Origin of the sequence: Bradyrhizobium sp. BRP22 (assembly GCF_020194175.1) — a bacterium.
GTDB lineage: Bacteria > Pseudomonadota > Alphaproteobacteria > Rhizobiales > Xanthobacteraceae > Bradyrhizobium.
On record NZ_JADYVX010000023.1, the window covers coordinates 53,857 to 111,527 of the forward strand.

At 63.9% G+C, this 57,671-nt stretch carries 41 protein-coding genes (2 of these 41 only partly in view); 25 read left to right on the forward strand and 16 right to left on the reverse strand.

Features of this window, described 5'->3' with window-relative positions:
- The 4 genes in view from pqqC to pip are tightly spaced (at most 11 nt apart) and all read left to right on the forward strand, a layout consistent with a single transcriptional unit that may run on beyond the window.
- Nucleotides 1-221, forward strand: the 3' end of a protein-coding gene (pqqC, locus tag I6F35_RS25495; RefSeq protein WP_225120405.1) for a pyrroloquinoline-quinone synthase PqqC. 559 nt of this gene lie to the left of the window's left edge; 221 of the gene's 780 nt are visible here — the last part of the coding sequence; its start codon lies off the left edge, out of view; the stop codon is at nt 219-221.
- An 11-nt stretch (nt 222-232) separates the two neighbouring features.
- Nucleotides 233-541: a pyrroloquinoline quinone biosynthesis peptide chaperone PqqD gene (gene pqqD / locus I6F35_RS25500; protein WP_225120406.1), complete on the forward strand. Its 309-nt coding sequence runs from the start codon at nt 233-235 to the stop codon at nt 539-541.
- Complete coding sequence (gene pqqE, locus I6F35_RS25505; RefSeq protein WP_225120407.1) at nt 538-1,743, forward strand: pyrroloquinoline quinone biosynthesis protein PqqE; 1,206 nt, start codon at nt 538-540, stop codon at nt 1,741-1,743. The genes pqqD and pqqE overlap by 4 nt, the downstream gene beginning before the upstream one ends.
- The gene (gene pip, locus I6F35_RS25510; RefSeq protein ID WP_225120408.1) at nt 1,733-2,719 is read left to right on the forward strand and encodes a prolyl aminopeptidase; all 987 of its coding nucleotides are present in this window, start codon (nt 1,733-1,735) and stop codon (nt 2,717-2,719) included. The genes pqqE and pip overlap by 11 nt, the downstream gene beginning before the upstream one ends.
- A 29-nt stretch (nt 2,720-2,748) precedes the next feature.
- Here the strand turns inward: pip and I6F35_RS25515 are convergent, their stop codons facing one another.
- Both I6F35_RS25515 and I6F35_RS25520 read right to left on the reverse strand, forming a co-directional pair.
- Nucleotides 2,749-5,106 (reverse strand): caspase domain-containing protein, encoded by a 2,358-nt coding sequence (locus I6F35_RS25515; RefSeq protein WP_225120409.1) that lies wholly within the window; start codon nt 5,104-5,106, stop codon nt 2,749-2,751.
- Nucleotides 5,107-5,263: 157 nt separating this feature from the next.
- Complete coding sequence (locus tag I6F35_RS25520) at nt 5,264-6,163, reverse strand: LysR family transcriptional regulator (protein ID WP_225120410.1); 900 nt, start codon at nt 6,161-6,163, stop codon at nt 5,264-5,266.
- Nucleotides 6,164-6,354: 191 nt separating this feature from the next.
- Here I6F35_RS25520 and I6F35_RS25525 point away from each other — a divergent pair, with 191 nt between their 5' ends.
- Nucleotides 6,355-7,353, forward strand: coding sequence for an alpha/beta hydrolase (locus tag I6F35_RS25525; protein ID WP_225120411.1), 999 nt, complete (start codon nt 6,355-6,357; stop codon nt 7,351-7,353).
- Nucleotides 7,354-7,525: 172 nt separating this feature from the next.
- On the opposite strand, the gene I6F35_RS25530 is transcribed toward I6F35_RS25525, so the two are convergent.
- Together I6F35_RS25530 and I6F35_RS25535 are read right to left on the reverse strand one after the other, a co-directional pair.
- Entirely contained in the window at nt 7,526-8,320 is a 795-nt protein-coding gene (locus I6F35_RS25530; protein ID WP_225120412.1) for an alpha/beta hydrolase, read from the reverse strand.
- Between the two features lie 111 nt (nt 8,321-8,431).
- Entirely contained in the window at nt 8,432-8,947 is a 516-nt protein-coding gene (locus I6F35_RS25535) for a DUF4269 domain-containing protein (RefSeq protein WP_225120413.1), read from the reverse strand.
- A 167-nt stretch (nt 8,948-9,114) separates the two neighbouring features.
- Here I6F35_RS25535 and I6F35_RS25540 point away from each other — a divergent pair, with 167 nt between their 5' ends.
- The 5 genes from I6F35_RS25540 to I6F35_RS25560 all read left to right on the forward strand — a co-directional run bounded on the left by I6F35_RS25540 (nt 9,115) and on the right by I6F35_RS25560 (nt 15,616).
- Complete coding sequence (locus tag I6F35_RS25540) at nt 9,115-9,858, forward strand: SDR family oxidoreductase (RefSeq protein WP_225120414.1); 744 nt, start codon at nt 9,115-9,117, stop codon at nt 9,856-9,858.
- A gap of 167 nt (nt 9,859-10,025) precedes the next feature.
- Nucleotides 10,026-10,697, forward strand: a complete 672-nt coding sequence (locus I6F35_RS25545; RefSeq protein ID WP_225120415.1) for a DUF4286 family protein — start codon at nt 10,026-10,028, stop codon at nt 10,695-10,697.
- A gap of 250 nt (nt 10,698-10,947) precedes the next feature.
- Entirely contained in the window at nt 10,948-12,747 is a 1,800-nt protein-coding gene (locus I6F35_RS25550) for an FAD-dependent oxidoreductase (protein ID WP_225120416.1), read from the forward strand.
- Complete coding sequence (locus I6F35_RS25555) at nt 12,717-14,564, forward strand: 2-oxoacid:acceptor oxidoreductase subunit alpha (RefSeq protein ID WP_225120417.1); 1,848 nt, start codon at nt 12,717-12,719, stop codon at nt 14,562-14,564. The genes I6F35_RS25550 and I6F35_RS25555 overlap by 31 nt, the downstream gene beginning before the upstream one ends.
- Nucleotides 14,561-15,616, forward strand: coding sequence for a 2-oxoacid:ferredoxin oxidoreductase subunit beta (locus I6F35_RS25560; protein ID WP_225120418.1), 1,056 nt, complete (start codon nt 14,561-14,563; stop codon nt 15,614-15,616). Before I6F35_RS25555 ends, I6F35_RS25560 begins: the two co-directional genes overlap by 4 nt.
- 226 nt (nt 15,617-15,842) lie before the next feature.
- Here I6F35_RS25560 and I6F35_RS25565 read toward each other — a convergent pair whose 3' ends face one another.
- The 4 genes from I6F35_RS25565 to I6F35_RS25580 form a co-directional block, all read right to left on the reverse strand.
- Nucleotides 15,843-16,976, reverse strand: a complete 1,134-nt coding sequence (locus tag I6F35_RS25565; RefSeq protein ID WP_225120466.1) for an ABC transporter substrate-binding protein — start codon at nt 16,974-16,976, stop codon at nt 15,843-15,845.
- A gap of 302 nt (nt 16,977-17,278) precedes the next feature.
- On the reverse strand, nt 17,279-18,820 hold the full coding sequence (locus tag I6F35_RS25570) for a SpoVR family protein (protein ID WP_225120467.1): 1,542 nt from the start codon (nt 18,818-18,820) through the stop codon (nt 17,279-17,281).
- Nucleotides 18,821-18,822: 2 nt separating this feature from the next.
- A complete protein-coding gene (locus tag I6F35_RS25575; RefSeq protein WP_225120468.1) occupies nt 18,823-20,094 on the reverse strand; it encodes a YeaH/YhbH family protein in 1,272 nt (423 codons plus the stop codon).
- Between the two features lie 18 nt (nt 20,095-20,112).
- Nucleotides 20,113-22,056: a PrkA family serine protein kinase gene (locus I6F35_RS25580; protein ID WP_225120419.1), complete on the reverse strand. Its 1,944-nt coding sequence runs from the start codon at nt 22,054-22,056 to the stop codon at nt 20,113-20,115.
- A 714-nt stretch (nt 22,057-22,770) separates the two neighbouring features.
- Between I6F35_RS25580 and I6F35_RS25585 the strand changes: the two genes are divergently transcribed.
- The 7 genes from I6F35_RS25585 (at nt 22,771) to I6F35_RS25615 (ending at nt 31,374) form a co-directional block, all read left to right on the forward strand.
- Complete coding sequence (locus I6F35_RS25585; protein ID WP_225120420.1) at nt 22,771-23,010, forward strand: hypothetical protein; 240 nt, start codon at nt 22,771-22,773, stop codon at nt 23,008-23,010.
- Nucleotides 23,011-23,771: 761 nt separating this feature from the next.
- Nucleotides 23,772-26,618 carry a bifunctional transaldolase/phosoglucose isomerase gene (locus I6F35_RS25590; RefSeq protein ID WP_225120421.1) on the forward strand — a complete coding sequence of 949 codons (2,847 nt, stop codon included), beginning with the start codon at nt 23,772-23,774 and terminating at the stop codon, nt 26,616-26,618.
- Between the two features lie 68 nt (nt 26,619-26,686).
- Nucleotides 26,687-27,679, forward strand: coding sequence for a phosphogluconate dehydrogenase (NAD(+)-dependent, decarboxylating) (gene gnd, locus I6F35_RS25595; RefSeq protein WP_225120422.1), 993 nt, complete (start codon nt 26,687-26,689; stop codon nt 27,677-27,679).
- Nucleotides 27,680-27,793: 114 nt separating this feature from the next.
- Nucleotides 27,794-29,302, forward strand: a complete 1,509-nt coding sequence (gene zwf / locus I6F35_RS25600) for a glucose-6-phosphate dehydrogenase (protein WP_225120423.1) — start codon at nt 27,794-27,796, stop codon at nt 29,300-29,302.
- Between the two features lie 2 nt (nt 29,303-29,304).
- Nucleotides 29,305-30,048 (forward strand): 6-phosphogluconolactonase, encoded by a 744-nt coding sequence (pgl, locus tag I6F35_RS25605; protein ID WP_225120424.1) that lies wholly within the window; start codon nt 29,305-29,307, stop codon nt 30,046-30,048.
- A gap of 28 nt (nt 30,049-30,076) precedes the next feature.
- A complete protein-coding gene (locus tag I6F35_RS25610) occupies nt 30,077-30,565 on the forward strand; it encodes a gluconokinase (protein ID WP_225120469.1) in 489 nt (162 codons plus the stop codon).
- Entirely contained in the window at nt 30,562-31,374 is an 813-nt protein-coding gene (locus I6F35_RS25615) for an HAD family hydrolase (protein WP_225120425.1), read from the forward strand. The genes I6F35_RS25610 and I6F35_RS25615 overlap by 4 nt, the downstream gene beginning before the upstream one ends.
- Nucleotides 31,375-31,461: 87 nt before the next feature.
- Here the strand turns inward: I6F35_RS25615 and I6F35_RS25620 are convergent, their stop codons facing one another.
- The 3 genes from I6F35_RS25620 to malQ all read right to left on the reverse strand — a co-directional run bounded on the left by I6F35_RS25620 (nt 31,462) and on the right by malQ (nt 36,361).
- Nucleotides 31,462-32,454, reverse strand: coding sequence for a L,D-transpeptidase (locus I6F35_RS25620; RefSeq protein ID WP_225120426.1), 993 nt, complete (start codon nt 32,452-32,454; stop codon nt 31,462-31,464).
- Between the two features lie 78 nt (nt 32,455-32,532).
- Nucleotides 32,533-34,338, reverse strand: coding sequence for a glycoside hydrolase family 15 protein (locus I6F35_RS25625; protein ID WP_225120427.1), 1,806 nt, complete (start codon nt 34,336-34,338; stop codon nt 32,533-32,535).
- A 73-nt stretch (nt 34,339-34,411) separates the two neighbouring features.
- Nucleotides 34,412-36,361, reverse strand: coding sequence for a 4-alpha-glucanotransferase (malQ, locus tag I6F35_RS25630; protein WP_225120428.1), 1,950 nt, complete (start codon nt 36,359-36,361; stop codon nt 34,412-34,414).
- A gap of 199 nt (nt 36,362-36,560) precedes the next feature.
- On the opposite strand from malQ, the gene I6F35_RS25635 reads away from it, so the two are divergent.
- From I6F35_RS25635 to treY, 6 genes are read left to right on the forward strand one after another with little or no spacing between them, the layout of a single operon-like run.
- Nucleotides 36,561-38,510 (forward strand): alpha-1,4-glucan--maltose-1-phosphate maltosyltransferase, encoded by a 1,950-nt coding sequence (locus I6F35_RS25635; RefSeq protein ID WP_225120429.1) that lies wholly within the window; start codon nt 36,561-36,563, stop codon nt 38,508-38,510.
- A gap of 12 nt (nt 38,511-38,522) precedes the next feature.
- Complete coding sequence (gene treS / locus I6F35_RS25640) at nt 38,523-41,834, forward strand: maltose alpha-D-glucosyltransferase (protein ID WP_225120430.1); 3,312 nt, start codon at nt 38,523-38,525, stop codon at nt 41,832-41,834.
- Nucleotides 41,831-43,978, forward strand: coding sequence for a 1,4-alpha-glucan branching protein GlgB (gene glgB, locus I6F35_RS25645; RefSeq protein ID WP_225120431.1), 2,148 nt, complete (start codon nt 41,831-41,833; stop codon nt 43,976-43,978). The genes treS and glgB overlap by 4 nt, the downstream gene beginning before the upstream one ends.
- A gap of 4 nt (nt 43,979-43,982) precedes the next feature.
- Nucleotides 43,983-46,058, forward strand: coding sequence for a glycogen debranching protein GlgX (gene glgX / locus I6F35_RS25650; protein WP_225120432.1), 2,076 nt, complete (start codon nt 43,983-43,985; stop codon nt 46,056-46,058).
- Complete coding sequence (treZ, locus tag I6F35_RS25655; protein WP_225120433.1) at nt 46,055-47,812, forward strand: malto-oligosyltrehalose trehalohydrolase; 1,758 nt, start codon at nt 46,055-46,057, stop codon at nt 47,810-47,812. The genes glgX and treZ overlap by 4 nt, the downstream gene beginning before the upstream one ends.
- A 4-nt stretch (nt 47,813-47,816) precedes the next feature.
- Complete coding sequence (treY, locus tag I6F35_RS25660; protein WP_225120434.1) at nt 47,817-50,591, forward strand: malto-oligosyltrehalose synthase; 2,775 nt, start codon at nt 47,817-47,819, stop codon at nt 50,589-50,591.
- 187 nt (nt 50,592-50,778) lie between these two features.
- Here treY and I6F35_RS25665 read toward each other — a convergent pair whose 3' ends face one another.
- Nucleotides 50,779-51,090 (reverse strand): polyhydroxyalkanoic acid system family protein, encoded by a 312-nt coding sequence (locus I6F35_RS25665; protein WP_225120435.1) that lies wholly within the window; start codon nt 51,088-51,090, stop codon nt 50,779-50,781.
- A gap of 161 nt (nt 51,091-51,251) precedes the next feature.
- Here I6F35_RS25665 and I6F35_RS25670 point away from each other — a divergent pair, with 161 nt between their 5' ends.
- Nucleotides 51,252-51,416 (forward strand): DUF3309 family protein, encoded by a 165-nt coding sequence (locus tag I6F35_RS25670; protein ID WP_225120436.1) that lies wholly within the window; start codon nt 51,252-51,254, stop codon nt 51,414-51,416.
- Nucleotides 51,417-51,630: 214 nt separating this feature from the next.
- Here I6F35_RS25670 and ligD read toward each other — a convergent pair whose 3' ends face one another.
- Nucleotides 51,631-54,291, reverse strand: coding sequence for a DNA ligase D (gene ligD, locus I6F35_RS25675; RefSeq protein ID WP_225120470.1), 2,661 nt, complete (start codon nt 54,289-54,291; stop codon nt 51,631-51,633).
- A 112-nt stretch (nt 54,292-54,403) separates the two neighbouring features.
- On the opposite strand from ligD, the gene I6F35_RS25680 reads away from it, so the two are divergent.
- On the forward strand, nt 54,404-55,288 hold the full coding sequence (locus I6F35_RS25680; protein ID WP_225120437.1) for a Ku protein: 885 nt from the start codon (nt 54,404-54,406) through the stop codon (nt 55,286-55,288).
- A gap of 128 nt (nt 55,289-55,416) precedes the next feature.
- Here the strand turns inward: I6F35_RS25680 and I6F35_RS25685 are convergent, their stop codons facing one another.
- From I6F35_RS25685 to I6F35_RS25695, 3 genes are all read right to left on the reverse strand, one after another.
- Nucleotides 55,417-55,665, reverse strand: a complete 249-nt coding sequence (locus I6F35_RS25685; protein WP_225120438.1) for a DUF6496 domain-containing protein — start codon at nt 55,663-55,665, stop codon at nt 55,417-55,419.
- A gap of 66 nt (nt 55,666-55,731) precedes the next feature.
- The gene (locus I6F35_RS25690) at nt 55,732-56,421 is read right to left on the reverse strand and encodes a response regulator transcription factor (RefSeq protein ID WP_225120439.1); all 690 of its coding nucleotides are present in this window, start codon (nt 56,419-56,421) and stop codon (nt 55,732-55,734) included.
- Nucleotides 56,418-57,671, reverse strand: partial view of a sensor histidine kinase KdpD gene (locus tag I6F35_RS25695; protein WP_225120440.1) — the 3' end only. 1,470 nt of this gene lie beyond the right edge of the window; only the last 1,254 of its 2,724 coding nucleotides appear in the window; its start codon lies off the right edge, out of view; it ends in the stop codon at nt 56,418-56,420. The genes I6F35_RS25690 and I6F35_RS25695 overlap by 4 nt, the downstream gene beginning before the upstream one ends.

Genomic DNA, 57,671 nt, shown 5'->3' on the forward strand with positions numbered 1-57,671 from the left:
TCATGAGCTATTTCAAGCGTCGCCTGCAGCAGGCGCCGCGCGATGCGGGGTTCGCGCTCGACTATGTCAAGAAGAACGCCACGAGCCAGGCAGAGCGCGAGGCAGTCGCCAACGCGCTGATCTTCAAGACCAACGTGCTGTGGGTGCAGCTCGACGCGCTCTACCATGCCTATGTCGATGGCCACATCCCGCCCGGCGCTTTCGTGCCGACGGCGAGCTAGAGGATTTTGGGATGGCGGGCCGCAACATCAGCGTCAGCGAGGCAAGCCGGCCGAAATTGCCGCGGCACGCCAAGCTGAGGTTCGACGAGACCCGGCAGGTCTGGGTGATCCTGGCGCCGGAACGCGTGCTGGCGCCGGACGAGATCGCGGTCGAAGTGCTGCAGCTCTGCGACGGCGAGCGCAGCGTCGCCGACATGGTCGATCAGCTCGCCGCGAAATACGCCGCACCGCGCGAGGCGATCTCGACCGACGTGATCGCCATGCTGCAGGACCTGGCGGACAAAGGTTTTCTCACGGAAGCACGGGAGAAGACGCCATGAGCGACATTCTCACCGAAGGCAAAACGACGGCTGCGCCGAACGACGGGCTCGAGGTGCTGGAGCAGCGCCGCTCGACGGCCACGAGCTACGGCATTCCGCTGGCGGTGCTCGCGGAGCTGACGCACCGCTGCCCGCTGCAATGCCCCTATTGCTCCAACCCGGTCGAGCTCGACCGCTCCGGCAGCGAACTCACCACCGAGGAATGGAAGAAGGTGATGACCGAGCTCGTCGAGCTCGGCGTGCTGCAGATCCATTTCTCCGGCGGCGAGCCGACCGCGCGGAAGGATCTCGTCGAGCTGGTGCAGCATGCTGATGACGTCGGGCTCTACACCAATCTGATCACGTCGGCGGTGCTGCTGTCGAAGGAAAAGCTTTCGGCGCTCGCCGATGCGGGCCTCTGCCATGTGCAGATCAGCTTCCAGGGCAACGAGCCCGTCGTGGCCGATCGCGTCGCGGGCTTGAAAAATTCGCACGAGAAGAAGATCCAGGCCGCGAGATGGACGCGCGAGCTCGACCTGCCGCTCACCGTCAACGCGGTGATGCACCGGCAGAACCTGCACCAGCTTTCCGACATCATCCAGATGGCTGTCGATCTCGACGCCGACCGGCTCGAGGTCGCCAACGTGCAGTATTACGGCTGGGCGCTGAAGAACCGCGCCGCCCTGATGCCGACGATGGAACAGATCGAGGAGACCAGCCGCATCGTCGAGGAGGCGCAGGCACGGCTGAAGGGCGTGCTCGCGATCGACTACGTGGTGCCGGACTATTACGCACTGCGGCCGAAGAAGTGCATGGGCGGCTGGGGCCGGCAGTTCTTCAACATCTCGCCGGCCGGCAAGGTGCTGCCGTGCCACGCCGCCGAGAGCATCACCGGGCTCCAGTTCGAATCCGTGCGCTCGAATCATTCGATCGCCTGGATCTGGCAGAATTCGGAGGCCTTCAACCGTTATCGCGGCACCGGGTGGATGCCCGAGCCGTGCAAATCCTGCGAATTCCGCGAGATCGACTATGGCGGCTGCCGCTGCCAGGCTTTTGCGCTGACCGGCGATGCCGGCAATACCGACCCGGCCTGCACGCTGTCGCCGATGCACGAGAAGATCTTCAAGCTCGCGGAGACCGAAGCGGCCGGTGGCAACAACCGCTTCCTCTATCGCAATTTCGCCGGCGGCACGCTGGAGACGGAAGGCGACCATGGCGCCTGACGCCGAGGCGGGGAAATCATCGCGCCGCACGGATCCCTTCGCGCCACTGACTTCCGAACTGCTGGCTGTCGGCGACGATCATGAGATCTATGTCGAGAGCGTCGGCCGCGAGGGTGGCGTGCCGGCCGTCTACCTGCATGGCGGCCCCGGCAGCGGCTGTCAGGCCGATCATCGCCGCCTGTTCGATCCCGAGCGTTTTCATGCCGTGCTGTTCGACCAGCGCGGCGCCGGCCGCAGCCGGCCGAAGGGAAGGCGCGAGGCCAACACGCTGCCGCTCCTGATCGCGGACATGGAAACGATCCGGCAGAAATTCGGCTTCGAGCGCTGGCTGGTGGTCGGCGGCTCCTGGGGCGCGACGCTGGCGCTGGCCTATGCTGAGGCGCATCCCGATCGCGTCACCGGCCTCGTGCTGCGGGCGACCTTCCTCGGCACGCGCAGGGAATTGGAAGGCGCCTTTCTCGAGACGCTGCCGCGCTTCTACCCGGCGCTGTCGGTGGACTTCCTGAGCCTCCTGCCCGCGGAAGAGCGCGGCCAGCCGCTGGAGGGCTATTGGCGCCGCATCCTCGATGCGGATGCTGCCGTGCACGGCCCCGCCGCGCGCGCCTGGCATGACACCGAGCACATCCTCTCCGTCCATGCGCCCAGCCGCATACGGCTTGACCTCGCCGCGCTGAACTCGTCGCGCGCGTTGCCCGCGACGCCGTTCATGGAGGCGCATTACTTCGCCAATGACTGCTTCATGGCGCCCGATCAACTGATGAACCAAGCCGGCAAGCTTGCCGACATTCCGGGCATCCTGGTGCAGGGCCGCTACGATCTGCTGTGTCCGCCGGCGACGTCCTTTGCGCTCGCCGCACGCTGGCCGAAGGGCGAAGTCCGCATCGTCGAAGGCGCCGGGCATATCCTGTACGACCCCGGCGTCCGCGACGCCGTCATGCGGGCAATCGCGGACCTCGCCTCACGCAAGCCGACCTGAGATCGCTGCGGCGTCTCTTTAAGCACCGATCAACGCGCGCACTTGCCGCCCGGACAGACGGGTCCGTGCGCCGCCGGCGCGCTGGGCCGGGCCGGCGGTGCCGCCATGCGCTGTGCATGGGCCGCCATTGGCGGCGGTGCTGCGACCCGCGGCGGCGGCGGTGCCGCCATGCGCGGAGCAGCAGCAGGTGGCGGTGCCGCCATGCGCGGCGCAGCGGGCGGCGGCGCGGCCATGCGTGGCGGTGGCGCGGCGACGCGCGGTGCGGCTGGCGGCGGCGCGACCGTCCGCGCCGCGACCGAAGGCGGCGGCGCCCGCATCGCGGCCGGTGGCGGACGATGGGCGGCTGGCGGAGCAACGGAAGGCGCAGGCCTCGCCAATGCGGCTGCGGCGGGCGCGTTGCGAGACGGCGGCGCGCCAGCGGCCCTCGGAACATCCGCCGGCCGTGCGACCGACGGCTGCTGTGCCGGTGCAGCCCGATTGAGCTTCGTGTCGGTTGGCGGAGCCGCAGCGCTCGGCGACGCTCCAGGCCGCGTCGCGTTTGGTTGCGCAGCGGTGGCAGGCGCCGTCGCGGTCTGCGGTGAGGGCCGCCCCTTCATCCCTGCCGGCGCATTGGCACCAGCCGCGTTGGGCGCCGCAACGGGCGGAGACGTCACTCGCGACGCCTTGGTGCCCGCGTCAGGCTGCGCGGCGGTCGCGGGCGGCGCCGTCGTCTGCGGCAATGGCTGCCTCCCAGCGCTTGGCAAGGCCTGCGGGCTGGCGGCGCTGGGTGCTGCGCCCTGCGGAGATGTCGGCGTGGCCGGCGCAAACTTGGTGCCTGGCGCCGGCTGACCGGCGCCCTGCGGCGATGGCTGGACCAGATTGGCCCGCTGCGCCGCGGCCAGCGGCAGCGATGGCGCGATCGCCGGTCGAGCTGCGCCACCATTGAACTTCGTTCCGAGCGCGCCGAGCTGCGCTGGGGTTGGATTGGGATTGTTGATGACCTCGTTGATAACAGTCCGGTTGTGGATGTTGGCGAACACGATGTTGTTCGGCGGCGGCGCGACATAGACCGGCGGCCGGACATAGACCGGGATCGGGACGAACACCGGAACAGGCAGCACGTACACCGCAGCCGGCGGCGGCGGTGGCGGCAGCACCACGAAATCCGGCGGCGGTGGCGGCAGGAAGAACACCGGCGCCGGCGGCGGCGGCGCAAAGGCGTACACCGGATCGTCGAAATAGAGCACCGGCCGATCGTCCACATACATCAGCTCGTCGGGCGGCGGCGGCGGAACATCGTAGTCGATCGGCGCAAAGGACGGCGGCGGCTCCAGCGCTGCCGAAAGGATCGCAAGACGTCGTCGCGCGTCCGCCGCATGCGGGCCGCGCGGATAGCGATCGAGATACGACCAATAGGCATCCGGCGTATCGGTGCGATAGGTCCGCCGCCAGGTGATCGCCTCGCGCCGCGCGGCAACGATCGCTCTCACCCGCTTGGCGAGCGGATCATTCGGAAACGCCTGCAGGAACTCCTCGTAGCCCGGCAGCGTGTCGCGCTCGAGCGCGGCGGCATAGGCATCCTTGGCGTCGAAGTCGCGGATCGGCTTCTTGCGAACGCTGGCATCGACCTGGGTCGGCGGCGCGTCCGGCTGCCGCTCGAAGAACATGAAGGGCGTATCGATCTTCTGCGCGTTCCACGGGATCTGCGCACCCTTGGTCATTTCGCTGACGCGGAGGCGAACGCGGTCGAACAGCTCGGGCAGCGGCTGGCCGCCGGCGCGAATCATCTCGGCGAGCGCCTGCGCGTAGGCGCCGTAAGGCGGCTGGCCCTCGGGCGCGATCGTCCCGGGCGCGGCGTTGAACGCCACCAGCATTTTCGCGTCGGGTTCCACCAGCGCCAGGCCGCCCGCAAGCGGCTGGCCTTCCTTGGCGAAGGAATTCGCACGCGCCGCATCGAGCACGACGATGTTCGCTTTGACCGGAAGCGCCGAGAGCTGACGCATATAGTCCGACATCCGCAGGCCCTCGACCGGCACGTCGATATCGCGCGCGATCTTGGCATCGACCGGAAGAAAATAGTTCTCGCCGGTGAGCTGTACGCCATAGCCGGCGAGGTAGACAAAAGCGACCGTGTTCGGTCCCGCTTCCTGCACCTTTTGCACGAAGTCGCGGAACGACCTCCGCAGCGTCTCGCCATCGAGGTCGCGCGCGCCGACGACATCGAAGCCCGCGGCCTGCAGCGTCTGCGCCACAAGGCCCGCATCATTGGCCGCGGTCGGCAGCGCGCCGGCTGCGTAGGCGCCGTTGCCGATCACCAGCGCGAGCCGCTTCTCCTGTTCCTGCGCCTGGGCGGGCAGCGCGATCGTTGACACCAGGCCGATGAACAATGCCAACAGAATGCGCGTCATGATCGTATCCCCTATCGGATGCCAATCGATTGGATTCCTCGACGGGTGAACCAGCGCTGAACAGGATTACGCTAATTATGGCAATCCTTGGCCTTCACGAGCGTTCCATGGGCCTTTGGTCGCAGCAGATCGGACGCGCCACCCTGCTGCGCGACGTTCAGGCCAGCGTCAAGCGGGCCTTGAGGCGCGGTGTCATCCAGTTGAGAAATGCGCGCAGCTTGAGCGGCGCCGGATTGCGCGGCGTGTAGAGGATATGCACCGGCAGCGGCTCCGGTTCGAACTCTTCCAGCACGGTGACGAGTTTTCCTGCGCGCTTCGCGGCATCCATTTTGTACCACATCACCCGCGCCAATCCGGCACCCTCGATGGCGGCGAGCACCGCGGCCTCGGAAGTGTTGACGCACAGCCGCGATCTGATCGGCGCAATCCTGGCCCGCCTGCCCCGCACAAATCTCCAGACCGAAGGCATCGCGTGATCGTCGATCGTGATGCAGTCGTGCTTGTCGAGGTCGCTGAGCTGCTTCGGCCGGCCGCGCGCCTTCAAATATGAGGGGCTCCCGCAAACGACGACGCGGATCGAGCCGATGCGGGTTGCTATCATGCTGCTGTCGGGCAGAACGCCGATGCGGATAGCGACGTCGATACTCTCCTCGACCGTATTGATGACGCGATCGGTGAAGGCGAGCCGAAGCGAAATTTCCGGGTAAGCTTCCAGGAATTCAACGGCGAGCGGCAGCAAATGCGTGTGCCCGAGACCCCACGGGGCGGTCACGGCCAACTCCCCTCTGGGAACTCGGTACTCGCCGGACACTTCCCGTTCGGCGTCATCAACCTGCTCGATGATGCGCTTACAGGCCTCGATATAGGACCGTCCTGCGTCGGTTAATGTCATCCGCCGCGACGTGCGGTGAAACAATTGCGCTTTCAGCCTGGATTCGAGCTCGGCGACCTTGCGGCTGACGGTTGCGACCGGGGATTTCAGGCGACGCGATGCCGCCGAAATGCTGCCCGTCTCGGTTACGGCGATGATCACCGACATCGCCTCCAACCGGTCCATTCAAATCCCGCCTTTCCAAACCTTGAGAAGTTGCTTCCCGATCATACGGGCTGCCCGACCGCGCGGCAACGCGTTACGTCGATTTCGAGTCATCCCGGCCTCTTCACGAGGCTGGTCTGCGAACGCGCCTGTCCACGCGCGTCACGCAAATTCATCAATTACCTTGAACTTGAAGAAACTTGGAGATCGACATGAAGGCCGTTCATTTAACCGACACGACCGTGGACCGCCGGCGGTTCTCTCTCGGCCTGCCGCTGTTGGCGGCCGGCGCCGCTTATCCGCTGGGGGCGCCCGCGGCCAATGCCGCGCCGGGCGGCAAAGCGCCGATCGTCACGCACCACCGGACCACAACGATTGACGGCATCAAGATATTCTATCGCGAAGCGGGGCCAGCCGACGCGCCGGTCGTACTGCTGCTGCACGGCTTCCCGACCTCGTCGCACATGTTTCGCAATCTGATCCCCGAGCTTGCCGGCCGCTATCACGTGATCGCCCCCGACTACCCGGGTTATGGGCAGAGCGACATGCCCGCCCGCGCGACATTTTCCTACACGTTCGACCGCTTCGGAGAACTTGTCGACGGCCTGCTCGATCAGCTCGGCGTCAAGCGCTATGCAATGTACGTCATGGACTATGGCGCGCCCGTAGGCTGGCGTCTCGCTCTCAAGCATCCCGAACGCATCACCGGCCTCATCGTGCAGAACGGCAACGCCTATGTCGAAGGCCTCAAGGAGTTCTGGGACCCGATCAAGGCCTATTGGTCCGACCACTCCGAAGAGCATCGCAAGGCGCTCTACGTGCTGGTGGCGCCGCAGACGACGAAGTTCCAGTACACCGATGGCGTCAGTGATGTGAGCCGCGTCGCACCGGACAACTGGATCCATGATCAGGCGCTGCTCGATCGGCCCGGCAACGCCGAAATCCAGATGGACTTGTTCTACGACTATCGGACCAACCTGCCGCTTTATCCGCAGGTGCAGGCCTATTTCCGCAAGCACCAGCCGCCGACGCTGATCGTCTGGGGCAAGAACGACAAGATTTTCCCGGCAGACGGAGCCTATCCCTACAAGCGCGACCTCCCGAAGGTCGAGTTTCACCTTATCGACACCGGCCATTTCGCGCTCGAGGACAAGGCGGACGAAATGGTGCCGCTGATCCGCGATTTTCTCAATCGCAAGATCGCGGCGTAACACGGTGTCGCGTGAGGATTCGAACCGGCACCCGGTGGCCGGTTAATCGTAATCCCTAGAACTCGATCAGCACCCCAAGGGCGCCGCTATCGGCGGCGCGGCGATCCGGGTGGCGAGTGGCTGGAGAGCTCGGTTCGTCATCTCGTCTCCCAAGCTGGCTCGGCGCGGGCGTTCAAGAGACGAGATGATGCCGCTCAAGGAAGTCGTTGATGGCCGCGTTCACGGGTCCGGGGTTTGTCATGTTGACCGAGTGAGCGCCTGCAATCACGATCAATTCCGCACCGCGAATTGCTTCCTTCATGGCCTGCGCCCTGGCAACCGGAATCGCGGCATCGGCATCGCCATGGATGATCAGGGTGGGAACGTGGATCGACGATATCTTGTCGCTGATGTCGTCTCGGCGGACGAGGGTATCGAAACAGGCCGAAAGGTTTGCGGCGCTCATGCCGCGCCATCTTTCCTTCCATGCGGAGGCGCCGGGCCAGCCTGGACCGAAAATGATGTGCTCGACCGTGGTGGCGATTTGTTCCGGCAGCTTGCCCACGATCCATGCGTCAAACAGCGCGCGATAGCCCGCGAGCGTTGTTTGATCGTCGACGCCTGCCTGAGTTGCGATCAAGACCAGGGCGCGCACGCGCTCGGGATGCGTCAAGGCGCATCTCATCCCCAGAAAAGCACCCTGAGATACGCCGACGAGAATGGCACTGTCGATATCGAGAAACGAAAGCAGCGCGGCGAGATCGTTTGCCGAGTCGTAGTAGGAAAAGCTTGGCAACGTGTCTGTCGCAGTCTTCCCATGTCCGCGCTCGTCCCACACGATGCACCGGTATCGATCCCGCAGCGCCGCCAACTGCGCGGAGAACATTGTGCCGTCGAGCAACAGTCCGTGTGAGAAGACGATCGCCGGACCGGATCCGCCGGTGTCCTCGTAATAGAGCCGCTGACCGTTGACGTTGGCGTAGGGCACTTCTTTCTCCTGCTTGCAATGCTCCGTCATCCAAGCATGCGACATCAATCTGACAAGCGCGATGGAATTTGAGCTACAGCGGTAACACAGCCATGCCGGCAAGGACCGCGGCTATGGGCGCAAAGATCTCAGCCGAGCGCGCAACTGAGCGTCGGTCGCGGAAGCGAGTTCGAGCAGCCCGCGATACGGATCGCCAGATATTCCGAGGACGGCCGCGAAGGCTGGCTCTGTCTTATCTCCCAGTGACCTCCGCTGAAGGACAGCCTTCCGGAGGCGTCCGTCGTCGAGATCAAGCAATCTTTTCTCGATCTCAAAATGCAACCAGCCGTATTGCTGATCCACCGGCCTTGAATCGCCGAACACCTCGAAGGGCCACCCGCCCCACTCAAAGCGAGCGACCACCGGTCTCCCCGACGAGGTCCATTGATGGAGACGAAAGCCGTCGCAGGATCGGTATTGTTTCCAGATCGCTCGCGCAAAGGCCATCGGGTCAAATGCGTGGCAGATGATGTCGATATCGCTTCCCGGCACGGAAAGCCCGAGGGGAAATGTCCCGACGACCCGCGGGTCGTACGCACGGAGTGCCTCCAAAGTACCGGAGTTGTCGATCGCAGCTTCGTAGTTCATCCAGCCTATCCAGATCAAGATCCGCGGCACGACATTCGCTAAGTCTTCTATCATCGCCGGAGAGTTGCTGGACCCATCGGCTCGTGAGATATTTGCGCTTCGGTTGGCGAGCTGTCCCAGTCGTCAATCCGGAATTGCTCGCCTTCGTCAAACGGTGAGGGACAGTCATGAAGATCATCGTCATCGGCGGCACCGGACTGATTGGATCGAAGCTGGTTGCAAAGCTCGGCAAGCAGGGACACGAGGCCGTGCCGGCCTCTCCGCGCTCTGGCGTGAATGCGCTGACGGGAGAAGGGCTCGCTGCCGCGCTCACCGGCGCGCAGGTCGTCGTCGACGTCTCGAATTCGCCATCCTGGGAACCTGCTGCAGTGCTCGACTTCTTCGAGCGTTCGACGCGCAATCTCCTGGCTGCGGAGGCCACCACCGGCGTCAAGCATCACATCGTGCTGTCGATCGTCGGGACCGACCGCTCGCCGGACATTGCCTATTTTCGTGCCAAGGTCGCGCAAGAAACCCTGGTCAAAGCGTTCGGCGTCCCCTACACCATCGTACGCGCAACCCAGTTCTTCGAATTCCTGGCCAGCATCGCCGAAGCCGGAGCGACCGGGGACAGGATCGTCGTTCCGTCGGCCCTGTTTCAGCCGATCGCGGCCGATGATGTCGTCGACTACCTCGCCAAGGTTGCGATCGGACAGCCGCTGAGCGGCACGATCGATATCGCAGGCCCGGAGAAGGCGCCCTTCAACGAATTCATCGCGCGCCGCCTGAAGGCATCGGGCGACAGCCGACCTGTTATCGGTGATCCAACGGCGCAGTATTATGGCGCGCCGATCGACGATGCCTCCCTGACGCCGAGAGGAACCGCCTGGCTTGGACCAACCAATCTGGCGACATGGCTCGCGAAGGCTTAACAGTTGCGAGAGAGACCGGCACATTGGCCGGATCGTACAGTGTCCTACGCGGACCACATGCCCATGTCGCGCGACCAGCTTGCGTTGAACGCACCTAGTCACGCTCGCTCATTTGCGAGTACACACGCCGGACACGCGTCGTTGGAATTCGAAACCGGAGAACACGAATGCCCTTGGCCGGAAAAGGCATGCTGCTGACGTCAATGGACATCGCCCCTGCCGACGAGGCCGATTTCAATCGCTGGTACGACCGCGAGCATCTCGAGGAGCGCGTTGCCATCGACGGCTTCCTGGAAGCGCGTCGCTACGTCGCAGAAGAGGGCAAGCCGAAATATCTCTGCCTCTACTCCACCGCGACATTCGAGGTGCTGGACAGCCCGGCCTATCGCGAGAAGCTCGCCAACCAGACCGAATGGTCGCGCAGGACCATGGCGCGCTTTGAGAACATGATCCGCGCGGTGGCTCGCATCAGCATCAGCCGCGGCACCGGGCGCGGCGCGGCGCTGGGCATCATCCGCCTTCGTCCGCCGGCCGATGGCGCCGAGAAGCTGCGTGCTGCACTGCGGGAGCTGCTTGATCCGGCAAAGCTCGACGGGATCATCTCGATGCATCTGCTCGAGAGCGATCCCGCGCTGTCGAAGCCACTGACCGACACTCCGCAGGCCGCTTCCCCCGGCGCTGGTGACTGGTTCGTGCTGATCGATGCGACCGACGTGGAGGCGCTCCCCGCGGCTGCCGCGCCCATTACCGACAACGCGGCCTACAAGCCTCTGGTGATGTCCAGCGGCACTTACAGGCTGATGTGGGATCTGGCGAAAAGTGACCTGGCCCACGCGTGATCCGCGCCGGCGGCGTAACCGATGCTGCACCGCGATATGAAGCTTTCATAGAGCCCAGCGGCAGACGCGTAGCTGCAACGCGAAAGCCTTATGTCGCACAGAATTGCCTTGTGTGCCCGAACTGGAATGGCTCTAATAAGAGACAGCTATGATGCAATTGGAAAACCAGAAGAACGCCCGTCCGCTGGGCGTTCGCAGGCAAAAGATAAGGCCGCGCATCTGACTCGGGTTCCGCGCGGATAAGGTGGGAATGAAACCGACTGATATCTCGGCGCCGGACTACTTTCACAAAGTTGTCGACTGCCAGTGGGCCTGTCCCGCGCACACACCGGTCCCTGAATACATCCGTTTGATTGCCGAGGGGCGTTACAGCGACGCCTATATGATCAATTGGAAATCGAACGTGTTCCCCGGCATCTTGGGGCGCACCTGCGATCGTCCATGCGAGCCGGCCTGCCGCCGCGGCCGCGTCGAGGAAAATCCGGTCGCGATCTGCCGCCTCAAGCGCGTCGCCGCCGACTTCAAGGACGATATCAAGCACCGCCTGCCGCGGCCCGGGCCGAAGAACGGCAAGCGCATCGCGCTGGTCGGCGGCGGCCCCGCCTCGCTGGCGGTGGCGCGCGACCTTGCCCCGCTCGGCTATCACTGCACCGTGTTCGACCAGGACCCCAAGGCCGGCGGCATGATGCGGACGCAGATCCCGAAATTCCGCCTGCCTGATTCCGTGATCGACGAGGAGACCGACTACATCCTGGGCCTCGGCATCGAGTTCAAGGGCGGCCACCGCATCGACAGTCTCAAGCAACTGCTCGCCGAGAACTACGACGCGATCTTCGTCGGCTCCGGCGCGCCGCGCGGCCGCGAGCTCGACATTCCCGGCCGCAAGGAGGCAGCCGCCAACATCCACATCGGCATCGAATGGCTGTCCTCAGTGTCGTTCGGCCATGTCGAGAAGATCGGCCGCCGCGTGATCGTGCTCGGCGGCGGCAATACCGCGATGGATTGCTGCCGTACCGCGCGCCGCCTCGGTGGGACGGACGTGAAAGTGATCGTCCGCTCCGGCTTCGACGAGATGAAGGCCTCTCCCTGGGAGAAGGAAGACGCGCTCCATGAGGATATCCCGATCCTCAACTACATGGTGCCGATTGCTTTCATTCACGACAACGGCAAGCTCACCGGCGTCACCTTCCAGAAGGTGAAGGCGGAATACGACGCCAAGGGCCGCCGCAATCTGGTGCCGTCGGGCGAGCCCGACGAGACCGTGGCCTGCGACGACGTGCTGGTCGCAGTCGGCCAGGAGAACGCGTTTCCCTGGATCGAGGCCGATTGCGGCATCGAATTCGACAAATGGCACATGCCGAAGGTCGATCCGACGACCTTCGCTTCCACCAATCCAAAGGTGTTCTTCGGCGGTGATGCGGCGTTCGGCCCGAAGAACATCATCTGGGCGGTGGCGCACGGCCATGACGCCGCGCTGTCGATCCACAAGATGCTGTCCGGCGAGGACATCAACGAGCGCCCGCTGCCCGAGGTGCACGTTTCCTCGCAGAAGATGGGCATCCATGAATGGAGCTATGACAACGACATCTCCACCGACAAGCGCTTCAAGGTGCCGCATCGCGACAAGGTGATCGCGCTGAAGGACATCCGCGCCGAGGTCGAGCTTGGCTATGACCTCAAGCTCGCGCTCGGCGAAGCGGAGCGCTGCCTGAACTGCGACGTGCAGACGGTGTTCACCGCACCGCTCTGCATCGAATGCGACGCCTGCGTCGACATCTGTCCGATGGATTGCATCACCTTCACGCAGAATGGCGAGGAGGACGATCTGCGGCAGCGGCTGAAGGCACCCTCGCCTCATCACGACCAGGCGCTCTATGTCGCCGATGGCTTGAAGACCGGCCGCGTCATGGTGAAGGACGAGGATGTCTGCCTGCATTGCGGCCTGTGCGCCGAGCGCTGCCCGACCGGCGCCTGGGACATGCAGAAATATCTCATCGATATGGTTCACGCGGGATCAACATGTCAGTCCAAAGCCCGATCAGCAGCGTAAACGACTTCGTCGTCCGCTTCGCCAACGTCAACGGCTCGGGTTCGGCGAGCGCCAACGAACTGTTCGCACGCGCGATCCTGCGTCATGGCGTGCCGGTCTCACCCCGCAACATCTTCCCCTCCAACATCCAGGGATTGCCGACCTGGTACGAGGTGCGGGTGACGGAAGCCGGCCATCTCGGCGCCCGCGGCGGCGTCGACATGATGGTGGCGATGAACCCTCAGACCTGGGACAAGGATGTCGCCTCGATCGAGCCCGGCGGCTATCTGTTCTACGATTCCACCAAGCCGATGCCATCGTCGAAATTCCGCGCCGACATCAACGTGATCGGCGTGCCGCTGACGGCGATCACCAACTCGACCTATACCGATCCGCGCCAGCGCCAGCTGTTCAAGAACATCATCTATCTCGGCGCGCTGTCGGCGCTGCTCGACATGGATCCGAAGCTGATCGAGCAACTGATCGGCGAGCAGTACAAGGGCAAGGAGAAGCTGCTCTCCTCCAACGTCCATGCGCTGCATCTCGGCCGCGACTGGGCGTTGCAGAACCTGAAATGCCCGATCGGGCTCAAGGTGAAGAAGGCGGACAAGGTCGGCGACCGCATCTTCCTGGAGGGCAACAGCGCCGCCGCGCTCGGCGCGGTCTATGGCGGCGCGACGGTCTGCGCTTGGTACCCAATCACGCCGTCATCCTCGCTCGCCGAGGCCTTCACCAATCACTGCAGGAAGCTGCGGCACGATCCGGAGACCGGCCAGGCGAAATACGCCATCGTGCAGGCCGAGGACGAGCTCGCTTCGATCGGCATCGTGATCGGCGCCTCATGGAACGGTGCGCGCGCCTTCACCGCGACCTCCGGCCCGGGCATCTCGCTGATGACGGAATTCATTGGCCTCTCCTACTTCGCCGAAATTCCGGCCGTGATCATGAATGTGCAACGCGCCGGCCCTTCGACCGGCATGCCGACGCGCACCCAGCAATGCGACATCATTGCCTGCGCCTATGCTTCGCATGGCGACACCAAGCATGTGCTGCTGTTCCCGGAAGATCCGGCGGAGGCGTTCGAGTTCGCCGCGACCGCCTTCGATCTCGCCGAGCGGCTGCAGACCGTGATCTTTGTCATGCTCGACCTCGATATCGGCATGAATCACCGGCTGTGCCGGCCGCTGCGCTGGGACGACGCGCGGCAATACGACCGCGGCAAGGTGATGACCGCGGAGATGCTGGAAGAGGGCCGCGATTTCGGCCGCTATCTCGATGTCGACGGCGACGGCATCCCCTTCCGCACCTATCCCGGCACGCACCCGACCAAGGGTTCATTCTTCACCCGCGGCACCTCGCGCGACCGCTATGCGCGCTATTCGGAGGAAGGTCCGGTCTACGCCGACAACATGCAGCGCCTGGTGCGCAAATTCGAGACCGCGCAGGATCTGGTGCCGCGGCCGCTGCAGGCCAATGCGGCCAAGCCGACCAAATACGGCGTGATCTATTTCGGCTCGACGGCGCCGGCGATGGACGAAGCGATCGAGATGCTGGAGGCGCGCGGGCACCAGCTCGATCGCTTGCGCATCCGCGCCTTCCCGTTCCATTCCAGCGTCGCGAGCTTCATCGCCGACCACGATTTCGTTTACGTCGTCGAGCAGAATCGCGACGCGCAGCTTCGGCAACTGATCGTCAACGAGAACGGCATCGATCCGGTGCGGCTGGTGCCGATCCTGCATTATGACGGCACGCCGATCACCGCGCGCTTCATCGCCAACGCGATCGGCGACCACCAGGACCATCTCAAGGTGACCCCTCTGCGCAAGGCCGTGTCATGACCTACATTGCAAAGCCGAAATTCCATCATCCCGGCCTCAAGAAGAACGAGCTCGGCTATACCCATCGCGACTACGAGGGCAAGATCTCGACGCTGTGCGCCGGCTGCGGCCACGACTCGATCACCGCGTCGATCATCGAGGCCTGCTTCGAGCTTTCGATCGAGCCGCACCGGGTGGCGAAGATCTCCGGTATCGGCTGCTCGTCGAAGACGCCGGACTATTTCCTCGGCAATTCGCACGGCTTCAACTCGGTGCACGGCCGCATGCCGTCGGTTCTGACCGGCGCCAACCTCGCCAACCGCGACCTGATCTATCTCGGCGTCTCCGGCGACGGCGATTCTGCCTCGATCGGCTTCGGCCAGTTCGCGCATTCGATCCGGCGCGGCGTCAACATGACCTATATCGTCGAGAACAACGGCGTCTATGGCCTGACCAAGGGCCAGTTCTCGGCGACCGCCGACCGCGGCTCGAAGTCGAAGAAGGGCGTGGTCAACACCGACAACGCGATCGACCTGGTCGCGATCGCATTGCAGCTCGGGGCGACCTTTGTCGCGCGCAGCTTCTCCGGCGACAAGACCCAGCTCGTGCCGCTGATCGCGGCCGCGATCCAGCACAAGGGCGCGTCCTTCATCGACGTCATCAGCCCCTGCATCGCCTTCAACAATCATGCCGGCTCGACCAAGAGTTTCGACTATGTGCGCGAGCACAATGACGCCGTGAACCGGCTCGACGTGCTGGTCGGCCGCGAGCCGATCCATGTCGACTATGCCCCCGGCACCGTGCAGGTGGTCGAGCAGCACGACGGCTCGCGGATCGCGCTGCGCAAGCTCGATGCGGACTACGATGCGCACGACCGGCTGGGCGCGATGACGTTCCTGCAGAAGCACGCGGCCAAGGGCCAGATCGTTACCGGACTTCTGTACGTCGACCCGGAAGCGGAGGATCTGCACGCCCATCTCAACACGGTGGACGCCCCGCTCAACCGGCTCGACGAGAAAGCGCTCTGCCCAGGCTCGGCCGCGCTGGACAAGATCAACGCCAGCCTGCGGTGAATACTGCCTCTCCCGCTTGCGCTCTTTTCGAGGGATGCGGGAAGCGGTGCGGACTGCAAGCTTGAACTCCTTCCCCCCGAAAGGGGGAAGGCTGGGATGGGGGTGAGGCCGCGGGCGCTGGTGCGCGTGGAGAGAAGATCCCCACCCGGTTTGCGCTTGACGCGCAAACCGACCTCCCTTGTTCAAGGGGAGGCGGAACGATAATCGCGGATGGATCGGCGCCCCATCACTTGTCGCTGAGCACATCACCGAACAGGACCCATGACTTGCCGTCGAACCGCGCCATCTGGATTTGCCTGATCGGCGTGACGTTGGTGGGCTCGGTCGTCACCTTGATGCCCGGCAGCAGCATCGGCAGTTCGAGCCCATTGAGATTGCTGGCCTGCTTGATGATGTTGTCGCGGCTGAGATCGTCCTTGCAGTTCTTCAGCACCGCGGCCATCACCCCGGCGACCGTATAGCCCTGCACGTTGAAGAGATCGCCGGGACTGGCGTTCGGCTGATACTTCTTCATCCAGGCCGAGAATTCCTTCTGCGCGGGATCGTCGGCCCAGCGCGGATCGGTCGGGTCCTTCAGGTAAAGGCCGGTGACGACACCGAGCGCGTTCTCGAGGCCGGCGGGTTCGAGCACGGCGGACACCGAATTGGAGACGGTCGGCAGGATGATCAGCGGCTTCCAGCCCATGCCGGCCGCCTTGCGCAGCGCTTGCGCCGCGAATTTCGGCGTCGCCTCGGCGAAGAACACGTCGGCGCCGGACTCGCGCATCGACACCATCTGTGAATCGATGGTCGGATCGCTGGTCAGATAGGTCGTCTCCGACACGATCTGGCCGGCATGCTCGCCGAGCCCTTCCTTGAAGCCCTTCAGATAATCCTTGCCGGCGTCCTCGTTCGGCGTGATGACGGCGATCTTGGCGTCCGGTTTGGTCTTGAGAATGTATTTGGCGTAGAGCCTGCCTTCGAGTTCGTAGGTCGGGTTGAAGCCGACGGTCCAGGGGAACTGTTTCGGATCGTTCCACCGTGTCGCGCCCGACGAGACGAAAAGCTGCGGCACGCGCTTGATGTTCAGATATTTCTGCACGGCGATGTTGGGCGCGGTGCCGACGGAGGAGAACAGCGCCAGCACCTCGTCCTGCTCGACGAGCTTGCGCGTCTGCTCCACCGTCTTCGACGGCGAATAGGCATCATCCAGGCTGTCGAACTCGATCTTGCGACCGTTGATGCCGCCCTGGTCGTTCAGCATCTGGAAATACGCGGCTTCCGCGCGCGCAATGGTGCTGTAGGCCGATGCGGGTCCACTGTAGGGAGCGGTGTTGCCAAGCTTGATGGTGGTTTCGGCGCCGACGGATGCGGAGATCATCAGCAGCGAGAGCGCGGCGGAGGCGAGCGCGCCCGCCAGACATTTGCGAGTTGTCACGGTCTTTAATCCTTTTTGGTTTTTTCGACCGCGCGCACCATACCAATCGCGAGAGCTGAGGCAATCGCGCTAGAATTCCGCGTGCCGGCAATTCGGCACGCGGAATCGTGATCTCAAGCAAGCGACGGATTGAATCTCGCAGCCCGGGTGAAGCGGAACGCGAAAGCCGGGACATCCGCATCCGTGTTCGATAGCGATCCCGGGTTACGCTGCGCTTCACCCGGGCTACGGCAGGGACCGCTACGCTACGCCACCGCGGCCGGCAGCACGCGCGGGCTCACGACATATTCCTTCAGCACCCTGTCGCTCGTGTCGACCTCGGTGAGCACGACATCGTAGCTCCAGAGATCGGCCAGGTGCTGCAGCACGCGCCGCGCGTCGGTCTCGACCAGTTGCGATCCCTTGACGACGGTGTGGCGCAGCATCAGCCGCCGGTCGCCTTCGAGGTCGACATCGACGACCTCGATATTGGGATCGATGAAGCCGACGTCGTATTGCCGCGCCAGTTCGCGGCGCACGCGGCGATAGCCGCGCTCGTCGTGGATGGCATCGACGCGGATGCCCGCAGTCTCCGCGGGGTCGTCATGCAGATGAAACAGGCGCAGGCGCCGCGTCAGCCGCGGGCTCAGGAACTGGCCGATGAAGCTTTCGTCGCGGTAATTGGCCCAGACGTCGCGCAGCACCCCCATGACGTCGCCCTTGCCCGCGATATCGGGGAACCATTCGCGGTCCTCGTCCTCCGGCTCGGTCACGATCCGCTCGATGTCCTGCATCATCGCAAAGCCAAGCGCATACGGGTTGAAGCCCGAGAAACGCGGATCGTCGAATTCCGGCTGGAACACGACATTGGTGTGCGACTGCAGGAATTCGAGGAAGTTGCCGTCGGAAATGCGGCCCTGCTCGTGCAGGCGGTTCATGATGCGGTAATGGACGTAGGTTGCGGTGCCCTCGTTCATCACCTTGGTCTGGCTCTGCGGATAGAAATACTGCGCGATGTGACGGACGATGCGCAGCACTTCGCGCTGCCATGGCTGCAGCCGCGGCGCGGTCTTTTCGAGGAAATAGAGGATGTTTTCCTGCGGCAGCCCGAGCAGGCTGCGGCGGCGCTCCGCGGTCAGCGCGGCCCTGGTCTTCGCGGGTCCCGTCGGCACCGTGCGCCAGAGATCATTGAAGGCGCTCTCCTCATGCGCGCGGCGCTGGCCGGCGCGCTTTTCCTCGGTGCGCAGATCGAGCTTCTTCTTGCCGGGATAGCGATCGATGCCGTGCGACATCAAGGCGTGCGCGGCGTCAAGCGTGTGCTCGACCGCGTGCCGGCCGTAGCGATCCTCGCAGTGCGAGATATAGCCCTTGGCGAATTCGAGATAATCCAGAATGCCGTCGGCATCGGTCCACTGCTTGAACAAATAGTTGTTCTTGAAGAAATGGTTGTGGCCGAAAGCCGCGTGCGCGATCACCAATGTCTGCATCGTCGCGGTGTTTTCCTCCATCAGGTAGGAAATGCACGGCGACGAGTTGATCACGATCTCATAGGCAAGGCCCATATATCCCTTGCGGTACGACGCCTCCTGAAATGCGAAATGCTTGCCGAACGACCAATGCTTGTAGAACAAGGGCATGCCGACCGACGAATAGGCGTCCAGCATCTGCTCGGAGGTGATGACCTCGATCTGGTTGGGGTAGACGTCGAGGCCAAGCTCCGACTTCGCGATTTCCTCGCAGGCATCGTGGACGCGCTGCAGCGTGCGGAAATCCCAGTCCGCGCCCTCGAACAGCCGTTCACCTGTCATCGTCATGGCGTGGCCCTCTCCTGCTTGCCGCGACGCTTGAACAGATCCTGGAATACCGGGAAGATCTCGCTGCGCTCGCTCACCTTGCGCATCGCGAGCGGTGCGCCGTCGTTGCGCAGGCGCTCGTAAAGGGTCCAGAGCGAGGAGTCCGGCATATCGAAGGTGTAGTTGGCCGCCTCGCCGACCTCAAGATAGGCGAAGAACTGGGTGACGGGGAGGATCTGCTCGGTGAGCAGCCGTCCGGTCAGGAGGCTGTCGGAGGTCATGTTGTCGCCGTCTGACGCTTGCGCGGCGTAGATGTTCCAGTCAGCGGGACGAAACCGGGTGCGGACGATCTCGTGCATGGCCTGCAACGCGCTCGACACCAGCGTGCCGCCGGAAGCAGGGCCATGGAAGAACGTGTCCTCGTCCACCTCTTCGGCGCGGTCGGTGTGGCGGATGAACACGATCTCGACGTGGCGATAACGCCGCTTCAGGAACACGTAGAGCAGCATGTAGAACCGCTTCGCCAGGTCCTTCATGTGCTCCGACATCGAGCCCGACACGTCCATCAGGCAGAACATCACGGCCTGCGCCACCGGCTTGGGCACGGTCTCGAAGCGCCGGTAGCGGATATCGATGGGATCGATGAACGGAATCCGTTTCGCCTTGGCCCTCAGCGCCGCGATCTGCGCCAACAGTTCGGAGCGTCGCGGCTCGTCGGCCTCCTCCGCTTCCGCCTCGAGCTCGGCGATCTGTTCCGGCCGCGGCCGGCGCAGCGCGACACGGCGCGCCAGCGCGAGCTTGACGGTGCGGCTCACCGAGATGTTCGCGGGCGATCCCGAGGTGGTGTAGCCGGCGCGATGCAAACCTTCGCTCTCCGCCTCCGCCAGCTTGCGCTTGGCGAGGTCGGGCAATTCGAGATCGTCGAGGAACAAATTTACGAACTCGTCGCGGCTCAGGACGAAGCGGAACGCATCCTCGCTGTCGCCCTCGCCCGGCCCTGTCCCCCGGCCGCCGCCCTGGTTCGGACGCGGCAGGATATCGCCTTCGATGAACTTCTTGTTGCCGGGGAGCACCATGTCGCGGGTGCCGCCTTCACGGCGGAAGCGCGGCTCATCCATGCCGTCGAGCGGTATCGTGACCTCACCGCCTTCCAGCACATCCTTGATGTCCCGGTCCTGCGACGTCTTCTTGACAGCTCCCTGAACCAGGGCCTTGGCGCGCCTCAAGAACCGCTGACGGTTCTCAAGGCTCTTGCCGCCCGGATTCAGGCGCCGATCGACAATATGCATCGTCACTTCGCATCCGCCTCAGCCAGCCTGCTTCACGCGCATATACCATTCGACAAGACGGCGGACCTGGCGCTCGGTGTAACCGCGCTCCACCATCCGCGCGACGAAATCGTCGTGCTTCTTCTCGGTTTCGCCGTCCTTCTTCGACCCGAACGAAATGACCGGGAGCAGATCCTCGACCTGCGAGAAGATCCGCTTCTCGATAACGTCGCGGACCTTCTCATAGGAGGTCCAGTTCGGGTTCTTGCCCCCATTATGCGCTCGCGACCGCAGCGAGAATTTGACGACCTCGTTGCGGAAATCCTTCGGGTTGGCGATACCGGCCGGCTTCTCGATCTTGGTCAACTCCTGGTTCAGAAGCTCACGGTTGAGTAACTGACCGGTGTCGGGATCCTTGAAGTCCTGATCCTCGATCCAGGCATCGGCGTAATCGACGTAGCGGTCGAACAGGTTCTGGCCGTAATCAGCGTAGGATTCGAGGTAGGCCTTCTGGATCTCGTTGCCGATGAACTCCGCGTAGCGCGGGGCCAGATCGGCCTTGATGAATTCGAGATAGCGCTTCTCGACCTCCTCGGGCAGTTGCTCGCGGCGGATCGAATGCTCGAGCACGTACATCAGGTGCACGGCATCGGCACCGACCTCTGTCGTGTCGTGGTTGAACGTGGCCGCAAGCACCTTGAACGCGAAGCGCGTCGAGACGCCGTCCATGCCTTCGTCAACACCGGCGGCATCGCGATATTCCAGGACGCTGCGCGCCTTTGGATCGGATTCCTTCAGGCTCTCGCCGTCATAGACCCGCATCTTGGCGAACAAGGTCGAGTTCTCGTGCTTGCGCAGACGCGACATCACGGAGAAGCGCGCCAGGGTCTCGAGCGTCGCCGGGGCGCAAGGCGCGCTGGCAAGCTCGGATCCCTGGATCAGCTTCTCGTAGATCTTCTGCTCCTCGGTGACTCGCAGGCAGTAAGGCACCTTGATGACGCAGATGCGATCGATGAAGGCCTCGTTGTTCTTGTTGGCCTTGAAGCTCTGCCATTCCGCCTCGTTCGAGTGTGCGAGGATGATGCCGCCGAACGGGATCGCGCCGATATTCTCGGTGCCGATATAGTTGCCTTCCTGGGTCGCGGTCAGCAGCGGGTGCAGCATCTTGATCGGCGCCTTGAACATCTCGACGAATTCGAGAATGCCCTGGTTGGCGCGATTGAGTCCGCCGGAATAGCTGTACGCGTCGGGATCGTTCTGGGCGTAGGTCTCGAGCTTGCGGATATCGACCTTGCCGACCAGCGATGAGATGTCCTGGTTGTTCTCGTCGCCCGGCTCGGTCTTGGCGACCGCGATCTGCCGCAGCCGCGACGGCTGGATCTTGGCGACGCGGAATTGGGAGATGTCACCGCCGAAGGCCTCTAGCCGCTTGTAGCACCACGGGCTCATCAAGCCGGTGAGGCGCCGCTGCGGAATGCCGTACTTCTCCTCCAGCATCGGCCCGAGCTGATCCGGATCGAACAGGCTGAGCGGGCTTTCGAACACCGGACTCAGTTCGTCACCGGCCTTCAGCACGTAGATCGGATGCACCTCCATCAATGCCTTGAGCCGCTCGGCGAGCGATGACTTGCCGCCGCCGACCGGTCCGAGCAGATAGAGGATCTGCTTGCGCTCTTCCAAGCCTTGCGCGGCGTGACGGAAGAAGCCGACGAGCCGCTCGATCGTGTCTTCCATGCCATAGAAGCCAGCGAACGCCGGATAGGTGCGCATCGTGCGGTTCATAAAGATACGGCCAAGGCGAGGGTCCTTGGCCGTGTCGATCATCTGAGGCTCGCCGATCGCAGCCAGTAGTCGTTCCGCCGCATTCGCATATCGCATCGGATCAGTTCGACACGACTCGAGATATTCAGCCATCGACATATCGCTCTGGCTTCGAGCCTCGAACGACCTAGCGAAAGCGTTGAACAGAGAATCGTTGTACATGATCCCTCTCCACGATATGTTGCGCCGCCTTACGAGAACGAGCCGGTTCGCCGAAACGTTCCTCGAATCACGGTCGGCATGCTGGAGCTATTGGACACTCGCCAGCCTCCCTTCCGCAATGCGCGGCGCAAGCAGCCGCTGCCTTATCAACAAGCAGCCAGCCTAATAGTTCATCAAAAACGCGATTTGTCATTTACTTTCTTGGCCATGTAGCTGGTCCGCCACATCCGTGATTTTACCGGGACGCATCCCGGTGGACCCGACTAACACCAAGCTCCCTGCCATCAGCAAATGCCCTTCCGACCGCCTCTCGGCTGCCATCGCGCTGCTCCTTCACGCCTACGAACTGCCACAGGTTTGAACTTATCCGGCATCTGCCGCGACTAAGTCGTCACGCTGGTCAGCACGTCGTGACGCAGCATTTTCGCAGCGCCGATCGAAGTGGCGTGTATCATTTCATATAGATCGCTTGCGTTCGCTGAACAGATCATGAAGCGTAATTTATTCTCCGTTCATCTAGCTGTCGCAGCTGCAATGCTTGCGTATTGGCCGTAGCCACGCCTGGATAACGTTGACAGCACCAAGACCGCAGCTTCGGACAAGAGAATATTCGCGCGCCCGCTCGCCGAAAAGACCTGCGCCTGTCGTGCGCCGTTATGACGCCAACCATCTGGCGCAACGTCCGAGCCGAAGCTGAGCGCCGTGAAGGTACGGGTGACGGCGGAGAATGCGCTGGAAGAAAAAACGACCAGCTACTCATTCCGTCTTGGAATTAAGTACCGTCACCCTACCGGCAATTTCGACTCCAGCGGCTTTTGCGACCATGTTGTCTCAGACGCCAGCGACGAAATCCGTTCGGCTGCGGCGTCGCTTGTGAAGACGGCGGCATCAATGTGGCACTGTCGAAAGACGACAAGCCTGCCATCCATCCGCATTGAGCGGATCAGGATTTGAGATCGCAACAAGCCGGACAAGGAGGCGGAAGACGCGCTCATAGCCGGCGCCGACGACAAGATCCTTCGCGCCGATCGCGCGGACGCGGAAGAATGTGCCGAGCTTGTGACCGACTGTGGGGAACTCGCCGCAGTCAGCCACAAATGATACGCTCGTTACCGAGATGGATAATACGCTGGTCCGCCAGCCAACTCAATTGAGGGAGGGTGCCATGCGTCGACGCAGCATCTTGTGCGGCGGCAGCGCCTCGATCTCAGCCTTGGACGGCACCCTCGCGCGCCCGAGCCTCCGGCGACGCACCGTCGCCTCGCGCCAAGCTGAAGGTGGTCCATCACCTGAACGACCGCGAGATGGTCAACTTTGCGCTCGGCAATATCCTGGCGATCTCGACGGCGTCGGCAGACCCGAGAATGCTACCATTGCCTTTGGTGGGGCGCTGCGCGCCTTTCATTCGGTCGCCGCCAATCCCGACCTCCCCGGCTTCGTGATCGCCGACACGGGCGGCGGGGTCCGCCTCGCCGAGCTGCAGTCGCGGGGCTGGCTGTGCACCGCTGTGCACCGCACCGTCATAAAATTGTTCAGAGTTCGCGGTTGCATCCGATCAAATCCGAGGGATCGAACGGGTCCGGGTGGAGTTGTCTCCTTTCGATGCGCATATTCCCCCTTGGCAGCCCTTTCCGCCCCGTGTTGACAATGCGGTCCCGCCCCAGAAAGCTGCTGGGGAACCCGTCCACCGACCCGATCGAGCAGAAACAGGCATCATGAACCCCGTCAAAACACTCGAAAACCACGGCCAGTCGGTATGGCTGGATTTCCTGGCCCGCGGCTTCGTTGCCAAAGGCGACCTCAAGAAGCTGATCGACGAGGACGGCGTCAAAGGTGTCACCTCCAATCCGTCGATCTTCGAGAAGGCGATCGGCAGCTCGGACGAATATGACGGGGCAATCGGCAAAGCGCTGAAGAAGGGCGATCGCCCGGTCGCCGAACTGTTCGAGCATCTGGCGATCGAGGACATCCAGCACGCCGCCGACGTGCTGCGTCCCGTCTATGACCACCTCGATGGCAAGGACGGCTTCGTCAGCCTCGAGGTATCGCCCTATCTGGCGATGGACGCCAAGGCAACTATCGCCGAAGCGCAGCGGCTCTGGAAGGAGGTCCGGCGCAAGAACCTGATGGTGAAGGTGCCGGCGACGCCGGAGGGGCTGCCCGCGATCGAGCACCTGATCGGCGAAGGCATCAGCATCAACATCACCCTGCTGTTCTCGCAAAAGGTCTATCGCGAGGTGGCGGAGGCCTATCTGAAGGGCCTGGAGAAATACGCGAAGGGCGGCGGCGATCCCTCGCATGTGGCAAGCGTCGCGAGCTTCTTCGTCAGCCGCATCGATACCGCCGTCGACAAGCAGCTCGACGAGAAGATCGCCAAGGCCAACGACCCCACCGAGAAGGAACGGCTGGCGTCGCTGAAGGGCAAGGTCGCCGTCGCCAACGCCAAGATGGCGTATCAGGATTACAAGCAGATCTTCGCCGGCCCGCGCTGGGACAAGCTCGTGGCCAAGGGGGCCAAGCCGCAGCGGCTGCTGTGGGCTTCGACCGGCACCAAGAACAAGGACTACAGCGACGTCCTCTATGTCGAGGAGCTGATCGGCCCCGACACGGTCAACACCGTGCCGCCGGCGACGCTCGACGCCTTCCGCGACCATGGCAAGGTGCGCGACAGTCTCGAGGAAAACGTCGAGGACGCCCGGCGCGTGCTCGACGAACTGGAGAAGTCCGGCATCTCGCTGGACGCGATCACCGCCGAACTGGTCAAGGACGGCGTCAAGCTGTTCGCCGATTCCGCCGACAAGCTCTATGGCGCCGTCGCCTTCAAGCGCGCCACCTCGCTCGGCGCCGGCCTCGACGGCCAGAAACTCAAGGTCGGCGGCGAGCTTGCCAAGGCAATCGAAGAGAATACCGAGGAATGGCGGTCCTCGGCCAAGGTCCGGCGGCTCTGGCAGAAGGACAAGACGGTCTGGACCGGCGAGGATGAGGACAAATGGCTGGGCTGGCTGACCAGCCCTGCGAAAGCCGATATTCCGGAATATGAGGATTTCGCCGAGCGCGTGAAGGGCCAGAAATTCACCGACGCGGTCGTGCTCGGCATGGGCGGCTCCAGCCTTGGGCCGGAGGTGCTGGCGGAGACCTTCGCCAAGAAGACCGGATTCCCCAAGCTGCACGTGCTCGATTCCACCGACCCGGCGCAGGTGCGGGCGATGGAAGCGACGGTCGATATCTCCAGGACGCTGTTCATCGTCTCCAGCAAATCCGGCGGCACCACCGAGCCGAACGTGATGAAGGACTATTTCTTCGATCGCGTCTCCAAGGCGATCGGCGCCGCCAAGGCCGGCCACCGCTTCATCGCGGTGACCGATCCCGGCTCATCGCTGGAGAAGACCGCCAAGCGCCAGGGCTTTGCCCGCATCTTCTACGGCGAGCCCACGATCGGCGGCCGCTACTCCGTGCTTTCCCCGTTCGGCCTAGTGCCGGCGGCGGCCGCCGGCTTCAATGTCCGCAGCCTGATCAAGCATACGCTGGCGATGGTGCGCTCCTGCGGCGCCGACGTGCCGCCGCACGAGAACCCAGGCGTACAGCTTGGGTTGGCGATGGGCCTCGCCGGCCTCGAGGGCCGCGACAAGGTGACGATCACCTCGTCCAGCAAGATCGCCGATTTCGGCGCCTGGGCCGAGCAGTTGATCGCCGAATCCACCGGCAAGGACGGCAAGGGCCTGATCCCGATCGACGGCGAGACGCTGGGCGAGCCGGCTGCCTATGGCGACGACCGCTTCTTCATCGACCTCCGCACCGAGGGCGAGGACGACGCCGAGCATGACGGAAGGCTCGACGCGCTGGAGCAGGCCGGCCATCCCGTGGTCCGCATCGTGCTGCCGTCGATCGACCATATCGGCCAGGAGTTCTTCCGCTTCGAGATCGCGACCGCGGTCGCGGGCTCGGTGCTCGGCATCAACCCGTTCAACCAGCCGGACGTCGAGGCGGCCAAGATCAAGACCCGCGAACTGACCGCAGCCTTCGAGAAGACCGGATCGCTGCCGGCCGAACAGCCGGTCGTCTCCACCGCCGAGGCCGACCTCTACACCGACGCGCACAACGCCGCCGAGCTGCGCAAGGCCGGCGCCGACGGCACGCTCGGCTCCTGGCTGAAGGCGCACCTGTCGCGTTCGCACCGCGGCGACTATGTCGCCCTGCTCGCTTACATCGAGCGCGACGAGGCCTTCATTGATGCGCTGCAGAAGATGCGGCTGGCCGTGCGCGACAGCAAGCATCTCGCCACCTGTGCCGAATTCGGACCGCGCTTCCTGCACTCGACCGGCCAAGCCTACAAGGGCGGGCCCGATAGCGGCGTGTTCCTGCAGATCACCGCCGACGATGCCGAGGACCTTCCGGTGCCAGGCCAGAAGGCGAGCTTCGGCATCATCAAGGCAGCGCAGGCGCGCGGCGATTTCGACGTATTGACCGAACGCGGCCGGCGCGCGCTGCGCGTCCATCTCAAGGGCGGACTTGGCCCGGCGCTGGCCACGCTGGACGCCGCGCTAACTGAAGCCCTCAACTAGAGCATGATCCCGAAAAGTGGATACCGGTTTTCGGATCGGATCATGCTCAACAGCAAGGACGAAACAACATGCAGCTCGGCATGATCGGCTTGGGGCGGATGGGTGGCAACATCGTCCGCCGGCTGATGGCTCACGGCCATACCGCCGTGGTCTACGACAAGGATCCGAAGGCGGTCGCCGCGCTCGCCGCCGACAATGCCGCCGGCTCCGCCTCGCTCGAGGAATTCGTGCTCAAGCTGGAGCAGCCGCGCACCGCCTGGGTGATGCTGCCGGCCGGCAAGATCACTGAGGCCACAATCGACGCGCTATCCAAGCTGATGCAGCCGGGCGACACCATCATCGACGGCGGCAACACCTTCTGGCAGGACGACGTCCGCCGCGGCAAGGCGCTGAAGGAGCGCGGCCTGCACTATATCGATGTCGGCACCTCCGGCGGCATCTGGGGCATCGAGCGCGGCTACTGCATGATGATCGGCGGCGAGAAATCGGTCGTCGACCGGCTCGACCCGATCTTCAGCGCGCTTGCGCCCGGGATCGGTGACATCCCGCGCACGCCATCCCGCGAGGGCCGCGATCCTCGCATCGAGCAGGGCTACATCCATGCCGGTCCTGTCGGCGCCGGGCATTTCGTCAAGATGATCCATAACGGCATCGAGTACGGCCTGATGCAGGCCTATGCCGAAGGCTTCGACATCCTGAAGAATGCGGGCAGCGAAGCGCTGCCGGCAGACCACCGCTTCGATCTCGACATCGCCGACATTGCCGAGGTGTGGCGGCGCGGCAGCGTGATCCCGTCCTGGCTGCTCGACCTCACCGCGATCGCGCTCGCCGAGAACGCCACGCTCGATAATTATTCCGGCTTCGTCGAGGATTCCGGCGAAGGCCGCTGGACCGTCAATGCCGCGATCGACGAGGCAGTGCCGGCGGAGGTGCTGACGGCGGCGCTGTTTGCCCGCTTCCGTTCGCGCAAGGACCACACCTTCGCCGAGAAGATCCTCTCCGCCATGCGCGCCGGTTTCGGCGGCCACCGGGAGCCGCCGCAAAGCGCCAAGAAGAGTTAGAGCATGATCCGGAAAAGTGGAAACCGGTTTTCCGAGAAGATCATGCTCAAACAAACAGATGAGATCATGATCCGATTCCGTCTGATCGGATCATGATCCAGGGAAGGCTTACGGATGACGAACGGTCACGCGCAAAAGAAACCCGACCCCTGCTCCTTCATCATTTTCGGCGTCACGGGCGACCTCGCGCACCGGCTGGTGATCCCTGCCCTCTATAATCTTGCGGCGAACAACCTGTTGCCGGACAAATTCTGCATTGTCGGCGTCGCCCGCGGCAGCATGTCGAACCAGGAACTGACCGCGAGCCTGATGAAGGGATTGCGCCAGTTCGCGACCCGCCCGGTCGACGAGGCCATCGCCAAGCGCCTGTTCGAATGCGTGACGGCAGTTGAAGCCGATCCGAAGGACCCGGCGTCCTTCGACCAGATGCGGGTCCAGCTCGACAAGGCCGAGGCGGCACGCGAAACCGGCGGCAACCGCCTGTTCTACCTCGCGACGCCGCCGGGCGCATTCCTGCCGATCACCAGGGAGCTCGCCCGCACCGGCATGCTGAAGGAGAACGGCTACTGGCGGCGGATCGTGATCGAGAAGCCGTTCGGTACGGACCTGGACTCGGCGAGGCACCTGAATGCCGAGTTGCTGAAGCTGGTCGACGAGCACCAGATCTACCGGATCGACCACTATCTCGGCAAGGAAACCGTCCAGAACATTCTGGTGCTGCGCTTTGCCAACGGCATGTTCGAGCCGATCTGGAATCGCAACCATATCGATCATATCCAGATCACAGTGGACGAGAAGCTCGGTGTCGGCCACCGCGGCAGCTTCTACGATTCCACGGGCGCGTTGCGCGACATGGTTCCGAACCATCTGTTCCAACTGATGTCGCTGGTCGCGATGGAGCCGCCGATCCGCTTTGATGCGCATTCGGTGCGCACGGAGAAGGCCAATGTGCTGGCCGCGATCCAGCTCCAGAGCGAGCAGGAGGCGCTGCACAATTCAGTGCGCGGGCAATATCGCGGCGGCAAGATCGGCGACACCGAGATCGAGGACTATTGCAAGACCAAGGACGTCAAGCCGGGAAGCAGCACCGAAACCTATGCCGCGCTGAAGCTCACCATCGATAATTGGCGCTGGGCCGGCGTGCCGTTCTATCTGCGTACCGGCAAGGCGCTGGCGGCCAAGCGCACCGAGATCGCCATCAAGTTCAAGCAGGCACCATTCGCGATGTTTCGCGACACGCCGGTCGACCAGCTCTCGCAGAACTACCTCGTGATCTCGACCGAGCCGACCGAGGGCATCGAGCTGCAGTTCAACACCAAGGTTCCGGGGCCGACCATCAACATCGACGGCGTCGAGATGAAGTTCCGCTACAAGGACTACTTCAAGGCCGAGCCGTCGACCGGCTATGAGACGCTGATCTATGACTGCATGATCGGCGACAACATCCTGTTCCAGCGCGCCGACAGCGTGGAGGCCGGCTGGCAGGCGGTGCAGCCCTTCCTCGATGCCTGGAAGAAGACCGGCGGCGCCGGCCTGCAGCCCTACAAGGCCGGCAGCGAGGGGCCCGAGGCCGCCAACGCGCTTCTGACCCGCGACGGCCGTAGCTGGCGAAAGCTCGGCTGACGATGGCCGCCGTCGGTCGCCGCCAGATCATCACCGTCGCCGATCCCGCGGCGTTGGCGCAGGCCGCCGCCGAGCGCGTGCTGGCGCGGATCGCCGCCAACAGCGGCCGGATCGCGATCTGCCTGACCGGAGGATCGAGCCCGAAAGCGCTCTACCAATTGCTTGCGACCGAGGCGTACCACAACAGGATCCCGTGGGACCGCGTGCACTGGTTCATCGGCGACGAGCGGTTCGTACCGATCGAGGACCCCAGGAACAACATGGCAATGGCGCGCGGGGCATTCCTGGATCGCTACGCGCCTGCGTCCAACATCCATCCGATCCCGACCGATGCCGCAAGTCCCGACGAAGCGGCGGACCGCTACGCGCGTGAGCTGATATCGTTCTACGGCGCGGAGGCTCTGGAGGCTGCCCGCCCGCTGTTTGATCTGGTGCTGATGGGCGTCGGGCCGGACGGACACACCGCCTCGCTGTTTCCGGACTACCCCGCGATCGAGGTGATCGACCGATGGGTCGTCGGCGTGCCCAAGGCCAATGTCGAACCGTTCGTGCCGCGCGTCAGCCTGACCCTGCCGACGCTGTCCTGCTGCCGCGAAATGCTGTTCGAGGTCGCAGGCAAGGACAAGCGCGCCATCTTGACCCGCGTCCTCGCCGGCGAGAACCTCCCGGCGAACCGCGCGCAATCCATCGGCGAGACGGTCTGGCTGATCGACGAGGCGGCGCGGCCGGAGAATTTTCGTGGCTGAGGTGGCAACCCTGTGCGCCCTCGTCGTGATGGGCGTCTCCGGCTCGGGCAAGAGCACGATCGGCGAGACGCTCGCAGCCCGGCTCGGCTGGCGCTTCGAGGACGGCGACCGTTTTCACCCCGCCAGCAACGTCGCGAAAATGAGCGCCGGCCAGCCGCTCACCGACGACGATCGCCGCCCCTGGCTGCAGGCAATCGCCGGCGAGATCGACCGCGTCTGCAAGGCAGGTGAGCGCCTGGTGGTCGCCTGTTCGGCGCTGAAGCGTGCCTATCGCGAGATTCTCCTGCACGGACGGGATGACGTCCGCATCGTCTTCCTCGACGGCAGCGAGGCGCTGATCGCGGGCCGGCTCGCAGAGCGCAAGGGGCATTTCATGCCGCAGGGCCTCCTGGCCAGCCAGTTCCAGACCCTGGAGCGGCCGGAGCCGAACGAACATTCGATCACGGTCTCGATCGACGCCACCGTCGAAGCCATTGTCGACGCCATCATCCGCCAAATGAAACAGGTCACCCCATGACCCGCATCGCCCTGCTCGTTTCCGACGTCGACGGTACGCTGCTGACCAAGGAAAAAGTCCTGACCGACGCCGCCCGGGAGGCCGCGCACAAGCTGCACGCGGCCGGCATCGGCTTCACCATCGTCTCCAGCCGTCCCTCGATCGGCATGGGCTTCTTGGTCGAGCCGCTGTCGATCACGCTGCCGGTCGGCGCCTTCAACGGCAGCTCGATCATCGATCCGCAGCTCAGGCCCGTCGAGCAGCATTTGATCCCGCCGGCGATCGCGCGACGGAGCATCGAGCTCTTGCGCGAATTCGGCGTCGACATCTGGCTGTTCACCAATGACCGCTGGCTGACCGCCAATCCCGATGGCGAATATGTCGCCCACGAGCGGCACACCATCAGGCACGATCCGACCATCGTCACCGATTATACGCCCTATCTCGACCAGGCCTGCAAGATCGTCGGCGCCTCCTCGGACGCCCCGCTGCTCGCGCGCTGCGAAACCGCGATGCAGCAGGCGGTCGGCACGGAGGCGACCGCGGTCCGCTCGCAGACCTATTATCTCGACGTGACCCCGCCCGGCCACGACAAGGGCACCTTCGTCGAGGCGATGGCGAAACGGCTCGGCATTCCGATCGAGGCTGTGGCAACCATCGGCGACATGCGCAACGACCTGCCGATGTTCGCCAGGAGCGGCGTTCAGTTTGCGATGGGCAACGCCACCGATGAGGTCAAGAGCCAGGCGAAGTTCGTCACCGACAGCAACGAGCGCGACGGCTTCGCCAAGGCGGTCGAGATGCTGCTGAACTACAACGAGACGGCTTGATCTTGCACTTCACCTCTCCCGCTTGCTTGCGGGAGAGGGAGCGCAGTTCTCATCGCGGATGCAAGTTCGACCTCATCTCATCACGCGTCAGCTTTCGTTGCTCTCCGTTCCCTCGACAAAATCCACTGGCGTCTCTTTCTTGACGCTCGCGCCGAGCAGCGTCGCGTCCCAATTGGTCAGGCGGACGCAGCCGTGGGATTCGGATTTGCTGATCTTCGAGGGCTCGGGCGCGCCATGGATTCCGTAGCCCTGCCCGGAAAGTCCGATCCAGTGGGATCCGACAGGATTGTTCGGACCGGGCTTGATGATGAACGCTCGCTTGGTGCGCACGCCCTTGAACTTGTAGGCCGGGTTGTAGCGGTAGTACGGATTGGCATCGGATGAGATCACCTTGAGCGTGCCGCTCGGCGTCGGCTTGTCCTCGCTGCCGACGGTCGCCGGAAAGAAGGCGAGCAGCGCGCCGCCGCCGTCGAATGCCTTCACCGTCTGCCGCGACTTGTCGACCTCGATCCGCGCCACGCTCAGCTTGAGCTGGGGATCGCGACCATTGACGACAAGAATAGTCTCGCCGGCGCGGTCGAACTTCTTGCCGGGGTTGAGCTGCACCAGCAGCCCTTCGCTCATGTGGAATCGCTCCGCAAGCGCCTCGCGCGCGCTCTTGTAGCCGAGCGCGGGCATCGATTTCATCGCCTCCATCCTGGAGGGGATCTTCTTGACGAACGGTCCCTTCGTATCCTTCTCGGAGATCGTGTAGCTCGTGATGACGTCGCCCTGGCTCTCATTCAGCTTGGCCCAGATCTCCGGTGTGAGCGTCTTCTGAAACGGCAGGCCCTTGGCTTCCGCGAAGGCCTGCAGCGCCTTCCGCGTATTCTCGGCAAACTTGCCATCGATCTCGCCGGGCGAGAACAGCGCGCGGTCGAGCAATACCTGGACCTTGATGATTGTCGCGTCGGCCTTGTCCTCGGCCACGGGGCGAGCCCGATACCCGGCGTTGTTGATCGCCGCAGCATCGAGGCCGGCTGCGAACGCCGGCCCCGATAGCGAGCATGCGAGCAGGGCTGCGGTGAACAGGCGAGCCATTCCCGATCCTCCGGTGAGATACTTGCAAACAATGATCGTTGACCCCGCCGGTTCCGTCGCGCGGGTCCAGGCGGGTGGTTATTTCGAACGCTGAACGGCGGGCTTCTCGGCCGCCCGCTTGGCAGCGCTGAGGTTGTGCGCGGTGTTGATCAGCGCGATATGGGTCAGCGCCTGCGGGAAATTGCCGGTCTGGCGGCCGGCGACGGCATCGTATTCTTCGGCCAACAGGCCGAGGTCGTTGGCAATAGCGATGACACGATCGAACAGGGTTTGCGCCTTCTCGACCTCTCCCGCCAGCACATAGGCGTCGGCGAGCCAAAGCGTGCAGGCGAGGAAGGCGCCCTCGATCGGCTGCTTCTCCTCGGAGACCTCGCGCGGATCGTGCCGCATCACGAAGCCGTCGCGCATTAGGTATTGCTCGGTCGCCGCCAGCGTACCGCGGATCCGTGAATCGGTCGGCGGCAAAAATCCCACAGCAGGCAATAGCAGGACACTGGCATCAAGCAATTGCGAGCCGTAGGATTCGACGAACGAGTTGAGCTTGCGATCAAATCCCTTGGCGCAGACGTCGCGGTGGATGGTCTCGCGCAGCAGCAGCCATTTGCCGAGCGGCGCCTTGAGCCCGAATTTCTGCGCGCTCTTGATGCCACGATCGAAGGCGACCCAGGTCATCACCTTCGAGAAAACATAGTGCCTGCCCTCGCCGCGACGCTCCCAGATGCCATGATCCGGCCGGTCCCATTCTTCCGCGAGGTGTTCGAGCACGGCGCATTCCAGCGACCAGCTCGCATCGTCGAGCTGCAGCTTCGCCACGCGCGACTGGTGGAAGGCGTCGATCAATTCGCCATAGACGTCGAGCTGCAACTGCGCATGCGCGGCATTGCCGACGCGTACCGGCTGCGCACCCTCATAGCCGGGCAGCCAGAGCGCCTCCCATTCCAGAAGCCGCCGCTGGCCCATGATGCCGTACATGATCTGCATGTTGGCCGGCGCGCCTGCGGCCGCGCGCAACAGCCAGTTGTGCCAGGCGAGCGCCTCCTCGGTATAGCCCGAGTTCATCAGCGCCAGCAGTGTGAAGGTCGCATCCCGCAGCCAGCAATAGCGGTAGTCCCAGTTGCGCTGGCCGCCGAGTTTCTCCGGCAGCGAGGTCGTGGGCGCCGCGACGATGCCGCCGGTCGGCGCGAAGGTCAGCGCCTTCAATACGATCAGCGAGCGCAGCACGAGGTTGCGGGCGAACCCCTCATAAGTGCAGCGGCTCGACCATTCCGTCCAGAACGCCTCGGTGTCCTGCAAGGCCTGCGCGGGATCGATCGGTCCGGGCACCGGCAGATGCGAGGGCCCGTAGGTCATCACGAAGGGCACGATCTCGCCTTCGCCGACCGCGAATTCGGCCACCGTCGTCAGGTCCTGCCCGCGGGTCTCGACCGGCGAGCGGAGCACGACCATGTCCTGCCCGCAGATCGCCAGCAGCGCCGATCCGTCCGCGCTCTTCTTGACCCAGGGAATATCGGCGCCGAAGCCGAAGCGGATGATCAGCTCCATCCGCAGCCTGACGGTACCCTTCACGCCGCACACCAGCCGCACGATGTCGGAGGCGTTGCCGCGCGGCGGCATGAAATCGATCAGATCGACGGTGCCGCTTTCGGTCTCGAACCGCGTCTCCAGGATCAGCGTGTTGTCGCGGTAGCGGCGGGAGGTCTTGACGACGGCCTCGGCCGGCGAGATCAGCCAGCGGCCATGCCTGTTGTTGCCGAGCAGCGCCGCGAAACAGGCGTCGCAGTCGAAGGCGGGCCAGCACAGCCAGTCGATCGATCCGTCGCGACCGACCAATGCCGCCGTCTCGCAGTCGCCGATCAGTCCGTAATCCTCGATCCTGCAAGACACGGTGGCGGCTGCTCCCTCTTTATTTCAGCATGATCTTTTCGGAAAACCGGTTTCCACTGTTCCGGATCATGCTCTAGGCCGACGACCGCTCGCTTGTGGCGTTCTTCAGCGCTTCGACGTCGATGGCGGAGGCGATGTGCTCGATCGACACCGGCAGCCGCCGCCGCCAGTTCGGATGTTCGTCGACGGTGCCGGGAATGTTGGGCTGGTCGACCAGGCCGAGCAGATCCTCGAGCGAAATCGTCAGCAGGCGGGACCTGGTCCGAGACAGGAAAGCCGCCACCGAATAAAGATCATGCCGGTCGATGCCATTCTGGCGCAGCACCTCGTCCAGCATGCCCAGGGCACGCCAGCGCGCCTCGTCGCTTTCGCCCGGATCGATACCGAGCGAACGCTTCAGCTTCAGATCGCTGAACGAGCGCCAGCCGGCATAGGTCGCAAGATCATGGGTGTTGAAGGTGACGAGCGCATTGGCGGCGTAATGGTCGATGCCACGAAACGCGCCGCTGTCTTCGCGCTCGAACATCATCACGAGGTAGGACCAGATGCCCCAGTCGTTCATCTGCTCGCGAAAGCCTTCCGGCACGGTGCCGAGATCCTCGCCGATCACGACGCAGCGATGCGCCACGCTCTCCTGAGCGGTCGCGGCGAGCAGCGCCTCGAACGGCATCTGCACATAGGCGCCATTCTCCGGGCCGAAGCCCTGCGGCACGAGATAAAGCCGCTTCAAGCCGAGCACGTGGTCGAGCCTGATCGCGCCGGCATGGCGCATCGAGGCCCGCAGCATTTGCCGATATGGCTCGAACCCGCGCATTTCGAGGCCGGCGGCGTTGAAGCCGGCAAGACCCCAATCCTGACCGGCGGTGTTGAGCGGGTCCGGCGGCGCGCCGACGCCGAGCAGGCGTGAGATCGCGACCTGCTCGTTCCAGGCGTCGAAGCCATCGGACTGCACGCCGACGGCCACGTCGAGATAGAGCCCGACCTTCAGGCCGAGCCGGTGCGCCAGCGCGTTGCAGGCCGCGAGCTGCCGGTCGGCGTTCCATTGCACGAATTCGACGAATTCGATCTCGCCGAAATCGGCGCCCTTGCGCAGACGGCTGCACTTGCCGTCATCGGGCCGCCGCCATTCCTCGGGCCATTCCCACCAGGGCTGGTTGAACTTTTTCCGCAAGACCTCAAAGCACGCGAAGCGCGACAACAGCGGCCCGCGCTCGCTCCTGAAGCGTTCGAAGTCCTGCCGGCGCTCGAGCGTCGGGCTGGCCTTGAAGTTGGCGAATGCCGCGCGCAGCGCCTGCCATTTTGACGCCGCAACCGCAGGATAGTCGACAATGTCCCCGGCGCGCAGTTGCGCGAGCTTGTCGTTGATACGGGGGTCAGCGCGGAATTCCGGCAGCTTCTCGACGTCGATATAGAGCGCGTTGAGGAATAGCCGGCTGTTCGGCGAATAGGGGCTACAATCACCGGGGCGATCATCGAACAGCGCATGCAGCGGGTTAAGTCCGACACCACCGGCACCCAACTGATGGGCGAGTTCGATCAAGCCCCGCAGGTCGGTGAAATCGCCCATTCCCCAGTTGCGCGCGGAGCGCACGCTGTAGAGCTGCGCCGCCAGCAGCCAGCAGCGGTCGAAATCGCCACCAAAGGCGCGTGCCGGTGCGACAATCAGCGGCAGCTCGTCGGTCGATCCGGCGGCGTCATTCAGCTGCAGCCGGTAAACCCCGACCGGCAAATCCTGTGGCCAGGATATCGCGCGGTCGCGCGCCTCACCTTTCGCCATCATTTTGCCACCGGCCGAAATCGTCCATCCGACCGGCAACTTGGCGCCCGCCGAAAGCTCGGATGGCGCCGCCGGGCGGCCGAGCCGGACGACGACCGGCTGGTCGATGAACCGGCGCGGCTGACGCGGCGGCAAGGCATCGAGGATCGTTTGCAACGCAGCCGCGTCTGTCACACGGCGGTGGCCCTGACCGTCGATATATTCGGTCGTAATTCCAAGGTCGCTGGCTTTGGCGTAGAGGTCCATTCGGCACGCGCTTTGCACTCGACCCGAACTGCGGGTCACGAAATTATGTAGATGCAGGAAGGGGATAGATGATGTTTAACTCGCTTTCCTTCCGGCCGTTCCACGGGAACCAATGTCCCGTGAGCGGCTTTCTATATCAGTCCGGAGCGTATCCTTCACGCAACGGGGGCGTCATTTCCGTGTCAGTGGCGGCATCACCGTGAACAAAACCGCTCAAACTGTCGAGAGTGCCGCCGGCACTTTCCATATCGAAGACGTCTATCCGCTAATCGACGGCGGCCGCTATCCCGTGAAGCGCATCGTGGGGGAGCCCGTCGAGGTCTGGGCCGACGTCTACCGTGATGGACACGACGTCGTGGCCGCAGAACTGATCTGGCGCGGCGAACTCGACCACGAATGGCGCCGCGAGCCGATGACCATGCACAGCAACGACCGCTGGTTTGGCTCCTTCGTCCCCGACGCACCCGGCCGCTATTTCTATGCGATCGAGGCCTGGACCGACGAATTCGCCACCTGGCGCCACGGCTTCGAACTGAAGCAGAAGGCCGGTGCCGACGTGACACTCGATGCCATCGAAGGCGCGGGCATGCTGACCAAGGCGCAGGCCGGCGGACGGGCGGCCGCCGCCGTGATTCTCAAGCAGTGCGAAAACTATCTCCAGACCGGCGATCCGGCGCCGCTGCTCGCGCCTGAATTGCAGGACGCGATGGCCGAAAGCCAGTCGCGGCCGGACCTGACACGGTCACAGCTTTTCCCGTTCGTCGCCGACCGGCCGCAGGCCCGCTTCGGCTCCTGGTACGAGATGATCCCGCGCAGCCAGGGCAAGGTGCAGGGACAGCATGGCACCTTCCGCGACTGCATCGACCGCCTGCCCGACATCGCGGCGATGGGGTTCGACGTCGTCTACTTCACGCCGATCCACCCGATCGGCAAGACCAACCGCAAGGGACGCAACAATGCGGTGACCGCCAAGGAAGGCGATCCCGGCAGCCCCTACGCGATCGGCTCGGCCGAAGGCGGCCATGACGCCATCCATCCCGAATTGGGAACGCTGCAGGATTTCCGCGCCTTCGTCGCAGCGTGCAGAGAGCACAACATGGAAGTCGCGCTCGACTTCGCGGTGCAATGTTCGCCGGATCATCCCTGGCTGAAGGAACATCCGCAATGGTTCAAGAAGCGGCCCGACGGATCGATGCGCTATGCGGAGAATCCGCCGAAGAAATATGAGGACATCGTCAATCCGGATTTCGGCTGCGAGGATTCTGGCTCGCTCTGGAATGCGCTGCGGGACGTGATCCTGTTCTGGGTCGACCAGGGCGTGAAGATCTTCCGCGTCGACAATCCCCACACCAAGCCGTTCCCGTTCTGGGAATGGCTGATTCACCAGGTGCAGCTGCACCATCCGGACGTGATCTTCCTTGCGGAGGCCTTCACGCGGCCGAAACTGATGAAGGGGCTGGCCAAGCTCGGCTTCACCCAGTCCTACACCTATTTCACCTGGCGCACCCAGCGCTGGGAGCTGGAACAATACCTGATCGAGCTCACCAGCTATCCCGAGCGCGACTACTACCGGCCGAATTTCTTCGTCAACACGCCTGACATCCTGCCCTTCCACCTGCAGGGCGGCGAACCCTGGATGTTCAAGTCGCGCGTCGCGCTGGCGGCGACGCTGTCCGGCACCTACGGCATCTACAACGGCTTCGAACTGCTGGAGCACGAGCCGATCCCCGGGCGGGAGGAATATCTCGATTCCGAGAAATACGAGATCAAGGTGCGCGACTGGGACAAGCCCGGCAACATCAAGCCCTATATCCGCGACCTCAATTTGGTGCGCCGCGCCAACGCAGCGCTGCAGCAGACCAGCAATTTGCGTTTCCTGCCCATCGAGGACAGCAACGTGATCGGGTTCGTCAAGGAAGCCGTCGATGGGAGCAACACGGTTGCGGTCGCGATTGCGTTGTCCAGCGACATCCACGAAATCTGGCTGCCGCTCGGCGATGTCCAGCTAGGCGCCGGCGACGAGCGCCGTCACGTCGCCGCGGTCGAGAACCTGATCACGGGCGAACGCTATGCACTCGACTGGGGCGGCATTCGGGTGCGGATTGATCCGATGCGGGATCCGGCGGTGCTGTTCCGCTGCCTGGCTTGAGGGGGCGGCGCCATGAACGTGCTTTCAGCGGTCGAGACGAAGGAACTGGTGGCCACCGAGACGGCGGACGAGCTCTGGTACAAGGACGCCATCATCTACCAGCTCCATGTCAAGGCCTTCGCCGACAGCAATAATGACGGCATCGGCGATTTCGCGGGGCTGACCGAGAAGCTCGGCTACCTGCAGGATCTCGGCGTCACCACGCTCTGGCTGTTGCCGTTCTATCCGTCCCCCGGGCGCGATGACGGCTATGACATCGCCGACTATGGCGACATCAATCCCGATTTCGGGACGATGAAGGACTTCAAGCGCTTCATCCATGAAGCCAAGAAGCGCGGCCTGCGGGTCATCACCGAGCTCGTCATCAACCACACCTCCGACCAGCACGCCTGGTTCAAGCGCGCGCGCCGCAGCCATCCCGGCTCGAGCGCGCGCAACTGGTATGTCTGGAGCGACACCGACCAGAAGTACCAGGGCACGCGGATCATCTTCACCGATACCGAGAAGTCGAACTGGACCTGGGACCCCGAAGCGGGTCAGTTCTACTGGCACCGCTTCTTCTCGCACCAGCCGGACCTGAACTTCGACAACCCGCGCGTCGTGCGCGCGATCGTGCAGGTGATGAAGCGCTGGCTCGACACCGGCGTCGACGGCTTCCGGCTCGACGCCATTCCCTATCTTTGCGAGCGCGAGGGCACCAACAACGAGAACCTGCCCGAGACGCACGCCATCATCAAACTGCTGCGGCGCGAGCTCGACACCTATGCCAAGGACAAGATCCTGCTCGCCGAGGCCAATCAATGGCCCGAGGACGTGCAGGAGTATTTCGGCCGGGAAGACGAATGCCATATGGCCTATCACTTCCCGCTGATGCCGCGGATCTACATGGCGATCGCGCAGGAGGACCGCTTTCCGATCACCGACATCCTGCGGCAGACGCCGGATATCCCGGCCAGTTGCCAATGGGCGCTGTTCCTGCGCAATCATGACGAGCTGACGCTGGAAATGGTCACCGATGTCGAGCGCGATTATCTGTGGTCGACCTATGCCAACGACCCCCGCGCCCGCATCAATGTCGGCATTCGCCGCCGCCTCGCGCCGCTGATGGACAATGACCGGCGCAAGATCGAGCTGATGAACTCGCTCCTGCTCTCGTTCCCAGGCACGCCGATCATCTATTACGGCGACGAGATCGGGATGGGCGACAACATCTATCTCGGCGACCGCAACGGTGTCCGCACACCGATGCAATGGAGTCCGGACCGCAATGGCGGCTTCTCCCGTGCCGATCCGGCGCGGCTCTATGCGCCCATGATCATGGACCCGGTCTATGGCTATGAGTCCGTGAATGTGGAAGCGCAGTCGCGCAGCCTCTCGTCGCTGCTCAGCGCCACCAAGCGGCTGATCGCGGTGCGCAAGTCGACCCTGGCCTTCGGCCGCGGCTCGATGACCTTCATCCGGCCCGAGAACCGCTCGGTGCTCGCCTATGTCCGGCAGTATCAGGACGAGGTCATCCTCTGCGTCGCCAACCTGTCGCGCTCGGCGCAGGCGACCGAGCTCGACCTGTCCGCCTTCAAGGGACGCATTCCGCTCGAGATGCTCGGCCGCACGCGCTTTCCGACGATTGGCGAACTGCCCTATATGATCACGCTGGCGCCGTACGGCTTCTACTGGTTCCAGCTCCAGGAGCCCGACAAGACTATCGCCTTGCCGCGGCGCGCGGTGCCGGAATTCGAGACGCTGGTCGTGCCGCTGAATTCGACCTGGGTGTCGCTGGCGCGCGCCCGCGGCGTATTCGAGCGCGACGTGCTGCCTGGTCATCTGGCGCGGGCACGCTGGTACCCCGAGAGTTTGCCGAAAGCGATCCAGCCGCTGCTCGTCTCCGCGATTCCCTTCTGCGACATCGGCGACAACCGCCCCTGGCTCGCCTTCTTCGAGACGACGCAGCGCGGCGCCACCTCACGCTACGTGCTGCCGATCCGGATCGAATGGGTGCGTTTCGACCGCGAGCGCTACAATCCGCGCGCACTTGCCGCGGTACGACAGGGCGCCCGCGAGGGCACGCTGCTCGACGTCGCGACCGACGAGATCTTCATCGCGCTGCTGCTGCGCAATCTGGCGCAGTCGCTGACGGTCGAGGACGAGGAGCTGGGCATCGCGCTGCGTCTCGAATTCCGCCCGACCAGCCGCTTCACGGACAAGCCGATCAAGCAGCCCCAGCGCATTCGCGCGGTGGAAACCGAGCAGTCCAACAGCACGGCGCTGGTCGACGAGGATTACGTCGTCAAGATCTATCGCAGGCTCGAGCCCGGCATCAATCCGGAGATCGAGATGGGCCGTTTCCTCACCGACGTCGCGGGCTTCGCCAACACGCCCGCGCTGCTCGGCACGGTCGAGCTCGTCGATGGCGAACAGCGCAGCGCGATCGGCGTCGTTCACGCCTTTGTCACCAACCAGGGCGAGGCGTGGACAGTGACATCAGCCTATCTCGACCGCTTCGTCGAGGAGCAGCGGCTGCTTGCAACCAACCATGAGACGAAGCAAAGCGAACAGCAGACCTCCTATCTGCGCTACATGGCGCAAACAGGAAAGCGTGTCGCCGAACTGCACATCGCGCTGGCGAGCAACCGCGAGCTGCCCGAGTTCGTGCCGGAGCCGACGAGGCCGGAGGACGTGCAACGCTGGATCGACGACATCATGGCCCGGGCTGATCGCGTCTTCGAGACGCTGACGCAGCGGCGGGATACGCTGAAAGAGGCCGATCGCCCGCTGGTGGCCCAGTTCCTGGCGCAGCAGGATACCTTGCCGGCCCGGCTGAAGGCGCTGCTGCCTGCAGACATCGACGGCCTCAACATCCGCCATCACGGCGACTTCCACCTCGGCCAGATGCTGATCGTCAAGGACGACATCTTCATTATCGATTTCGAGGGCGAGCCGCGGCGGAGCATCGCCGAGCGGCGGCGCAAGGCGCCGGCGGCGCGCGATGTCGCCGGCCTGATCCGCTCGATCGACTACTCCGTCACCGCCGCGCTCGATCGGGCGCTGAAGATCGCATCCGACGAGCAAGGCAAGCTCGCGCTGGCGCTCGCCGACTGGCGTGACCAGGCCGCCGCAACATTCCTGGCCGCCTATCGCGAGACCATGGCGGGCCAGCCTCTGTGGCCGGCCGATCCGGACGCCGCCGAGCGGATGCTCAACTTCTTCCTGCTTGAGAAAGCATTCTACGAGATCGAATATGAGCTCGCGCACCGGCCCGACTGGCTGCGCGTCCCGCTGACCGGGATGCTCCGCATCCTGGCGCAACAACCGCATGAGCAGCAATGACCAGATTGCCCGCCGAAGCCTACGCGATCATCGAGGGTCGTCATTCCGATCCCTTCCGCTATCTCGGACTTCATGCCGAGGGCGACCAGAGCGTCGTGCGCGCCTTCCTGCCCGAAGCCTCCAATGTCGAGGCGATCGGGGAGCACGGCGAGACCGCGCCGCTCGCGCGCATTCACGATGCCGGCCTGTTCGCCGGCACGCTGCCGAACGGCTCGCGCCGCTACCAGCTGCGCGCCCGCTTCGGCGACAATGTCGTCGATCTCGACGATCCTTACCGCTTCCCGCCAGTCCTGAGCGATTTCGATCTCTATTTGCTCGGCGAAGGCACTCACCAGCGCATCTATGACAAGCTCGGCGCGCATCCGATAACGCTCGATGGCGTCGAGGGTGTCGCCTTCGTGGTGCTGGCGCCGAATGCGCGGCGGGTCAGCGTGGTCGGCGATTTCAACTTCTGGGACGCGCGGCGGCATCCGATGCGGGTGCGCGGCGTCGGCTATTGGGAATTGTTCATCCCGCATGCCCGCGCCGGCGACCACTACAAGTTCGACATCATCGGCCCCAACGGCCAGCATCTGCCGCTGAAGTCCGATCCGGTGGCATTTGGCGCGGAGCTGCGTCCGAAGACCGCCTCGATCGTGGTCGATCTCGATCAAATTCCGCGTCCGCAAGCGGCGCCGTCCGGCATCAACGCGCTCGGCGCGCCGATCTCGATCTACGAGGTCCATCTCGGCTCGTGGCGGCGCAAGGGCAGCAATGAATGGCTGACCTATCGCGAACTCGCCGAACAGCTTCCAGCCTATGCGCGCGACATGGGCTTCACCCATCTTGAATTCCTCCCCGTCAGCGAACATCCGTTCGACGGCTCCTGGGGCTATCAGCCGACGGGATTGTTCGCGCCCACCAGCCGGTTCGGCTCGCCGGCCGATTTCGCGGCCCTCGTTGACGCCTGCCATCGCGAAGGGTTAGGGGTGCTGCTCGACTGGGTGCCCGGCCACTTCCCCGACGATCCGCACGGCCTCGGCCATTTCGACGGCACCGCGCTCTATGAGCACGCCAACCCGCTGCAAGGTCGCCATCTCGACTGGGGCACGCTGATCTATAATTACGGGCGCACCGAGGTAACCAATTTCCTGGCCTCCAACGCGCTGTTCTGGCTCGACCGCTACGGCGTCGACGGCCTGCGGGTCGATGCGGTCGCCTCGATGCTTTATCTCGATTACAGCCGTCCGCCGGGTGGCTGGATCCCGAACAAATATGGCGGCCGCGAAAATCTGGAGGCGATCGACTTCCTGCGCCGCTTCAACACCGAAGTGTTCGGCCGCTTCCCGCAGGCGACGACCGCGGCGGAAGAATCCACCGCCTGGCCGCAGGTGTCGCGCCCGGTCGAGTTCGGCGGGCTCGGCTTCGGCTACAAGTGGAACATGGGCTGGATGCACGACACGCTGCGCTACATCGGCAAGGATCCCATTCACCGCAAGTATCACCACGGCGACATCCTGTTCGGCCTGCACTACGCCTTCTCGGAGAACTTCATCCTGCCGCTGTCGCATGACGAGGTCGTGCACGGCAAACGCTCGATCCTGGGCCGCATGCCCGGCGACGACTGGCAGCGCTTCGCGAACCTGCGCGCCTATTACAGCTTCATGTTCGGCCATCCCGGCAAGAAGCTGTTGTTCATGGGCTGCGAGTTCGGCCAGGAACGCGAATGGAGCCACGAACATTCGCTCGACTGGCATCTGCTCGAGCAGCCGAAATATGCCGGCGTCCAGGCATTGCTGCGCGACCTCAACCGGCTTTATCGCGCGCTGCCGGCGCTGCATGAACTGGATTGCGATCCGGCCGGCTTCGAATGGGTCATCACCGATGACGCCGACCACAACGTGTTCGCCTGGATCCGCAAAGGCAACACCGCGCGTGCGCGCTGCCTCGTGGTGGCCAACTTCTCGCCGAACGTCTATCACGACTACCGCGTCCGCGTGCCCTTTGGGGGGAAATGGCGCGAGGTGCTGAACTCGGATTCGTCGCACTATGGCGGCAGCAATGTCGGCAATATTGGTGAAGTGGTCACGCATGAAGGCCTCGTGCCCGAGCTCAGCCTGACCATTCCGCCGTTGGCTGCGATCTTTCTCGTACCTGAAAGCTGACGTCATGCGACTGACTGGGGGAACGTCGTCCCGGCTGGGCGCCAGTTGGGACGGAAGGGGCACCAATTTTGCGTTGTTCTCCGCGAATGCGGAGAAGGTCGAGTTATGCCTGTTCGACAGCCAGGGCCGGCGCGAGCTCGAACGCATCGAGCTGCCCGAGCGTACCGAGGACGTCTGGCACGGCTATCTCAACGACGTCTCGCCGGGCCAGCTTTACGGCTATCGCGTCTACGGCCCCTACGCGCCGGAGCGCGGTCATCGATTCAATTCCAACAAGCTGTTGCTCGATCCCTATGCCAAGCGGATCGCCGGGCGGCTGGTGTGGAGCGACGCGCATTTCGCCTACCGCACCGGCAGCGCGCGCGAGGATCTTTCCTTCGACCGGCGCGACAATGCGCGCGGCATGCCGAAGGCGGTCGTCGTCGACGAGACCTTCAATTGGGGCCGCCGCGAAATTCGCCCCAACACCCCTTGGGAAGACACGATCATCTACGAGGCCCATGTCAAGGGACTGACGCAGAAGCGCGAGGATGTGGCTCCCAACCTGCGCGGCACCTATGGCGGACTGTCCTCGCCCGCGATGATCAACCATCTCAAGCGGCTCGGCGTCACCAGCATCGAACTGTTGCCGATCCACGGACTGATCGATGATCGCATCCTAGTCGAGAAGAAGCTCGCCAACTATTGGGGCTACAATACACTGGCCTTCTTCGCGCCGGAGCCGCGCTACGCGCAGGATAATGCGCTCGATTCCTTCCGCACCACGGTGGCACGCTTGCACGATGCCGGCATCGAGGTGATGCTCGACGTCGTCTACAACCACACCGCCGAGGGCAACCAACTGGGCCCGACGCTATCGTTCCGCGGCATCGACAACGCCTCGTATTACTGGCTGAAGCCGGACAACCCGCGCTACTACGACGACTTCACCGGCTGCGGCAATTCGGTCAGGCTCACCCATCCGCGCGTGTTGCAGATGGTGATGGACTCGTTGCGCTACTGGGTCGAAGTCTGCCATGTCGACGGATTCCGCTTCGATCTCGCCACCACGCTGGCGCGCGGGCCGAACGGCTATGAGCGCAATGCCTCCTTCCTCACCGCGGTCAGGCAGGATCCGGTGCTCGCCACCGTCAAGCTGGTCGCCGAACCCTGGGACCTCGGCCTCGGCGGCTATCAGGTCGGCGCCTTTCCCTCGCAATGGTCGGAATGGAACGACCGCTATCGCAGCGCGATGCGGCGCTATTGGAGCGGCGAAGGGAGCCTGATCGGCGACATCTCCAGCCGCATGACGGCGTCATCGGACCTGTTCAATCACGACAACCGCGCGACGCGCGCGAGCATCAACCACATCACCGTGCATGACGGTTTCACGCTGATGGACCTCTTCAGCTACAACCAGAAGCACAACGAGGCCAATGGCGAGGACAATCGCGATGGCTCCAACGACAATCACAGCAACAATTGCGGCGTTGAGGGCCCCACCGACGACCCCGATATCATCGCGCTGCGCCGTCAGCTCCGAAAGAACCAGCTCGCCTGCCTGTTGCTGGCGCAGGGAACGCCGCTCCTGCTCGCCGGCGACGAGGTCGGCAATTCGCAGAACGGCAACAACAATGCCTATTGCCAGGACAACGAGGTCGGCTGGGTCAATTGGGACAATTTCGGCGACGAAACCGAGGATTTCACCGATTTCATCGGTTATCTGACCGGGCTGCGCCGCAGATTCAGGCAGCTTCGTTCGCAGCGCTGGCTGGCCGGCCGGCGCGCCGACGGCTCCTACGGCGTCTTGTGGCTGACGCCCGCCGCGGAGGAGATGAAGGAGTCCGACTGGAATTTCCCGGAGGGACGTTTTCTCTCTTATGTGCTCGGACCGATGGAACCAGGGCAGGCGCCGATCTTTATTGTGCTGAATGCCGCACCGGAAGAAATCGCGTTCAAGATGCCTGTCATGACCGAGTACAGGAATTGGCGCCAGGTGCTCAACACCACCGAGAACAAGCAGATGCCCGTTGATATCGCATCCGGTGCCGACACCAAGGCGCCTCCTCGTTCGGTGCTCGCCTTTGCGGGCTCGGCATGAATGAGCGGCATTTCGGCCCCCTGCTGACGAAGGACGGCGCGCTATTCCGCCTGTGGGCGCCGGCGGCGAGGCGCGTCGACGTGCTGCTCGACAAGCTGCATGCGCTGACCCGCGGCGACGATGGCTGGTTCACTGCTGAAATTCCCGGCGTCGCCCGAGGGGCGCGCTACAAATTCCGCATCGATGACGAGGTCGACGTCCCCGACCCGGCTTCCGCGTTCCAGCCCGACGACGTCTTCGGCCCGAGCGAAGTGATCGATCACGACGCCTTCGCATGGCGTGCCACCGACTGGCGCGGGCGGCCGTGGCATGAGGCCGTTGTGCTGGAGGCGCATGTCGGCACCTTCACGCCCGAGGGCACCTATCGCGCCATCATCGACAAGCTCGACCATCTCGTCGAGACCGGCATCACCGCGCTCGAACTGATGCCGCTCGCCGATTTCGCAGGGACGCGCAACTGGGGCTATGACGGCGTGCTGTGGTACGCGCCCGACAGCGCCTATGGCCGGCCGGAGGATCTGAAGGCGCTCATCGACGCCGCCCATCAGCGCGGGCTGATGGTGATGCTGGATGTCGTCTACAACCATTTCGGGCCCGAAGGGAATTATCTCGGCCGCTATGCGCCCGGCTTTTTCACCGACGCGCATACGCCCTGGGGCAGCGCGATCGATTATCGCGTCAAGCAAGTGCGCGATTTCGCGATCGAAAACGCGGTGCACTGGCTGCGCGACTACCGCTTCGACGGCCTGCGCCTGGACGCCGTCAACACCATCGTGGAGGCGGGCGAAATCCCGATCCTGCACGATCTCAGCATCGCCGTCGGCAAGTTCGCGGCGGAGAGCGGCCGGCAGATCAACATGGTGCTCGAGAACAGCGACAATCGCGCCAGCCTGCTCGATGCCACTGAGGACCCGCCGCGCGGCAAATATCGCGGGCAATGGAACGACGACTATCATCACGTCTGGCACGTGATGCTGACCGGCGAGGCGCAAGGCTATTACGGCGACTATCAGGATTCGCCGCGTGGCGGCCTCGCCCGCGCGCTGGCGTCCGGCTACGTCTACCAGGGCGAGGTGTCGACCTTCTGGGGCGGCATCCCCCGCGGCGAGCCGAGCGGTGCGCTGTCGCCAACCTGTTTCGTCAACTTCCTGCAGAACCACGACCAGATCGGCAATCGCCCCTTCGGCGACCGATTGGAGAGCTTCGCCGATCCCAAGGCAATCGAGGCCGCGCTCGCGATCACGCTGCTGGCGCCGATGACGCCGATGCTGTTCATGGGCGAGGAATGGGGCTCGACGGCGCCGTTTCCGTTCTTCTGCGACTTCCACGGCGATCTCGCCCACGCCGTCCGCAAGGGCCGGCGCGAGGAATATGCCTGGGCCTACGCGAAATATGGCGACGAAGTTCCGGATCCGCTGGAGCAGTCGACCTTTCAATCGGCGGTGCTGGATTGGACGGAGCGCGACCGTGAGCCGGGGCGGACACGGCTGGCGCTGACGAGCGACCTGCTCGCGGTCCGCCACCGCGAAATCACGCCGCGGCTGGCCGGCGCCAGCTTCGGCGGGGCGCATGCGGATGACGGCCTGCTGACGGCACATTGGCGCATGGGCGATGGCAGGCTGCTGTCGCTGACCGCCAATCTCGGAGATCGCGAGATCGCGGCGCCGAAGGACCAGTCCGCCGGAACTTTGATCTGGGGCAGTGCGTTAGGCACTAACATCCCCGCTTGGTCGGTGTGCTGGCACATCGGATAGAAGAATGCCCCCCGCGATTCCGATCGCGACCTATCGGTTGCAGCTCACCGCCGATTTCGACTTCGATGCTGCCGTCGAGGTCGTCCCCTATCTCAAGGCGCTCGGCATCACGCATCTCTATGCCTCGCCGTTCATGAAGGCGCGCAAGGGTTCGGCTCACGGCTATGACGTCGTCGATCACACGCAGTTCAATCCGGAACTCGGCGGCGAAGCCGGTTTCGAGCGCTTGAATGCCGCGCTAAAGCAGCACGACCTCGGCCTGATCCTGGACTTCGTGCCCAACCATGTCGGCGTGCATTTCGACGACAATCCCTGGTGGCTCGACGTGCTCGAGTGGGGCCCCACCTCGCCGCATGCGGCCTCCTTCGACATTGACTGGGAGCAACTGCCCTACCGCGCCCGCGGCGGCGTGCTGCTGCCGATCCTCGGCTCGTCCTATGGGCAGGCGCTCGAGCGCGGCGAGATCGAGCTGCGCTACGATGCCGGAGAAGGCAGTTTCTCCGCCTGGTATTTCGAGCACCGCCTGCCGATCGCGCCGGAGCGCTACGGCGAGATACTGCGAACGATCGTGCGTGAGGCTGATGCGGCCGAGAGCGATGCCGGCAAGGCCATCCTGGAGCTCGCGTCGCGCTACAGGGGACTTCGGCATCCCAATCGGAAGGAGGCGCCGGCCTTCAAGGCGGAGCTGAAGGCGATCGCCGGCGCCGGCGAGATCATCGCGCGCGGGCTATCAACCTATCGCGCCGGCGAGGGCCGGCCTGCGCAAACGCTCGCGCTGCATCACCTGCTCGAACGCCAGCACTACAAGCTCGGCCATTGGCGGCTCGCCTCCAGCGACATCAACTACCGCCGCTTCTTCGACATCAACAATCTCGCCGGCATCCGCGTCGAGGATGCCGGCACGTTCGAGGCGATCCATCTGCTCGTGAAGCGGTTGATCGCCGAAGGCAAGCTGCAGGGGCTCCGGCTTGACCATATCGACGGACTGTTCGATCCCGCGCAGTATTGCCAGCGCCTGCGCCGCCTGATCCGCCATGCACAAGGCGGCGGACGGCCGTTTTATCTGGTGATCGAAAAGATCCTCGGCGAGCAGGAGAAGCTGCCGGCACTTGCCGGCGTTCACGGCACCACCGGCTACGAATGGATGAACGTGATCGCGCAAGTCCTGGTCGAGGGCAAGGGCCTTGAGCCGCTCGACGAGATCTGGCGCCAGATCAGCAACCGCTCGCCAAGGCTGGCGCCGGTGCTGAGAGAGGCGAAGCGCCGCGTGCTCGAGACGCTCCTGACCAGCGAGTTCACCGTGCTGTGGCGGCTGCTCGCGCGGATCGCGAACGGCCACTACTCGACCCGCGATTTTTCCGCCGACAGCCTGCGGCAGGCGCTCGAGCTCTATGTGCTGCACTTCCCGGTCTATCGCACCTATCTCACCGCCTCCGGTCCGACGCCGCACGATCGGGCCCTGATCGCCGAGACGATCACGCGGGCACGCGCCGACTGGTTCGCCGCCGACGAAGGCATTTTCGATTTCATCCAGGACGCGCTGACCATGGACCTGATCAAGCCCGGTCGCGCCGCCCACAGCGCGCCGCGCGTCCGCCGCTTTGCGCAGAAGCTGCAGCAATTCACCGGGCCGATGATGGCGAAGTCACTGGAGGACACCACCTTCTACCGCTATCATCGGCTGCTCGCGCTGAACGAGGTCGGCGGCGATCCCGCCGCGAAAGCGCTGCCGATCGACGCATTTCACGAGATGATGCAGAGGCGCGCCAACGAATGGCCGCACGGCATGACCGCGACCACGACCCACGACACCAAGCGCGGCGAGGACGCCCGCGCCCGCATCCTGGCGCTGGCGGAAATTCCCGGCGAGTGGACCAGCGCGGTGTCGCGCTGGAAAGTCCTCAATGCGCCGCATCTCGTGGTCGACGGCGAGTTTCGCGCACCGTCCGCAACCTCTGAATACATGCTCTACCAGGCGCTGCTCGGCGCGTGGCAGCCTGATGATCCCGACCTGCTCGTGCGCATGCAGGCCTATGCACTGAAGGCCTCTCGCGAGGGCAAGCAGGAAACGAGCTGGCTCAATCCGCACCAGGCCTATGAGGCCGGGGTCAAGACCTTCCTCGAGCGCATCCTGGACCGCTCGCGTTCGGCCGAATTCCTGAACGCGCTTGAAACCCTGGCGCGGCGGCTATCGCTGTTGGGCGCGCTGAACTCGCTGAGTCAGCTCACACTGAAGGCCACGCTTCCCGGCGTGCCCGACTTCTATCAGGGCACCGAGTTCTGGGACTTTTCCCTCGTCGATCCCGACAATCGCCGACCCGTGGATTTCGCCGCGCGCGCGTCGGCGCTTGCGACACTCGAAAACCCGGACTGGGCGCAGCTTGTGCGGGAATGGCCCGACGGCCGGCTGAAGCTCGCCTGGACCCGGCACCTCTTACAGCTTCGCACCGAACTGCCCGACGTGTTCACGCAAGGAAACTATCTGCCGCTGGAGGCGAGCGGGCCGCACCGCGATCATGTCGTCGCGTTCGCCCGTCAATGGGAGCGGGACGCTGTGATCATCGTCGTTGGAAAGTCCTTTGCGCCCTTCACCGAAGTCGGCCGCATCTGGCCGAAGGCGGATGCTTTCGACGGTGCGGTCACCATCAAAGGCTATGTCACCGACGCCGGCGACAACGAGCTTCCGCTCTCCACGCTGTTTCGGCATCTGCCGGTCGCGGTGCTCAAGGCGAAAGTCGCCGCCGCTTCAAGTCCGGCGCGAAAGCGCATCCGCGCTTAGACTGGATGCCATTCGATGAATCGACAGTGAGTTGGCTTCACCTCGCCCGCTTGCGGGGGAGGTCGGCGCGCAACGCCGGATGAGGGCTCGCTCCCCACGGGCAGTCCCAATGCGGAGGCACCCTCACCCCCGCCCTCTCCCGCAAGCGGGAGAGGGAGCGCAGCATTCCTTGCGGATCCGCCGCGCGTCAACTGCGCTTGGTCAGCAGCAGACGACCGCGATCGCGGATCACGGTCTGCGCGACTTCGGCAAATCGTTGCAGCAGCCAGGGCAACGTCACTTCGACCTTCACGTGATCCTCGTCGACATCGACATGGCCGGTCGCGGCCTGTCCGAGCGCGCGCACGCGAAAGATCATGCGATTGTCCTCCCAGCGCTCCTCGTCGACCTTGAGCACCGGTACACTGCTGGCGGCGCGTGAGAGTCCCGTCTTCAGGCGACGCATGGCTTCCTCGCGGCCAAGACTATGCGGAATCGAAACGATCAACGGAGCAGACATTGCAAATTTCCTCCTCTGATCAATTGCATGTAATGCCACCTCCGCCGAACAGAAGGCCGATACGTGCAGTGCAAAAGCCGGAACCTTCATGATTTCGGTTCGTTTCCCCAACCGAAGGGCAGAACGCGGCAACCAGGCCCTCCGGGCTGAGGAGACACTATATGTCAATTGGAACGATCATTCTCATCATTCTGATCATCCTCCTGCTGGGCGGCTTCAGCGGCATCGGCGGCGGACCGTTCTACGGCACCGGCTACTACGGTGGCGGTGGGCTTGGACTCGTCATCGTCATCCTGCTGATCCTGCTCTTGCTTGGGAGGATCTGATGCTGTTCTCCGCTGTCATCACCCGCGAAGGCGGGTGATCCAGTATTCCAGAGACGTCGAATGCATAAGCCGAGAAGTCACCGCTTACTGGATGCCCCGCCTTCGCGGGGCATGACCGTGCCAAGACCGTCGAATCGCTGGGGAGCAACGCGCAGCGTTGCCCACCATCCACACTCCCGCAAGCAATGGTGGGCACGCTTTCGCTTTGTCCACCCTACTTCTTCGCTGCCAGCTTCTTCATCGCCGCCTTGATCGACGAGGCGGCATCGTCATAGCCATCCCATGCCTTGCTCCTGGCCAGCAGCGACGGCACGCTGCGCACCGTGTACTTCTTCGGATCGAGGTCGCCGCGCACTTGCGCCCAGGTCAGCGGCATCGAGACGGTGGCGCCTTCGCGTGCGCGCGGCGACAACGCAGCCACCGCGGTCGACATCCGGTCGTTGCGCAGATAGTCGAGGAAGATCTTTCCTTTGCGCAGCTTCTTCGACATGTTGAGCAGATATTGATCGGGATCGTCGTCGGCCATCCACTGGCAGATCGCCTGTGCGAACGCCTTGGCCTCTTTCCAGCCCACGCGGTCCTTCGCGCCATAAGTCAATGGCGCCACGACATGCAGGCCCTTGCCGCCGGTGGTCTTGCAGAAGCTTTCGAGGCCGACGGTCGAGAGCCGCTGGCGCATGTCCTTGGCAGCCTCGACCACGTCTGAAAATGCGACGTTTGGCGCGGGATCAAGGTCGAACACCAGTCGTCCCGGCGTATCGTAGATATCAGGCGCGCAATTCCAGGGATGCAGTTCGAGCCCGCCGATCTGCGCAACCGCTGCCAATCCCTCGACGCGATCGATCTGGACATAAGGCTTACGATCGCCGGAGACCTTCGCGAGCTCCAGCAGGTTCGACATGCCCTGCATGGCATGGCGCTGGAAGAATTTCTCCCCATGGATGCCGTCGGGCGCGCGCACGATCGAGCACGGCCTGCCCTTGAGATGGACGATCATCCATTCGCCGATCGCCTCGAAATAGCGTGCGAGATCGAGCTTCGTCACCGCCTCGCCGTCGAACGCGTCGGGCCACATCTCCTTGTCGGGTTTCGAGATCACGACACCCATGACAACCGAGGATTTGTCGGCAGCCGATTTCGCAGCTCTCGCTGCAGCCTTGCCCGGCTTCGGCTCGGCGATCTCGGCTTTGGCCGGCTCCTCCGCCTCCACCTCCTTCGCCGGCTTGTCCTGGCGCAATCCCTTGAACGCGGCCTGGCGGATATTGCCGCCCTCGGTCCAGCCGGCGAATTCGATCTCGGCCACGAGATCGGGCGTCAGCCAATGGATATCGCGCGTCTTGCGCGGCGCATTCTCGCCACCGAACGGGCTCTCGTCCGACTCATGCGCCTTCAGCACCGGTAGCAGCCGGCGAACCTTGTCCTGTCCGAAGCCGGTGCCGACAATGCCGACAAAGGCGAGATGATCGCCGCGGTAGACGCCGGCCATCAGCGAACGGAATTTTCCGCTGGTGGTCTTCCAGCCGCCCAGCACCACCTCGTGACCGGCGCGGCATTTCGCCTTGGTCCACGATTCGGAGCGGCCGGAGCGGTAGGGCGCATCCAGCTTCTTGGAGACGATGCCCTCGAGCTCCAATTTGCAAGCCGATTGCAGCACCGCATCCCCGCTGCTCTCGAAATGCTCGACATATTGAATCTGCTGCTTCTTGCCTTTCCGCGCTTCCAAAAACCGCTTCAGCCGTGCCTTGCGCTCGGCCAGCGGCAGCGCACGCAAATCCTCCCCCTCGGCGAACAGGAGGTCAAAGGCGTAGAAGATCAGTTGGTCGGTGTTGCCATCGGAGATCGCTGCCTGCAGGGTCGAGAAATCCGGTGTGCCGTTCTTGTCCAGTGCGATGATCTCGCCGTCGATCATCCCGTCCGGCAGCTTGCCGCCCTCTTTCGCAATCGCACCGAACTTGTCGGTCCAATCGAGTCCCTTGCGGGTCTTGAGGGTGGCCTCGCCATCCTCGACGCGCAACTGCACGCGGTAGCCGTCGAACTTGATCTCGTGGCACCAGCCTGCCCCGCCGGGCGGACGGTCGACGGAGGTGCAGAGCTCCGGCGCGACGAAGTCCGGCATCGCGTCGATCTTCTTCGTCTTGGCTTTGGAAGCGCGCGATTTGGATGCCAGCCTGCTCGGCGACGGCGCTTTCGTTTTCGGGCGCGTCTCGCTGGTCTCCTCGCGGTTGGATTGCCAGACCGCATCGGCCTTCGCCTTGGCGCGGCCGTTCTTCGCCAGCATGAACGGCTTCGGCGCCCTGCCCTTGCCGGCGGCGATCTGCTCCATCGTGCGGCCCGAGGCGACAGAACGGTCCTCATCGAGGATGCTTTCCCCGTCGCCATCCTTGGCGTAGTCGTCGCGGTGCTTGATCAGGAGCCAATTGGTGCGCTTGCCGCCGAAGCGATCACCGCGCATCCGCACCAGCACCCAGCTTCCATGCAGCTTGTCGCCATGCAGGGTGAATTTCAGATCGCCTTTCTTGAACCCGGCTTCGGGATCGTCCGATTCCCAGTAGCCGCGATCCCACAGCATCACCGTGCCGCCGCCATACTGGCCTTCCGGAATGGTGCCTTCGAAATCGCCATAATCGAGCGGATGGTCCTCGACCTCCACCGCGAGCCGCTTGTCGTGCGGATCGAGCGACGGCCCTTTCGTCACCGCCCATGACTTGAAGACACCGTCCATTTCGAGCCGAAGATCGTAATGCAGCCGCGTGGCGTCATGCTTCTGGATCACGAAGCGCGGCTGTTTGGCGGGCGCGACCTTGGCCTTGCCGGAGGGCTCCTCGGTCTTGGAGAAGTCGCGCTTCTTGCGGTAGGTGGACAGGTTTCTCTGCAGCACGGATGCACCTCACGCAAATGGCCGCTGCCTTGCGCGGCGGTATATACCAGGAACCAAAACCCCTCGCATCGGTTGAAGTTCCCATATTGTGAAGGATCCGGAGAGTGTAATGGCCCCTCGTGCCTATTGGAAAGGCTCCTTGAAGCTGTCGCTGGTGGCATGCCCGGTGGTGCTGTACCCGGCCTCGACCGCGGTTGCGAAAACCCGCTTCCACATGATCAATAAGGAGACCGGCAACCGGCTGAAGCAGCAGATGGTGGACGCCGAGACCGGCGACGTCGTCGAAAGCGACCAGAAGGCGCGTGGCTATGAGCTCCGGAAAGGGAAGTACGTCGAGATCGAGCCGGAAGAGCTCGAGGCCGTCCAGATCGAGAGCAACCACACCATCGAGATCGAAAGCTTCGTGCCCAGGGAGGAGATCGACAAGCGCTATCTCAACCATCCCTATTACATCGCACCCGATGGCAAGGCCGGCGCTGATGCGTTTGCGGTGATCCGCGACGCGATGAAGGACCAGGACCGCGTCGCGCTGGCGCGCATCGTGCTGACCAACCGCGAGCACGTCATGGCGATCGAGCCGCTCGGCAAGGGCCTGCTCGGCACCACCTTGCGCTATCCTTACGAGTTGCGCGACGAAGCCGATTATTTCGACGATATCAAGACGCCGAAGATCACCAAGGACATGGTCGAGCTGGCGGGCCACATCCTCGACAGCAAGGCCGCCCATTTCGATCCCTCGAAATTCAAGGACGAATATGAGGACGCGCTGAAGGCGCTGGTCCGGCGCAAGGCCGCCGGCAAGACAATCGAGGTACCGGAGCCCGAGGAGCGGCCTAGCAACGTGGTCAGCCTGATGGATGCGCTGAAGCAGAGCCTGAAGGGCCGCTCGGCGGCCAAGAAACGCGGCCATTCGACCGCCCGCCGCCGCCCCTCCCATCGCCGCGCGCCACGCAAAGCCCATCGCTCGACCGCCCGCGCGCGCAAGGCGGGGTAACGACAAACGCCGTCATGACGGAATAGTCATCACCGTCATTGCGAGCGAAGCGAAGCAATCCACTCTTACCCCACTCGCGGTGCCAATGGATTGCTTCGCTTCGCTCGCAATGACGGCTGAGTACTGAGCTAGCGCTTCGCCTTGCGCTTCTTACTGCTCTTCCGCTTCTTCGTCGTCTTCTTCGAAGTCTTCCGCTTCGAAGCCTTCTTCGGCACTTTCCGGCCTTTGGCGCGTGCTTCCGAAAGCCCGATCGCGATCGCCTGCTTGCGGCTCTTGACCTTGCGGCCCGACCGGCCGCTTTTCAGCGTGCCGGACTTGCGCTTCTTCATGGCGCGCCTGACGTCGCCCGACGCTTTCCTGGAATATTTTCGTGCCATTGGCGTTCTCCCGGTTAAGGAAGATTAAGTTCCTGCCCCGGAGAAAGTTCCGCTTTTGCAACCCGCTCAGTCCGCCGCGCGCAATCGGTAGCCGATCCCAGTTTCAGTCAGCACGAATTGCGGACGCTCGGGATCGGCTTCGATCTTCTGTCGAAGCTGACGGACATAGACGCGCAGATATTGCGCATCGGTGAGTTCGTCCCACAATTCCTTCAACAGGAAACGATGCGTCAAGACCTTGCCCGCGTGCTGCACCAGCACACGGAGCAGGTCATATTCCTTCGGCGACAATTTCACCTCGCGGTCGCCGACCTTGACGATGCGGCGCACCAGATCGACCGAAAGATCTCCAGTGCGAAACACTGGCCGCTCGCCCTGCACCTGCAATTGATGCCGCAGCGCCGCGCGCAGGCGTGCCAAGAGCTCATCCATTCCGAACGGCTTGGTCAGATAATCGTCGGCGCCGAGGTCGAGCGCCTGCACCTTGCCAGCCTCGTCGCCGCGGCTCGACAGCACCACGATCGGCACGCTTTCGTTGCGGGCGCGGATCATGCGCAAGAGGTCGTGACCCTGGATATCCGGCAGACCGAGATCGAGGATGATCAGCGCCGGCCCCTGCGCGAGCATTTCCAGCCCCGTCTTGCCGTTGGAGGCTTCGAGAATCTCGTAGCCCTGCGTGCTCAGGCCCATCCGCAACAATTTACGGATCGGCGGCTCATCGTCGATGACCAGAACCTTGATCGGTATGGCGTTCATGCAGCGGTATCCAGCGCAGCGGTGGCTGCCGGAATCGGCAGCCGGATTGTCAACACGGCGCCGCTCCGGTCGGGGCGGTTGGCGGCCGAGATCGTGCCATGCATGGCTTCGACGAATCCGCGGGAGATGGCAAGACCGAGGCCAGTACCGGGACGGACGTGATCGCCCTTCTGGACGCGGTAGAACTTGTCGAAGATGCTTTCGAGTTCGGCCGGCGGAATGCCGCTGCCCTCATCCATGACCTGCAGCATGATCGCCTCCCGGTCCCGCCAGCCGCGGATCGAGATCGTGGTATCGGGCGGGGCATATTTCGCGGCGTTGTCGAGCAGGTTGAACAGCACCTGCTCGAACAGCACTGCGTCAAGCTCCAGCATCGGCAGATCGGCGGCAAGATCGAGCAGGACCTTGTGCCGCACCAGGATCTTGCCGGCGCGTCGCAGCGCGCTGCCGACGATCTCGCCGACATCATGCCGCGCCGTGTTCGGCACGATGGCGCCGGACTCGAGCTTGGTCATGTCGAGCAAATTGGCGATGAAGCGGTTCAGCCGTTCGGACTCGTCGATCACGGTCGCGATCAGGTCGTGCTTCTGCGCATCGGTGAGGTTGCCGGCGAGATCGCGCATGGTCGAGGCGGCGCCGAGCACGGAGGCCAGCGGGGTCTTCAGGTCGTGCGAGATCGAGGTCAGGAGCGCTGAGCGCAGGCGTTCGGATTCGACGGTGCGCTTGACCTTGTCCATGTCCTCGACCAACAGCACGCGCTCGATCGCGAGCGCACCCTGGTCGACCAACGCATCCAGGAGGCGCCGCTGATCCGGCGTCAGCAAGGGGCCGGTCTTGTCGTTATCGATGCCGATGGCGCCGATCAGGCCGCGACCGGTCCGCATCGGCAGGAACAGTCGCTTGGCGCCGGGCAGCGTGTCCGAACCGCGACCGGCCGGCCGATCGTTGGACCAGGCCCAGTTCGCGGCCGCGAGATCGGCATCGTCGAGCTGGTCTTCCGGCGGATAGCCGGCCTTCACCGCGAGCACGCCCTCTTCCGGCAGCAGCAGTACCACGCGCACCTTCAGCATCAGCGCGATCTGGTAGGCGGTCGCCCACAACACGTCGTCGAGCGTCGCGGTGCCCGCGAGCTTGCGGCTGAAGGCGTAGAGCGACTCGGTCATGCGCACGCGACTGATCGCAGTATCGGCCTGGATACGCACCCGCGCGGCAACGTTGGAGACCAGAAGCGCGATCAGCATGAAGAAGAA

Coding starts and splice junctions, on each gene's coding strand:
- malQ (WP_225120428.1), bottom strand. CDS start 36,361: ATGGACCTCTACGCCAAAGCCAGCGACCTTGGAATTACGACCGAATAT.
- I6F35_RS25680 (WP_225120437.1), top strand. CDS start 54,404: ATGGCCCCTCGTGCCTATTGGAAAGGCTCCTTGAAGCTGTCGCTGGTG.
- treS (WP_225120430.1), top strand. CDS start 38,523: ATGAACGTGCTTTCAGCGGTCGAGACGAAGGAACTGGTGGCCACCGAG.
- I6F35_RS25515 (WP_225120409.1), bottom strand. CDS start 5,106: ATGACGCGCATTCTGTTGGCATTGTTCATCGGCCTGGTGTCAACGATC.
- treZ (WP_225120433.1), top strand. CDS start 46,055: ATGAATGAGCGGCATTTCGGCCCCCTGCTGACGAAGGACGGCGCGCTA.
- I6F35_RS25620 (WP_225120426.1), bottom strand. CDS start 32,454: ATGGCTCGCCTGTTCACCGCAGCCCTGCTCGCATGCTCGCTATCGGGG.
- I6F35_RS25610 (WP_225120469.1), top strand. CDS start 30,077: ATGGGCGTCTCCGGCTCGGGCAAGAGCACGATCGGCGAGACGCTCGCA.
- pip (WP_225120408.1), top strand. CDS start 1,733: ATGGCGCCTGACGCCGAGGCGGGGAAATCATCGCGCCGCACGGATCCC.
- I6F35_RS25525 (WP_225120411.1), top strand. CDS start 6,355: ATGAAGGCCGTTCATTTAACCGACACGACCGTGGACCGCCGGCGGTTC.
- I6F35_RS25540 (WP_225120414.1), top strand. CDS start 9,115: ATGAAGATCATCGTCATCGGCGGCACCGGACTGATTGGATCGAAGCTG.
- I6F35_RS25535 (WP_225120413.1), bottom strand. CDS start 8,947: ATGAACTACGAAGCTGCGATCGACAACTCCGGTACTTTGGAGGCACTC.
- pqqE (WP_225120407.1), top strand. CDS start 538: ATGAGCGACATTCTCACCGAAGGCAAAACGACGGCTGCGCCGAACGAC.
- I6F35_RS25565 (WP_225120466.1), bottom strand. CDS start 16,976: ATGATCTCCGCATCCGTCGGCGCCGAAACCACCATCAAGCTTGGCAAC.
- I6F35_RS25590 (WP_225120421.1), top strand. CDS start 23,772: ATGAACCCCGTCAAAACACTCGAAAACCACGGCCAGTCGGTATGGCTG.
- I6F35_RS25690 (WP_225120439.1), bottom strand. CDS start 56,421: ATGAACGCCATACCGATCAAGGTTCTGGTCATCGACGATGAGCCGCCG.
- I6F35_RS25545 (WP_225120415.1), top strand. CDS start 10,026: ATGCCCTTGGCCGGAAAAGGCATGCTGCTGACGTCAATGGACATCGCC.
- I6F35_RS25575 (WP_225120468.1), bottom strand. CDS start 20,094: ATGCATATTGTCGATCGGCGCCTGAATCCGGGCGGCAAGAGCCTTGAG.
- I6F35_RS25670 (WP_225120436.1), top strand. CDS start 51,252: ATGTCAATTGGAACGATCATTCTCATCATTCTGATCATCCTCCTGCTG.
- I6F35_RS25555 (WP_225120417.1), top strand. CDS start 12,717: ATGTCAGTCCAAAGCCCGATCAGCAGCGTAAACGACTTCGTCGTCCGC.
- I6F35_RS25685 (WP_225120438.1), bottom strand. CDS start 55,665: ATGGCACGAAAATATTCCAGGAAAGCGTCGGGCGACGTCAGGCGCGCC.
- pgl (WP_225120424.1), top strand. CDS start 29,305: ATGGCCGCCGTCGGTCGCCGCCAGATCATCACCGTCGCCGATCCCGCG.
- I6F35_RS25580 (WP_225120419.1), bottom strand. CDS start 22,056: ATGTACAACGATTCTCTGTTCAACGCTTTCGCTAGGTCGTTCGAGGCT.
- glgB (WP_225120431.1), top strand. CDS start 41,831: ATGACCAGATTGCCCGCCGAAGCCTACGCGATCATCGAGGGTCGTCAT.
- glgX (WP_225120432.1), top strand. CDS start 43,983: ATGCGACTGACTGGGGGAACGTCGTCCCGGCTGGGCGCCAGTTGGGAC.
- I6F35_RS25570 (WP_225120467.1), bottom strand. CDS start 18,820: ATGACAGGTGAACGGCTGTTCGAGGGCGCGGACTGGGATTTCCGCACG.
- pqqD (WP_225120406.1), top strand. CDS start 233: ATGGCGGGCCGCAACATCAGCGTCAGCGAGGCAAGCCGGCCGAAATTG.
- gnd (WP_225120422.1), top strand. CDS start 26,687: ATGCAGCTCGGCATGATCGGCTTGGGGCGGATGGGTGGCAACATCGTC.
- I6F35_RS25615 (WP_225120425.1), top strand. CDS start 30,562: ATGACCCGCATCGCCCTGCTCGTTTCCGACGTCGACGGTACGCTGCTG.
- treY (WP_225120434.1), top strand. CDS start 47,817: ATGCCCCCCGCGATTCCGATCGCGACCTATCGGTTGCAGCTCACCGCC.
- zwf (WP_225120423.1), top strand. CDS start 27,794: ATGACGAACGGTCACGCGCAAAAGAAACCCGACCCCTGCTCCTTCATC.
- I6F35_RS25520 (WP_225120410.1), bottom strand. CDS start 6,163: ATGGACCGGTTGGAGGCGATGTCGGTGATCATCGCCGTAACCGAGACG.
- I6F35_RS25560 (WP_225120418.1), top strand. CDS start 14,561: ATGACCTACATTGCAAAGCCGAAATTCCATCATCCCGGCCTCAAGAAG.
- I6F35_RS25665 (WP_225120435.1), bottom strand. CDS start 51,090: ATGTCTGCTCCGTTGATCGTTTCGATTCCGCATAGTCTTGGCCGCGAG.
- I6F35_RS25550 (WP_225120416.1), top strand. CDS start 10,948: ATGAAACCGACTGATATCTCGGCGCCGGACTACTTTCACAAAGTTGTC.